This is a genomic window from Nostoc sp. (genome assembly GCF_036917755.1).
Classification (GTDB): domain Bacteria; phylum Cyanobacteriota; class Cyanobacteriia; order Cyanobacteriales; family Nostocaceae; genus Nostoc.
On the sequence record NZ_JBALFC010000019.1, the window covers coordinates 115,344 to 160,207 of the forward strand.

42 protein-coding genes and 2 pseudogenes (1 of these 44 only partly in view) are annotated in these 44,864 nt (G+C 41.4%); 16 read left to right on the top strand and 28 right to left on the bottom strand.

Features of this window, described 5'->3' with window-relative positions:
* The 6 genes from V7L05_RS06750 to dndC form a co-directional block, all read right to left on the bottom strand.
* A protein-coding gene (locus tag V7L05_RS06750; RefSeq protein WP_335162986.1) for an AmpG family muropeptide MFS transporter crosses the window boundary here: on the bottom strand, nt 1-5 show its beginning. It extends 1,288 nt beyond the left edge of the window; 5 of the gene's 1,293 nt are visible here — the first part of the coding sequence; the start codon lies at nt 3-5; the stop codon falls past the left edge of the window.
* 246 nt (nt 6-251) lie between these two features.
* Nucleotides 252-1,709, bottom strand: coding sequence for a DNA phosphorothioation-associated putative methyltransferase (locus V7L05_RS06755; RefSeq protein WP_335162988.1), 1,458 nt, complete (start codon nt 1,707-1,709; stop codon nt 252-254).
* A 41-nt stretch (nt 1,710-1,750) separates the two neighbouring features.
* On the bottom strand, nt 1,751-2,137 hold the full coding sequence (gene dndE / locus V7L05_RS06760; RefSeq protein ID WP_335162990.1) for a DNA sulfur modification protein DndE: 387 nt from the start codon (nt 2,135-2,137) through the stop codon (nt 1,751-1,753).
* A gap of 327 nt (nt 2,138-2,464) precedes the next feature.
* Nucleotides 2,465-2,644, bottom strand: coding sequence for a hypothetical protein (locus V7L05_RS06765; protein WP_335162992.1), 180 nt, complete (start codon nt 2,642-2,644; stop codon nt 2,465-2,467).
* A gap of 62 nt (nt 2,645-2,706) precedes the next feature.
* On the bottom strand, nt 2,707-4,704 hold the full coding sequence (gene dndD / locus V7L05_RS06770; RefSeq protein WP_335162994.1) for a DNA sulfur modification protein DndD: 1,998 nt from the start codon (nt 4,702-4,704) through the stop codon (nt 2,707-2,709).
* A gap of 71 nt (nt 4,705-4,775) precedes the next feature.
* Nucleotides 4,776-6,455 (bottom strand): DNA phosphorothioation system sulfurtransferase DndC, encoded by a 1,680-nt coding sequence (gene dndC / locus V7L05_RS06775; RefSeq protein ID WP_335162997.1) that lies wholly within the window; start codon nt 6,453-6,455, stop codon nt 4,776-4,778.
* A 172-nt stretch (nt 6,456-6,627) separates the two neighbouring features.
* Between dndC and V7L05_RS06780 the strand changes: the two genes are divergently transcribed.
* The gene (locus tag V7L05_RS06780; RefSeq protein ID WP_335162999.1) at nt 6,628-8,226 is read left to right on the top strand and encodes a DGQHR domain-containing protein; all 1,599 of its coding nucleotides are present in this window, start codon (nt 6,628-6,630) and stop codon (nt 8,224-8,226) included.
* A 133-nt stretch (nt 8,227-8,359) separates the two neighbouring features.
* Here the strand turns inward: V7L05_RS06780 and V7L05_RS06785 are convergent, their stop codons facing one another.
* The 13 genes from V7L05_RS06785 to V7L05_RS06845 form a co-directional block, all read right to left on the bottom strand.
* A complete protein-coding gene (locus V7L05_RS06785) occupies nt 8,360-9,604 on the bottom strand; it encodes a DNA sulfur modification protein DndB (RefSeq protein WP_335163001.1) in 1,245 nt (414 codons plus the stop codon).
* 522 nt (nt 9,605-10,126) lie between these two features.
* The gene (locus tag V7L05_RS06790) at nt 10,127-10,588 is read right to left on the bottom strand and encodes a DNA phosphorothioation-associated protein 4 (RefSeq protein ID WP_335163003.1); all 462 of its coding nucleotides are present in this window, start codon (nt 10,586-10,588) and stop codon (nt 10,127-10,129) included.
* A gap of 219 nt (nt 10,589-10,807) precedes the next feature.
* Nucleotides 10,808-11,074 carry a type II toxin-antitoxin system RelE family toxin gene (locus V7L05_RS06795; RefSeq protein WP_335163005.1) on the bottom strand — a complete coding sequence of 89 codons (267 nt, stop codon included), beginning with the start codon at nt 11,072-11,074 and terminating at the stop codon, nt 10,808-10,810.
* Nucleotides 11,071-11,307: a hypothetical protein gene (locus tag V7L05_RS06800; protein WP_334953327.1), complete on the bottom strand. Its 237-nt coding sequence runs from the start codon at nt 11,305-11,307 to the stop codon at nt 11,071-11,073. The genes V7L05_RS06795 and V7L05_RS06800 overlap by 4 nt, the downstream gene beginning before the upstream one ends.
* A gap of 59 nt (nt 11,308-11,366) precedes the next feature.
* Complete coding sequence (locus V7L05_RS06805) at nt 11,367-11,936, bottom strand: Uma2 family endonuclease (protein WP_335163008.1); 570 nt, start codon at nt 11,934-11,936, stop codon at nt 11,367-11,369.
* A gap of 11 nt (nt 11,937-11,947) precedes the next feature.
* Entirely contained in the window at nt 11,948-14,020 is a 2,073-nt protein-coding gene (locus V7L05_RS06810; protein ID WP_335163010.1) for an AAA family ATPase, read from the bottom strand.
* Nucleotides 14,017-14,190: a hypothetical protein gene (locus V7L05_RS06815; protein WP_180277607.1), complete on the bottom strand. Its 174-nt coding sequence runs from the start codon at nt 14,188-14,190 to the stop codon at nt 14,017-14,019. Before V7L05_RS06815 ends, V7L05_RS06810 begins: the two co-directional genes overlap by 4 nt.
* Nucleotides 14,191-14,394: 204 nt before the next feature.
* On the bottom strand, nt 14,395-15,735 hold the full coding sequence (iscB, locus tag V7L05_RS06820) for an RNA-guided endonuclease IscB (protein WP_335163012.1): 1,341 nt from the start codon (nt 15,733-15,735) through the stop codon (nt 14,395-14,397).
* A gap of 237 nt (nt 15,736-15,972) precedes the next feature.
* A complete protein-coding gene (locus tag V7L05_RS06825) occupies nt 15,973-17,334 on the bottom strand; it encodes a DNA phosphorothioation system restriction enzyme (protein WP_335163014.1) in 1,362 nt (453 codons plus the stop codon).
* Nucleotides 17,285-17,554 (bottom strand): hypothetical protein, encoded by a 270-nt coding sequence (locus V7L05_RS06830; protein WP_335163016.1) that lies wholly within the window; start codon nt 17,552-17,554, stop codon nt 17,285-17,287. Before V7L05_RS06830 ends, V7L05_RS06825 begins: the two co-directional genes overlap by 50 nt.
* A gap of 92 nt (nt 17,555-17,646) precedes the next feature.
* A complete protein-coding gene (gene lexA, locus V7L05_RS06835) occupies nt 17,647-18,252 on the bottom strand; it encodes a transcriptional repressor LexA (RefSeq protein ID WP_335163018.1) in 606 nt (201 codons plus the stop codon).
* A 272-nt stretch (nt 18,253-18,524) separates the two neighbouring features.
* On the bottom strand, nt 18,525-19,445 hold the full coding sequence (argF, locus tag V7L05_RS06840; protein WP_335163020.1) for an ornithine carbamoyltransferase: 921 nt from the start codon (nt 19,443-19,445) through the stop codon (nt 18,525-18,527).
* Nucleotides 19,446-19,634: 189 nt separating this feature from the next.
* A complete protein-coding gene (locus V7L05_RS06845) occupies nt 19,635-20,261 on the bottom strand; it encodes a PadR family transcriptional regulator (RefSeq protein WP_335163022.1) in 627 nt (208 codons plus the stop codon).
* 440 nt (nt 20,262-20,701) lie between these two features.
* Here V7L05_RS06845 and V7L05_RS06850 point away from each other — a divergent pair, with 440 nt between their 5' ends.
* Nucleotides 20,702-21,160 (top strand): helix-turn-helix domain-containing protein, encoded by a 459-nt coding sequence (locus V7L05_RS06850; protein ID WP_335163024.1) that lies wholly within the window; start codon nt 20,702-20,704, stop codon nt 21,158-21,160.
* 95 nt (nt 21,161-21,255) lie between these two features.
* Here V7L05_RS06850 and gatA read toward each other — a convergent pair whose 3' ends face one another.
* On the bottom strand, nt 21,256-22,716 hold the full coding sequence (gene gatA / locus V7L05_RS06855; RefSeq protein WP_335163026.1) for an Asp-tRNA(Asn)/Glu-tRNA(Gln) amidotransferase subunit GatA: 1,461 nt from the start codon (nt 22,714-22,716) through the stop codon (nt 21,256-21,258).
* A gap of 32 nt (nt 22,717-22,748) precedes the next feature.
* The gene (locus V7L05_RS06860; RefSeq protein WP_335163028.1) at nt 22,749-22,889 is read right to left on the bottom strand and encodes a histidine kinase; all 141 of its coding nucleotides are present in this window, start codon (nt 22,887-22,889) and stop codon (nt 22,749-22,751) included.
* A 75-nt stretch (nt 22,890-22,964) separates the two neighbouring features.
* On the opposite strand from V7L05_RS06860, the gene V7L05_RS06865 reads away from it, so the two are divergent.
* From V7L05_RS06865 to V7L05_RS06875, 3 genes are all read left to right on the top strand, one after another.
* Entirely contained in the window at nt 22,965-23,141 is a 177-nt protein-coding gene (locus V7L05_RS06865; RefSeq protein WP_335163077.1) for a hypothetical protein, read from the top strand.
* Nucleotides 23,142-23,317: 176 nt separating this feature from the next.
* Complete coding sequence (locus V7L05_RS06870) at nt 23,318-26,233, top strand: glycerol-3-phosphate acyltransferase (protein WP_335163030.1); 2,916 nt, start codon at nt 23,318-23,320, stop codon at nt 26,231-26,233.
* Nucleotides 26,234-26,459: 226 nt separating this feature from the next.
* A complete protein-coding gene (locus tag V7L05_RS06875) occupies nt 26,460-28,043 on the top strand; it encodes an NAD(P)H-hydrate dehydratase (protein ID WP_335163032.1) in 1,584 nt (527 codons plus the stop codon).
* Nucleotides 28,044-28,093: 50 nt separating this feature from the next.
* Here the strand turns inward: V7L05_RS06875 and larC are convergent, their stop codons facing one another.
* Entirely contained in the window at nt 28,094-29,359 is a 1,266-nt protein-coding gene (gene larC / locus V7L05_RS06880) for a nickel pincer cofactor biosynthesis protein LarC (protein ID WP_335163034.1), read from the bottom strand.
* Nucleotides 29,360-29,372: 13 nt separating this feature from the next.
* Nucleotides 29,373-29,537 carry a hypothetical protein gene (locus V7L05_RS06885; protein WP_335163036.1) on the bottom strand — a complete coding sequence of 55 codons (165 nt, stop codon included), beginning with the start codon at nt 29,535-29,537 and terminating at the stop codon, nt 29,373-29,375.
* A gap of 10 nt (nt 29,538-29,547) precedes the next feature.
* Here V7L05_RS06885 and V7L05_RS06890 point away from each other — a divergent pair, with 10 nt between their 5' ends.
* From V7L05_RS06890 to V7L05_RS06900, 3 genes are all read left to right on the top strand, one after another.
* On the top strand, nt 29,548-30,207 hold the full coding sequence (locus V7L05_RS06890; RefSeq protein WP_335163038.1) for an L-threonylcarbamoyladenylate synthase: 660 nt from the start codon (nt 29,548-29,550) through the stop codon (nt 30,205-30,207).
* A 408-nt stretch (nt 30,208-30,615) separates the two neighbouring features.
* On the top strand, nt 30,616-31,836 hold the full coding sequence (locus V7L05_RS06895; RefSeq protein WP_335163040.1) for a HetZ-related protein: 1,221 nt from the start codon (nt 30,616-30,618) through the stop codon (nt 31,834-31,836).
* Between the two features lie 422 nt (nt 31,837-32,258).
* Nucleotides 32,259-32,735 (top strand): PD-(D/E)XK nuclease superfamily protein, encoded by a 477-nt coding sequence (locus V7L05_RS06900; protein ID WP_335163042.1) that lies wholly within the window; start codon nt 32,259-32,261, stop codon nt 32,733-32,735.
* On the opposite strand, the gene V7L05_RS06905 is transcribed toward V7L05_RS06900, so the two are convergent.
* Complete coding sequence (locus tag V7L05_RS06905; protein ID WP_335163044.1) at nt 32,707-33,564, bottom strand: DNA adenine methylase; 858 nt, start codon at nt 33,562-33,564, stop codon at nt 32,707-32,709. The two genes, V7L05_RS06900 and V7L05_RS06905, sit on opposite strands and share 29 nt — an antisense overlap.
* Nucleotides 33,565-33,729: 165 nt before the next feature.
* On the opposite strand from V7L05_RS06905, the gene V7L05_RS06910 reads away from it, so the two are divergent.
* The 3 genes from V7L05_RS06910 to V7L05_RS06920 all read left to right on the top strand — a co-directional run bounded on the left by V7L05_RS06910 (nt 33,730) and on the right by V7L05_RS06920 (nt 35,550).
* Entirely contained in the window at nt 33,730-33,936 is a 207-nt protein-coding gene (locus tag V7L05_RS06910; protein WP_334878923.1) for a DUF751 family protein, read from the top strand.
* Between the two features lie 123 nt (nt 33,937-34,059).
* Nucleotides 34,060-34,488, top strand: a complete 429-nt coding sequence (gene rbfA, locus V7L05_RS06915) for a 30S ribosome-binding factor RbfA (RefSeq protein WP_335163046.1) — start codon at nt 34,060-34,062, stop codon at nt 34,486-34,488.
* Nucleotides 34,489-35,313: 825 nt separating this feature from the next.
* The gene (locus V7L05_RS06920; RefSeq protein ID WP_069073690.1) at nt 35,314-35,550 is read left to right on the top strand and encodes a DUF4327 family protein; all 237 of its coding nucleotides are present in this window, start codon (nt 35,314-35,316) and stop codon (nt 35,548-35,550) included.
* Nucleotides 35,551-35,983: 433 nt separating this feature from the next.
* Here V7L05_RS06920 and V7L05_RS06925 read toward each other — a convergent pair whose 3' ends face one another.
* Nucleotides 35,984-36,337, bottom strand: a complete 354-nt coding sequence (locus V7L05_RS06925) for a hypothetical protein (protein WP_335163048.1) — start codon at nt 36,335-36,337, stop codon at nt 35,984-35,986.
* A 498-nt stretch (nt 36,338-36,835) separates the two neighbouring features.
* On the opposite strand from V7L05_RS06925, the gene V7L05_RS06930 reads away from it, so the two are divergent.
* Nucleotides 36,836-37,747: a cation diffusion facilitator family transporter gene (locus V7L05_RS06930; RefSeq protein ID WP_335163050.1), complete on the top strand. Its 912-nt coding sequence runs from the start codon at nt 36,836-36,838 to the stop codon at nt 37,745-37,747.
* Between the two features lie 17 nt (nt 37,748-37,764).
* Here V7L05_RS06930 and V7L05_RS06935 read toward each other — a convergent pair whose 3' ends face one another.
* Nucleotides 37,765-38,169 carry a response regulator gene (locus tag V7L05_RS06935; RefSeq protein ID WP_335163052.1) on the bottom strand — a complete coding sequence of 135 codons (405 nt, stop codon included), beginning with the start codon at nt 38,167-38,169 and terminating at the stop codon, nt 37,765-37,767.
* Nucleotides 38,170-38,396: 227 nt separating this feature from the next.
* Between V7L05_RS06935 and V7L05_RS06940 the strand changes: the two genes are divergently transcribed.
* A complete protein-coding gene (locus V7L05_RS06940) occupies nt 38,397-38,714 on the top strand; it encodes a hypothetical protein (protein WP_335163054.1) in 318 nt (105 codons plus the stop codon).
* Nucleotides 38,715-38,767: 53 nt separating this feature from the next.
* Nucleotides 38,768-38,974 carry a hypothetical protein gene (locus V7L05_RS06945; protein ID WP_335163056.1) on the top strand — a complete coding sequence of 69 codons (207 nt, stop codon included), beginning with the start codon at nt 38,768-38,770 and terminating at the stop codon, nt 38,972-38,974.
* Between the two features lie 159 nt (nt 38,975-39,133).
* Here the strand turns inward: V7L05_RS06945 and guaA are convergent, their stop codons facing one another.
* On the bottom strand, nt 39,134-40,756 hold the full coding sequence (gene guaA / locus V7L05_RS06950) for a glutamine-hydrolyzing GMP synthase (RefSeq protein WP_335163058.1): 1,623 nt from the start codon (nt 40,754-40,756) through the stop codon (nt 39,134-39,136).
* Nucleotides 40,757-40,983: 227 nt separating this feature from the next.
* Nucleotides 40,984-42,117: a cobalt-precorrin-5B (C(1))-methyltransferase CbiD gene (cbiD, locus tag V7L05_RS06955; RefSeq protein ID WP_335163060.1), complete on the bottom strand. Its 1,134-nt coding sequence runs from the start codon at nt 42,115-42,117 to the stop codon at nt 40,984-40,986.
* A gap of 496 nt (nt 42,118-42,613) precedes the next feature.
* Here cbiD and V7L05_RS06960 point away from each other — a divergent pair.
* A pseudogene (locus V7L05_RS06960) lies at nt 42,614-43,686 on the top strand (IS4 family transposase); the annotation flags it as partial.
* 184 nt (nt 43,687-43,870) lie between these two features.
* Nucleotides 43,871-44,768 (top strand): annotated as a pseudogene (locus tag V7L05_RS06965) (IS4 family transposase); the annotation flags it as partial.
* Between the last annotated feature and the right edge of the window lie 96 nt (nt 44,769-44,864).

The following is a 44,864-nucleotide window of genomic DNA, read 5'->3' on the forward strand; positions in this document are numbered from 1 at the left end:
CTCATAGTTTCAAGTTTTTGCCTCTTTTAAGGAAATATCAATAAAATCCAACGCGGAAATACAAAAGTGTATCATGTAACTAGTACCTATAAGGGTTTGAATTATCGGAGCGCCAGCAGTTCCCTATTAATCCCGATCAGAGATTGAAACTTGTCATAGTTGCTGTGTGATTTTCCGCAAACATGACAAACTACCAAGATTTACTTGGGTTAAATACAAATTCAGGATAACCTTATAGTGTCAGCGTTTTCTTAACTTTGCTGAATTTGATAAACCTGATGCCCCCTGATTTCGACTCTGTGTGCGGCGAGGCATTTTTCCCAACCTTCACGCGTACCAATGTCGCTTTTGTGTTTAAGCAATCCTAATTCCTCTTCTTGTTGGGTGAGTTTAGCAAATTCTTCGTAGCGTGGGTAGTTGCTGGTAACAAATGTTTCTTTCCGGTGCAAAATTGGCGGATTTGCCCTAGTTTCATAGTCTCGATGAGTAACGAATAAGGTTTTTAAATCAATAGTTATACTGGCTTTTAATGCTGGGTGGGGATCAGTGTCGAATTCGGGGTAAGACAGATAGGATATTTGCGGCTTATCAGTGTGATATTTGATCAATGTGGCTTCATCTACACGCCCAATGGTACGGCTAGCGCAACCTTCACAAATTCGCAGCACGGGGTCAAGTGCAGCAAGTGCCCAAACATGGACGTAAAGCGCACCGCGCGTGTGTTTACCAATTTTGCTTTTTTCGCACGCAGCTTGAATCACCCCAGATTTCCCTAAGCTGAAAAGCTTTTGGTCGGCGACTTGACAAGCTTCTTCGTAACTACTAAAAAAGGCTTTGATATCGTGACGCATTTCTGCTGCTAGCTTCTGCCATGCGGGGCGTTGATCAAAGTGGGTGAGGGCGAGATAAACTTGGATATCTAGAGAACGACGGTAAGCGATCGCATCCCATTCTGCTTCATCGGTAGCTTGCAAAACTGCACCAAAGGCGCGGCGAAAGTTCCCAAATTCGCTCAGTAATTCCTGTTCATTTTCTAATTCACCTTTCACGGGTAGTCTACCGCGCTTGGTAAAAAAAGCCATAAGTGGTTGCAGCTGTTCTTGATAGTCTTCAAACCGCTTGATGGGGATGCGGACTCGCGGTGTAGAAGAGGTAGAAAAGAAGCGGATAGCTTTGTAACTTTCTTTTTCAGCCTCATCTCGAAAAACAAAGTAGACACCTAGCGCGATCGGGATTGCATCGACATTTAGCACTTCATCAATATAAGTTTTGAGTTCTTCTTGTTCGTAATATTTCTGAAAAGTATTGCGGCGCGTCACAATGCCATCATTGTAAGCAAGTTGGGTTTTGCTGGAAGCGTTAACCAGTATTTGAGCCGCGACAATTAAAACTTTCCCAGTGAGTTCCCAAGCTTGGATTAGGCTTTGACGGCGTTCTTCTGGGTCTTCGATGACGTTGAGGACGTAACCCAAATTGACCACATCGGCGGCGGTGCGTGGTACGTCGGGATAATAGTAAGGGTCCCAGCCTGCACTGGTGTAGCCTAAGTTTTTTACTCGCTGGACATCACCACCGTAGCCACAACCGTAGTCAAAAAAAGTGGTGTCTTGATGTAGGATTGCCCATTCTATTGCCAATCGCACGGGGCGAGATAAATCAGTACGAGCGATCGCAGCTCTGTGACGCTCGATTTCTAGCGCTTCAGGCATAAGAATAATTCGTAATTAAGACACCGATAACTAATATTGTTTCAAGGTTTAATGGCCAGTTCAATTAAATCTTCAATTTTCTTGATATTTGGATCGCCTGCTAAGTAGCCAATACCGCGATGCAAATGCAGGCGGAATTGGGTGGCGAGGGTTTCTTTATCGGTGGGATAACCGTCATTCTGACAGCGTTGCTTAAGAGCGAGGAGGAGAATATCTGACATTTCGCCGCCAAAGACGCGCCAACTCATTTCGACGTTGCTATCTTGGGGAATTGGGACGGGCGAGGGTGTGGTTGGTTCTGCGAGAGAGCGACAAAACGCCCAACGGCATAAGATATTCCATTGGTCGATTTTGGTGCTGCGCTTAAGTTTGGTAAGTTGGTCTTTGGCTGTTTGGGAAAGTTTAATTCTTTCGATTGGTGATTCCATAATAATTCGTCAATAACGAGTTTTACTAAAAATTGAAGTAGTTTACGACTTACGTACTGTACAAATTAATCATGGTGTGAATTTACCAAAATAGGTCGTTTTAGGCTTTTATTAATCATTCTTTGATGGTAAATAGACCCGCGCTGTAGGGGCACAGCACTGCTGTGCCCCTACGACAGATATCGGTTTCAAATTATCTATAATTACGTCTTTCCTGTCAATTGATAAAATAAATTTGTCCTCTCTCAATGCTCACAGCTTTTCTAAACCATCAATTTATGTAACACCAAATTCATGATTTATCGTCGCAATTTCTGTCTGTATATCTCAATCAATAGCCATTGCAGCTAGTTGTTCATTCATATATTTAACATCAGTAAAATTTTTGGATATTTGCTTACTTTCTTGCAATTGTCTTGTCATAAGTTCTAAGAGCCATTCTAGTTCTTCTAATGACAAAGCACGTAGGTCACGCTCTATTTTTAGTAAATGTGGTGAGTTCATCATTGCTTATCTACTTTCCAAAGGTCGTTATATATATTGTAAATATCTTTTTTAGACGATATCTACTACCAAAAATATTGATTTTCTAGCACTCTTGTTTGGCGGGTGGTAGAGTCGTATTTTAGGAGATATTCACGAGCGATCGCTTCGTTTTCTCGCAGTGTTTCTACTTCTTTCTTTCCAATCTCAGTATCCGTAGATAACAAAATTACTTGATGGCTGGCGGATGGAAAGTAACGTTCAACTAAGTTACTGCGGTGAGAGGAGTCTAGTCTTCCTAGTGGCGTATCGATGGCTACTGGTAGGCGGTGTCCAGAGACTTTGGCTAAACCCCAGAGGAATGCGATCGCTAGTAGTTGTTTTTCACCAGCCGAAAGGCGATGTTTAGGGACTGGTTTACCATTGAAATCATACAAGGAAAGTCCGAAAGTATTGGTATCAATGGCGATACGATGCACTAAGTCTGATTTGTGCAGGAGATAAAGGAAGCAATTCTTAACTTCTTCCTCTAATTTATTGAGCTTTCTCAAGGTTAATTTTTCACGGAAAATCTTGAGTGTTTCTTGAACTTTAGCCGCAGAGGTAATAATATGTTCGTTATTTTTATATTTAATATTTTCTACAGTATAATCACTTAATTCTCTTTTTGACTTAGAAATAATACTTTCTAAATCAGCTAAACGGCGGCGAATTGTTTCGTAATTTGCTTTAGCTTCAACAACTTGATTTTGTGCCGCTTCTAGTGCCTGACGCAGCTTTGTATAATCTTCTGGTGCTGCTGCTGTCTGCACTTGTCTTTCCAAAGTGATAATTTCTTCTTCCTTATTCTTGATAATAGCTAATTTTTCTTTTGCAGAAAGTTGAGAATTTTGCAAGTGATAGATGAGATTATCTAGCTGACTTAACGTTTCATCATCAGCTAATAACCAAGGGGCTTCCATTTGAAGACTTTTTGTATATAAATTATCTACATCTTCGACTAGAAATGATTGAATTTTTTCAACTTCTGTTAGAGCAATTTCTACCTGACTTAGCCAACTGAGTAAGCGCTGATCTCTCTCAATTAACAAATCTTTAGAAATTTGGATTTGTCGATGGCGAAATTCTTTTTCTCCCTGCGTTTGCACTTGAGTAAGTAAATTGGGAATTAATGCTAGGGGTAAAACATCAGCCGCCAACTCACACATTAACTGACGCACTTGTTCAACTTCCGCAGTTTTCGCTTTCTGTTGTAGTTCTAGTTGATTGCGTTCTGCCGCAATTTTACCACCCTCAGAAATGAATTTATCAAAAGCTTCTTGCTGCTTTACTTCTAATTCTTCTAGCTGATTTTTGAGATTTTCTAAATTCTGTTCATTTTCTTGATAATCTTGTTGCTGTTGCGTCAATCTTTTTTCAATTTCTTCTAGGTTAGCTAAATCTTTAGTATCAGCAAATTCTTTGCGTTTACGGTTAACTAAAATATCTAAATCAACTGCTAAACGATCTGCTAACTCTAGCCCGAAAAGTCCGCGAATAGCTTCAACAACAATCGGTGGTGGTATTTCTTGTTCTGCGAGTTCTTTAACCTGTTCGCCATCAAATAGGAATAAGTTAGAAATTCCTAAAGGTAGGAGATTTTCAATATATTCATCCCAGATATTAACTAAACCTGTATCCAGCCATTCATCATTTTGGCGAATGTCTAAAATTCCTAAATGGTCTTTACCATCTTTAGGATTTTTCTCCCAAGTTCGCACAATACGGTATTTTATTGGCTTGTTGTTTTCGATGTGTTCAAAAACTAATTCAATGCGGGTTTTCTCAACCGGATCAGTTTTAGTATTAACGCATTGAGTGAGAAAATCACCATAGCTAAGATTTCCACGGGTAGAACATTGGGCACGTTGTCCGTACAGTGCAAGGCGAATGGCATCCATCAAGGTAGTTTTTCCACCGCCATTCATCCCACCTAATAGAATAATTGGACGCGAGTTTTTATCATCAGTCTTTGGATCAAAATTGATTACCTGTTTCCCACAGTATAGACCAAAGTTTTGGAGAACGAGTTCAATAAAAATCATGGTTATTTTGAAGATTTAAGCCTCAAGCAAAAGCACTAAGATATACTTTGCGTATTGACGCGAAATTATTATTAGTTTTTGGCTGAAAATTTTATATTTGCCCAGGTTTGCAGTTTGTCTGTAGACTCTGTAAGAGATGTGGCGGATACGTTATCGTTTGAATTTACAGATAATTCATTTCTTATATCCGTTATTTCATCCATTACCTCAGCATCACCCAAAGTCAGCTGCTTAAACTTTTCCTTGAATTTTGTAACATCACCTTGACTAATTGCTTCTCTCAAATCGCGTTTTAAATGAGCATTATCAATTGCATCTTTTTGAGAGCGCGAACTCGTATCAAAACATTTCTCTAGAGCGTTGTATATTCCCGTGCGACGAGTCTTTTTACGATATTGGTATTCTGTGTCTAACAATTTCGCCATGAGTTCCAAGTGCATCGCGTCACCTTCACAGATTTCTTCTAATACTATCCATTCATCACGACCTAGTAGGCTATAGTCAGCACCAGGACGCGGGTCTTGAAATTCTTCGCCTGTCACTTCTTGATAAATCCGGGGTAAACTATCATCAAATTCGTGTTTGTCTTCTAGCCAAATGCGGCGAATTTCGCTCATTTCTTCGAGAGTAATTAGGGTGATATCGCGCATATTTTCTGGCGCTGTCCGACGGGTTTTTGTTTGTGCTTCTAATAATCGTCTGAGCCAATGTTCCCGCCAATATTTAGTATAGGGTCCAGGTATTGGCTCAACAGAAATTTCCCCGTTTTTATTGCGTTCAAATAGTTGGACATCTCCCCAAATTCTTCTAAAATCTCTTTTATCCCGATCATCTTGAATATCTAGTTCATTACGAATATCTAATAGAGGCTGCATCCATTCTTTTTCTTCATCATTTTGGATCATCGCCTCCATTGATTTATCCTTATTCACTAGTGTGCAAACCCAGCAGCCAAATCGGGAATCACCACAGCTAGGAGTAGAAGTATCAACAACTAGTGGACATTCATTATCGGCTGTTGCACCTCGATACATAGTAAATAATTCTTTATTGCTTTGTCCCCAAGGATTATCCCACTGATTCAGGTATATCCAGACATCGTTATTACTCCAATCTTCAATAGGGGTATAGATTAAGGAGTTGGGTAGGCTGGCATTAGGACTCAGGCGATCGCGTACTCGATCAAGTTGATGCTTTTTCATTGTGGCAGCACGTTTGGCGCTTTCTGCTTTGCGAGTACCCAATACAAGAATTGTTTCACCGTTAGCTCTAACTATTTCACGGATGAATTGATTAGCAGGATTAATTTTTAAACGTGGTGTACACCAGCGAAACTGGTTACGAGGTGCTGGATATCCCTTACCAATAAGATTTACCCAAAATGTGTCTTCAATTACTGGTTGTAATATGTGTGGATCAATTGGCATCCCCTGTTTTTTAGCAGCTACCTTGAGATTCTGCATGGATTTGCGAACCCAAGCAGACACTACAGGGTTTTCTACCTGAGTATCGGTTGTAATTACATAGACTGTTTTAGTTCTTTTTTCTGGAGGAAGAACTGTGATCGCATTCCATACAAGCTGCAATACTGTACTAGAATCTTTTCCCCAAGATACGCCTAAAACCCAAGGTATCTCATCTAAACAATACAATTCTTGAATTTCAGTGGTGAGAGCTTGGATATAGTCCACTAACTCTGCTACAGTACGTGCTTGCTGAACTCTATTTTCTGGTTGTTGTGCTGTAGTCATTTCTCCTTCTCTCTGGAAACACTGGCGTAATATCCCGGCGAATAGAATTCGCGGCTACACAGACAAAACCCACCTCCGTGGGTTGAATAAAAGTTTTTAAAAACTTTACTACTAATATCCAATTTTTTGGATAATTAAACTACATAATACTATTTTGTTTTTAAAATTTAACATGAAAGATAGTACATCTGACCCAACTGCTGACATCGCTAGAGAGTACCTGGAACGGGAAAACAAGGAAAAACAGGTACTAGCTTTACTCCTAGAGAACTTTTTAGGGAGAAAAGATCAGATTCTCGTCCAAAAAACCGAAATGGGTGGTACTGAGGCTTATGTTAGCTCTGTTACCTTGGAATGGTTTGCAGGTCGGGTTCACTTCGCCTCTGGCTTACCTCTGTTTCAAAAAAAGTATAATCATGAGACTGATAATGTCGAGATTGACGCGGATAGCATTGATGAAATTCAGCAGCGTCCCCTCGATTGGTCACGTCAAGCACCTCTAGTCCAGTATTTAGCGGCTCGACAAAATCATAAATTTCCGCCAGTGTTAGTAGTAATTAATCAACCGTGGGTGGATAATTCCAAAGCTGCTGAGTGGGATAGTGAAGGACGCGCCACAAAATCTACTACTGATTTCATCCCCCTAGATAAAGACGCTAAAGTAGGTCTGCTAAATATTTCTGAGGATGATATAACTATTTATGCACTAGATGGTCAACACCGATTAATGGGTGTACAGGGGTTGATGGAGTTAATTAAAACTCGGAAACTCCAGCGCTATAAAAAAGATAAAGGTGCTGATGACAGTTTTATTACAGTCAATGATTTGATAGAAAAGTATCAAGTAGACCTTGCTTACTTGCAAAATTTACCCAAGGAAAAAATTGGTATTGAGTTCATCTGTGCGGTAGCGGCTGGGGAAACTCGCACCGAAGCAAGGCGGAGGGTGAGATCGATTTTTGTTCATGTCAACCTGATGGCTGCACCCTTGACTAAAGGGCAGTTAACACAGTTGAATGAAGATGATGGTTTTGCGATCGTTGCTAGAAAAATTGCAGTTACACATCCACTATTAGAACAACGACAAGATCGCAATCCTCGTGTTAATTGGAATAGTGCAACAGTGGCTTCCAATTCTACAGTTTTGACCACTTTGCAAGCTCTACAAGATATGTCTGAGCGATATTTGGGTCAAAAGTTCGATCACTGGAAACCCTTGGAGAAAGGTCTAATTCCCATGCGTCCAGAGGATGAAGAACTTGAGCAGGGAATTGAGGAATTTAGAAAGCTATTTGATTCTTTGGCTAGTCTTTCCAGTTATAAGATTTTAGAACATGAGGATACACCAGCTTTACGGCGGTTCAGCTTTGAGAAAGATGGAGGTGAAGGAAATATGCTTTTCCGTCCGGTTGCTCAAGTTGCATTAGCGCAAGCTTTGGGAATTTTGGTTTTTAAAAAGGGTTTTCCCCTAGCAGATATTTTTAAGAAACTGCGGAAGTTTGACCAGCAAGGTGGTTTTAGTGGTATGGAGTATCCCCAATCTCTCTGGTATGGGGTTTTGTATGATCCAAATAAAAAACGGGTGCAGGTTGCTGGACGAGATTTGGCGGCGAAGTTATTGGTTTATATTCTGGGTGGAATTCAGGATCAGATGGAAATTGCTGAACTTCGCAAAGCATTGGCTAATGGGAGAACTGTAGAAAATAATACCGTCGGTTTTGATGGCAGCCTAGTTGAACTCAGGCAGGTTGGGCTTCCATCTCTTTTATAAGTATTAAAATATAACAAAGAGTGTTTCTGTTTTGACAAGTTATGATAAACAACACTTGCTAGGCAGAAACACTCAAAAATGATATATTTAAAGTACCCGTTCTCAACTTAACTTGAACGTACTGTTATCAAAATTACCCGATTAATCGAATTCCCGTTTGCTTATCTATTTCTTTTAAAGCAACGTTAAAAGCCTTGTCCAAGGCTGCCATTTGTGTGACAATCTTTTTATTACCTTCGTCATCAACTAAAACAACATTATTTTGCCACAGTTTTGAGTCTCTTGTGTAATCAAGATTGGCAACAGCTTTAATCAATTGGCTTCGCTCTTCATCGGTAAATTCTTTTCCAAAGAAGATAAGATGTCCTAACTTACTAATTATTTGAAACCCTACAGAGTTAAAGTCTATCCTCTGTTGTCTTAAAGTGTACAAATCAAGATTTGCTGTTTCTGATGCAGGCTTTAGGAGGGGTTTCCAGGCATCATTATTTTGACAAAATTCCGCGTAAAAGATTTTTGCTTTTGCTAAAAGAAGACTACTTTCTCCCTTTTTTTGATTAGAGCGAGATTCTATTACTTGTTTTCGAGATGATCCAAATAAGAACTCAGCAGTACAAACCTTTAATTGGTTCATAGTAAACAGATAATTTGGATCTTTGCCAACTGTTCTTGATACTTTGTCAATACGACCATCAAAGATAACTAATTCCTTAGTTAACTGGCGTGTTAATCTTGCTAGTACATTACTAACGTCAAATGCTGCTAGCAATGCTGGCGGTATTGGTCTTGTTTTGGCACAGTCCGCAAAATCTTGATGGATTTGATCTAAATCGTCCTCTCTAATAACTAGTACTGTTGCACTATCGTCGCGTAATTCTGGCCGTAACATGATAGCTTTCTCAACAGCTTTTATTCTATGTTGACCATCGGTAACATAAAGCTCGACATTTGTAGGAACGACTGCATATCCAAACTTAACTGCCCCTGCTCCAAAAGCAAACACTCTAATTGGTGTAGTGGAATTGAAAATAAATGGGGGAAGAATATAGTTGTCTGTCTCCAATAAATACTTGGCTATCTCATCGACATGCTGTTGAATCAGAGGTCGGTTGATGAACTCTTCTGCACTAGATTTATTATTCTTTGGATGAGCGCTATTCAATCTTGCCATTTCCAAGAGAAGATTAAAAGGCAAGGAGAATGTAAGATGAGTTCTTCCACCTTGTTCATAAACATGGCAGAGAAAAACTCTAGCACCTGAAGTAGCAGCATCTGAAAAAGCTTGTGTTTGTGCATCTACTTGTGTAGTCAACAATACTACGTCAGCACCAGATTGCTTACCGTTTTGGGTGCTGCTAAGATTTAGTGTTAAAGTCATTGAGTTAGATTACCTTCTAGCGATTAGTTTTTAGCAGTGGGTAATACTTGAAAATAGACAGCTTGATTTGAGTAATGCGACACTCATTTGCCCATTGATATCGCATACACTCACTCAAGCTATTCCAGATACAGAAGCAGCCATAATGTTATGGCTGCTTTTTTCTTACCCGTATTAGTACGGTAATACTTAAAATTGCATTTTGTCAACTAGCAGCACAAAAAAAGACTGATAATCAGATTTTGCAGCCTAATAACAAGCTGATGAATACAATTAAACACTTTTTTAGGGCTTATGTAACATATTTATGTTTTTGTACACAAGATAGCAGGTTTTATGTAAAACAATATTCATCTAAGGCAAGCGCAGTTACACTTGGGTATTATATTCGTCAATAGCTTGAATTGCCCTTGAGTACATAGAGCCAGATATTGTCATGACTTCTTGAAGATGTTTTAAGCTACTTATCGCATCAAGCAGATAGATTTGTATATCCAACCTTATATTCAATGAAAGCTTCCTTCAAGACAGAAATCTTCTAAGATCAAACTCTACTTCTGGCTTTTTTGGTTGGTCTTTCTCTAAATTAAGAATCAATAATAGACGTTCTGAATAGTCTACTGCTCCACGCAGTTCATTTTGTATAATATCTAAACCAGCATTAGCATACTCTTCAAAAATGTGAATTCGTTGCTCGTCAGCTACATTATCATCACCTATAATCTTAATGTTTTCTGTTTCGGTGATAGCCAACAAATTAATTAATAGAGTGAAGCTGCTGGTAAAATAATCTTGTCGCAATGGGGATAAATCTTTGGAAATTACGTCTAAAGGAAGACGTTTTTTATATTTAACGCCCAATGCTGCTGCAAACACCATAACTTCTACATAAGTCTGAAAAGGCGCAGTTGTGTCTTTTGATGCGACTAGAGATTTCACCAACTCAGCCTTATCTTTAGCAACCCTGATTCTATTTGCAGCCATTGTTTTAATATTTAACCCAAGTTGCTATTTTAACCGAAAGCCAAAAGCGAATGCACTTTTCGCATTATTTTATACTAGTGTAGATGCGATCGCTTAAACAAACAAATTATCCACTAACATAGTCCATCCTGGCACTGCGGGTTCAGTATAAGCATGACTATTTTACCAAAATTAGCGTAGCTTGCCGCAGTAGGCATCGCACCGATATTCCCCACTCCGCTAACTTTCATATTTATAAATCTCACTACGATGTCCTACTTTAATTACAGTTACTATCAAAACATCATCATCTACTTGATAAACAACTCGATAATCTCCGACTCGAACACGATATGAATTATCATCACCTTGTAATTTTTTTACCCCGTTTGGACGCGGTTCTATTGCCAAGTCGTTGATTTTAGTTTGTATGCGCTGTTGTACGTCTATAGGTAGTTTCCTAAACTGCTTTTTCGCACCACTTGAAAATTTAACTTCGTAACTCACGCAACATCCTTGTTTATTTCATTTCTTATTTCGTTTTGAATTTCATCCCAAGACACAGTGCCATTAATGCGTATATCTTCCCTAGCTTCTTTAATGGCTTTTAAGTCTTCTTCATCGTCTACATCATCGATTCTTTTTAAGAGTGCATAAATTTCATCCAAAGTACTGTCATAAGCTTGATGTAGCAGTACGTTGATATCTTTAATTAACTGTTCTCTTTCGTGTGCTGTCATTTTTAATCATCCGAATGTGGTTTTACTTTTTCTGCCACCATCTGTAGTTTCCGCTAAACTTAAGTTGGAAACTGAACATCCTCATAAACCAAAGAAATAGGAAATTGAAAATCAACACTAGTTAAATGAACTTCATCCCCTTCTTCATAAGGATGTAATTCCCAAATCCCTTTGTCATTTATACGAAAGCAATCTAAACTGATTTTTTCAGCATCGATGAGGACATATTCTTGTAAAGTTTGGATACGGCGATACTGCATAAATTTTTTGCCTCTGTCGTAAGCTTCCGTGCTAGGGGAAAGAACTTCAACAATTAAACAAGGATACTGAATAAATTTAATCGCTTGTCTATCTCTTTCATCACAACTCACCACAACATCCGGGTAGTGAAACGGCCCATTCTCAGTTACTCCTACTTTTGCATCTGCCATAAAAGCGCGACAAGAACCTCCCCGGAGATGACTTTTTAACGCCGAAGCTAAGTTTAAGGCAATACTAGTATGGGGAAGAGTACCCCCAGTCATAGCGAAGACTTCACCATTGATATATTCATATTTAATTTCTTGGTGTTCTTCCCATTCCAGGTATTCTTGGGGAGACATATAATTTCCATCTGGACTCGCAACCATAACTTTATCCTCTAAACATTACGTTCAACCGCGATAATTTCAGTATATTCATACTCATTCGGACTTTGCTTCACCAAAGGATATCTTTCTCCACCCAACTCAATATAATCTTGTTCGCAATCCGGCTTAGATGAATAATAGGTAAGCACATATTCTCTACCGATTCTCTCTGTCATTTCTGCTTCTACTTCACCCCGCCACTGAGTCTTAGTAACTAAAACTATCAACTGATTCGCTAATTGGGGAATTGTCTTAGCAATGTGTCGCCGCGAACTTTCATCCAAACTACCAAACGGCGAATCCATGACAATTGGGAAAGTGCTACTATCGGGAATCATCATCATTTTTCGCTTCTCACTCCATTCCCGTACTTTGTCAATAATGCTGGCAATAAAGGATAAACTGAGAATTTGATTTTCCCCGGTGGAAGCTGCAACTGGTGCTTCTATACCCGTGGTATTTTCTACTAACGTCAGTTCATATTTATCGCTAATTTTAGGAATATATGGAGTCACAGAAATCTCCATGAATATTTCTTGTACTCGCTTTTCTAGTTGCAGGCGAAATTGTTGTTCTTGACGATTTTTAACTTCCGTTAAGCGTTCAATTGCATCTTGAGTAGCGTTAATTCGTCGTTGTGCTAAATTTTGCTTATCTTCATTCAGCTTTTGTTTAGCAATTTGTTTATTGAAACCTTCAATTTCAGTTGTGAGTTGAGCAATTTGCTGCTGATTTGCACCTTGTTCTCGATTCAATTCATCAATTTTACTTTCAATTTCATCTAACCGTTTTTGCAAACTGCTAATTTCTTCATTAGCATCTTTTCGCAACCGTTCTTGAATATTGTCTAAATCGCCTTCAATTTGAGATATGCTTTGCCTTAATTGATTAATCCTAGTTTGTTCTCTATCAACTTCTTCCCAAAATCCTATAGCTTGCTTGTCAATTTCATCTACTTGAGCTATCATCCGAATTGCAGTTTCTTCTACCGCCGAAGAACCTGCTTTATTTAACCAGCTACTTACATGAGTATGAGAATGATTACCCTCGTGTAATTCTGCACCACAAATACAGCGTTGAGAATTGAGCAAATCATTCACAAATTCCCGCGAAATTCCTGATGTTAACTCGCCTCGCTGCTTCAAATCAGTGATAATTCCGCGAAACTGCGCTGTAGTTTCTGACAATAAAACGGTATAACCCCGTGCGGAAATAACTTTTTTCAGCGCTTCCTTAGTTTTTTTATATTCTTCTTGATTCGCCGCTTTCTGTGATTCTAAATCCTGCCATCTTTCTTGCAATTCCTTAGCAGCACTCAGTTCTCGTAACCGATTACTTGTCTCTTTTTTAAAAGTTTTTTGAGATTCTAACTCTTCTTTAATTTCCGTTTGGCGTTTGATAATGCGTTCACGTTCTCGCTCTATCTTCTCTTGCTGTCGTAACAGTTGTTTAGTTTCCGAATCACCAATAGCTTTTAACTCATTTTCTAGAGTTTTTTTAGCATCTCCCAAATGTCTGATAGAACGGTTGATTACTTCCACACCCAAGAAGATTTTTGTAGCTTCGGCAATTTCAGCTTTTTTGTCAGAACGGACTATTTCTTCAATTCGTTCGCCGTCAAAGAAAAAATATTGATGTAAAGTAGCCGGTAAAATTTGATTAATTATATCCTCTGGTTGCTGAATTGGTATATTCCATTTCCCATCGTCCGCACCAACCCACATGGTTAATTGAGTTTTGCCAGCGTCAAAATCACTTTCGTTTTTATAACCCCGACAGGCGCGTTTAACTCGATAGCGTTTCCCTTCATGTTCCCAGCCAATCTCTACCCAACATTCTACAGCTTGACCTTTTGGAGTTTCTGCGATCGCACGCTTATTTACTAACTGCTCTATCGATGCAAATGCTGCACTAAATTTATCATACAATACCCAAGTAAAGGCATTCAATAAACTGGTTTTTCCTGAGCCATTATTGCCATGAATAATCGTCGTGTTCTGAACATCTCCACCAGCCAGGAGCATCTCTGGTGTCGTACCATAAAAGGAGCGAAAGTTGCAGAGCTTGATTGAAGTTAGCTTCATCGCACCTCTTCCTTAATAATGTCCAAAATATTATCATTTATATGGCTGTTAATCTTCTTATCTAGCCTGCCTTTTTCCAGCTTCCATACCCGCTCAATAATTTGCCGTACTTCCGGCGGTGCGCTGGTTATTGGCTCTTGGACATCATCGATATTCGCCTCTTGTGACATATTGAGTTTTCAAATATACTTTTTCTATATTTTAACTTTCTCTAGTGTTGTATTTACCGAATTTTAGATTTTAAATTTTGGAAAAGGGAATTGAAGATTCAAAATCCGTCTTGGAAAGTTTGCTCAAGTCGGTAGAGCCGCCCACGCAACTTTCTGCAAAATTTAAAGAGGCGGCACGGGTGGTTTTAACCACCGTGGTATTTTTTAGTTTGAATAACTGTAACCATCTTTTTTGTGAATATGTTTACAAGTCTTGTAATTAATCCCTTGAACTAAACTAGATGCCGTTGATATATTGAAACTACCGCTAGTCCTTACTGCTACTCGCCCAATATATTCCCCAATCTTTTTGCCTTTTGCAACAACAGCTTTAACGATATCTCCCGTTTGAAAACCATTAACAAACTTGAACCTAGGGACATACCTAGAAGGAAAGCCGTATTTGTCAGTTCTACACGATTGTCTAGAACCATGTCCGTTAGCAGTAATCAGTAATGGCTTAATACATTTAATAATCAATGTTGGCGTTGATTCCCCAACACAAGCAGCATCCAACCAGTGGGTTTTTTCTAAATTCTGTTGACTGCGATTAAATTTTGTTAAACCACCGGAGCCTGTTTCTATTGGTAATCCTGTTGTTTTTAGAGTGCTAAATAATGACCATCTTGTAGCATTTACTGCTGCTGCATCAGCTAACGGTCTTTTAGCTTGTGCCAAAATTTTTGATAATTTAGCTGGGTCTTTTTTCAGAAATTCTTTAATGTCTTTAGTTCCCTTTTTGGTATTACATTTCTCGCAACTTAAAGTGAGATTTGTTATTGAATTGCTACCACCTTTCGCTCTTGGGTGAATATGTTCTATCTGAAAAGGAATATCTTTAACTCCGCAATAAGCGCATTGTCTGCTCCATTTTTCAAGTAGATATTCTCGCGTCTCATAACCTGCTAATGTCCCTTGCTGGTATTCTTTTCCTTGGATATCAGGGTTAGCCATTAGCTGCATATCAAAGCGTACTAGCTCTTGACTAATAGCTTCAATCGGTGCAAATCGGCATAACTTCTTAACCCAAGTTTTGATATTATCGACCCGACTTTGTAAGCTTGGTGGTAGCCATCCTTGAGGACGAGTTCTATTTAAAAATCTTGGTTGTCTATAGCGGGTTTTTCTCGCACGTCTACTGCGTCTTAGTTGTCTTCTAGCATTTATTGCATCTCTGATTGCAAAACCTCTGTGTTTTAATTCTGCTGCAAATACAACCTCTCCATTTGAATCGTTAACTAACGCAATTCCTGTTGTTTTTGCGCCAGGGTCAATCTTTAATCTGAGTGGTGATATTGGTGAGTAAGTCCCAGTCTTGGCGGTTCCCGGCGATTGGTAACTTGCGAACCCGGAGGGGGAGTCAGGACGCGACTCTTTCAGAATAATTGTGAACGGAAAGCGCCTAAATACTGCTGCTTTTTTGTTTCTCAATAGTTGCCTTGCTTGGGCTGAATAGATTGGGTCTAATGGTCTTTTGTTTTGGTCGATAACGAATACTTTGCACATAAGTGCCTCCTTTCGGGTAATGTTAGCTTCGTCAATGTTTTAAGAGCTTTTTAGACTAGCAACACTGTTTCAGTGACTTTAAAACTGTTTAATTGCAAGTGACAGAGCAAGGAACTAGCTACGCATTCCGGGGTGTCGTGACTCAAAAAACGTAGTCAGTGAAGACTTGGACTGGTCAGTATAGCTTGCTTGATTTCTCTTACAAGCTCAGTGGCTTTAGCCCTGAGTTATTGACCATCAAATATCTAATAACCCATATCGCTTTTGTAAATCCAGTAATTTCATTCTGGCAACGCCTGCGTTATCAGCCAAATCAGCAAACTCCACAAAGCGACGCAATTCCTTTTTCAACAAATTACGCTCAACTTCTATCGTTTCTCTATCTAAATCTGGTGGTAAAACAATCATGTCAAATATCGTTGCACGTTCCTTAGCTGGATGAGGACGTAAAACTCGCCCTCGTCGTTGGATAAATTGGCGGGGATTACCAGAACTTGATAAAATCACCGCAGTTTGAATTGCCGGAATATCGACACCTTCATCTAAACAACGAATTGCCACCAAACCCTGCAACTCCCCGCTTTCAAATTGATGGCGTAATATTTCCCGTTCTTGTAAAGATGTTTGGGCTGTATAGGTGCTTACCTTATACCCTAAATCCACCCCCAGAATTTTAGCAACAGCTTTAAGTTGGCGTAGAGATGAACGTTGTCCCGCATCCTGCGAACCATCGCTACAATAAAAAAGAGTGTGAGTAGTTTCGCGGCGAGTTGCCATTAAATCCCGTAAAGCATTTAATTTATTTTCCGCCGCACCAATTAATCTTGCTCTTTGCATCAACAACGGCTTTAAATCTTCATTGTCTTCAAATCCTCCTTGCCCGTTTTCTCGATCTCGATAAAGTAGCGATCGCCCAATTCTTTTAGTTAACTTTAAATAAGCAATACTTTCTGCTTCAGTTAACTCCACCAACACCGGATAATACAGATAATGTACCAAAGCACCTTGAGCGATCGCATCCCTCAAAGTAAACTCTGGTTGAAGAACCGGGCCAAAATAATCAAATAGAGATTGCGTACCAAAATCATCAAAATACCTCTCCGGTGTGGCAGACAAAGCCAGTCTCAACCCAACACTGCGCGGTAAACTTTCTTCTAACTTGGGTGCGCCTAAATTATGCGCCTCATCCCCAATAATTAAAGTTTTGGCGGGAAAATATTTGAGTTGAGACCCAAACCCATCTCCAATTAAAGTGGAATTCGTAGTAATCACCGTGATAAACCGTTGAGAACCAGAACGCAGATTATAAATTTGCGTAGATAGTTGACTTTGCCAAGTGCGTAAATTCTCAAAAGCTAAAATGGGTTGCAAATTAAATTTTTCACATTCTCGCGCCCATTGGGTGACAAGATGGCGGTAGGGACACACCACCAACAGAACTTGTAAATTAATCTGCTGATATAATTCACAAGCGATCGCTAGTGCAGTAATCGTTTTACCACTACCAGTAGCCATTTTCAGCGTCCCTCTGCCATTGTTGGTAAACCAGCTAGCGATTGCTTCTCGCTGATATTGCCGCAATTGCAGAGACGGAGGCATTCTTGGGCATCCTGGGAATGGTTGCAGAGTGTAATAACTGCCCTGACTTTCCCTTGCAGTTGGTAATTTCAACCGGAAAGTGGGCAGTTGCTGCACTGAATTTTGCGTCAGGTACATATATTAAGCAAATGGGCATTGGGCATTGGGCATTAGGCATTGGGCATTGGGCATTGGGCATTGGGCATTGGGCATTGGGCATTGGGCATTGGGCATTGGGCATTAATTATTATTTCTCCCTCATCTCCCTCATCTCCCTAATCTCCCTCATCTCCCTCATCTCCCTCATCTCCCCCACTCCCCACTCCCCATTACTCAGTTGTAACCCCGCCAAACACCAATGAGTGAACCTTGCACCTGCACTTGCATAGCGCTGACTTCAATGGGATTGTACTTAGGATTTGCTGGTTTGAGAGTGACGCGATCGCCTTGACGATAAAAACGTTTTAATGTCGTACCAAATCCATCAACTCTGGCGGCGACGATGGTACCATTTTTTAAATGATTTGGTTCTGCTACTGGACGCAGGAATACCACATCGCCATCAGCAATTAAATCTTCAATCATGCTATCGCCAGCTACGCGCAAAGCGTAGGTTTGGGGAGGTAACTCAAAATTAGAAAAGTCTAGATGATCTACAGCATCAGTAAACGGTTCTATTAAACCACCAGCAGCGATCGTCCCCAAAATTGGCACACCTTGCTTAACAGCACGCAAAATCCGAATCGTTCGCGCTTGGCCTTCAGTCCATTCTATATATCCTTTAGTACGTAAATGTTCCAAGCGACTTTGAATTGGTGCTGGTGACTTCAAATTCATCGCTTGCATCATTTGCCGAATTGAAGGCGAATGCTGGTGCGATCGAATGTATTCTCCCAACCATTCGTAAAGTTCTTGTTGAGCTTCCGTTAGACGTTCCATAAATTTGCGGGAAGTAATTATTAATGTCTCTAGAACATTAGTACTACAAAAAACTCCCCATAACAAGAGAAAAGTAAAAATATAAAAGGCAAAAGCAAAAATATTTTCTTTCTTTTACCAATTTATTCTTGATTTTTTGCCAAGAAGTAGTCAGGAGCCAATCACACACTCGCTATTCTGACTCCTAACTCTGCGAATTTTAGATTTTGAATTTTGGATTGCAGGAAAAATCTAAAATCTAAAATCTAAAATTCAAAATTGAATAACTCCTTTCATTCCGCCCCTAAAATACTCGCAAGCAAAGCCTTTTGGGCGTGTAATCGATTTTCGGCCTGTTCCCAAACTCGTGATTGAGAACCTTCAATAACTGCCTCAGTAATTTCTTCACCACGATGGGCTGGTAAACAGTGTAAAACAATTGCCTTTGGATCAGCAAGGCTCAATAGCTGCTCTGAAATTTGGTAAGGCTGGAAAATTGGCATCCGGTTATCTGCTTCTGCTTCTTGCCCCATACTCGCCCAAACATCAGTATAAAGTACAGCCGCTCCCTTGGCGGCTAATTCTGGATCATGAGTGAGGATAACTTCAGTTTTGTTGTTAGCGATCGCTCTTGCTTGTTCTACAATCTGAGAATCTGGCTCATATCCGCTAGGGGTGGCAATTCTCACATTCATCCCCACCAAAGCACAGCCCAACATCAGGGAATTAGCCACATTATTCCCATCACCCACGTAGGTTAAAGTTAACCCAGCAAGAGTACCAAAGCCTTCTTGAATCGTCAATAAATCAGCTAAAACCTGACAGGGATGTTCTGCATCAGTCAGCGCATTAATTACCGGAATCTTGGCATAGTGAGCAAAAGTTTCCAACTCCTGCTGTGCAAAAGTGCGAATTGCCAAAACATCCAGATATCGATCTAACACCCGTGCAGTATCCTGCAAAGGTTCCCCGCGACTAACTTGAGTGACATTGGGGTTAAGATCGATTACCTGTCCACCCAGTTGATACATCGCCACAGTAAAACTTACCCGCGTGCGAGTTGAAGCTTTGGAGAACAACAACCCCAAAACTTTATTACACTGCAACTTCAACTGTTGTGATTTAAGTTGAGTTGCCAATTGCAGGAGTTCTTGAAGTTCCGTTGGACTGATGTCCGCCAAACTTAATAAATCTCGTCCGATCAACACTGCCATGCTTGTGATGTGTAAACAACAATTATATATTTCTGTTGCTTTACCAGGCGTGTCAAAAAGATATAGTTTGAGAACTGCACCAGATATTTTTGCGTCCAGCCCAGGTGTGAAGTGCGATCGCTTCTAATCCCATTTTATCTTGATATAGAGCGTACAGCTAGCTGTACGCCTCTACAATCTATACGCCACTTACTTTTCAGCCAAAATCGCGTAAATTTCCCGTTTAACTTGCTCTAAAAGCTCACGCACCCGATTTATTCGCTCCATATTGCCACTGCGAGCAACCTGCACCACTACAGCAGCTAATTCAGTTGCGGCATTTCGCAACTCAATAAACTCTTGGGGCTTACCTGTCACGAAACTTTTAAAGGTATCCCAAGGAGAGTCTGAAGTTTCCTGTTGGGCACGTTCTGCCAATAATTGTCTACCCTCATCTGTAATCGTGTAAATCCGCTTGCCACCTTCCTGGGCGCTTTTGAGATAACCACCTTCCTCCAGTAATTGCAGTGTGGGATACACTGAGCCAGGACTGAGGCGACGGAAACCACCGTAACGAGTTTCCATCTCTTTAATCAGATCATAACCATGACTAGGATGCTCGGATAACAATTCCAGCAGGATGAACTTGATGTCACCTCTACGAGTCCGATGTTCATCTCCCCAACCACGACCAAACATTTCATTACCAAAGCGTTTGTCATGATGTCTACCATGATGCTCGCCATGCCCAAACCAAGACCTGACAAACAATGAATCGTCTTCATTAACTCCTGCCCATGCAGGTGCGCTAAAGCGTGACCGAAAGTGTCTAAACATAAATCAATCTCAAATCAACTTTCTCTAATATACGATATATCGGAATATATCACGATATATCGTGATAGAATTTTGATGAAGATTTTTGACTTTTCACAAAATCTCTATTACGCAGAACTTACGCAAAGTAAGTTTTAGACTAAGTGTTACCGCTATTAAGGGGAAGCGAACGCTGGAATTATCCCAGCCCAGAGTAGCAGCTAGGAAAATACTTGTATTAAAAATTGCAGCTTATTAACTTTTACGCCCGAAATTTTTATTTAAAAAGTACGTATTATAACACTAAAATTACTTAGATTTAGCAGCCCTAGCATTTTAAAATCTAAGCTTCAACCATTCTCCAAAAAAAAAATTCCGAAAATCAATTATTCAGTAAAAATACGTATGCATATTTAAGTCTTCTCAATGAATAGTAGAATTAGCCCATACAGGAGAAGACTGTGACCCTCTTAAACCAAGCTCAAGTAAAGCAGCTAAAGGAAATAACTACACAGTTGCGACAAGTAAGACAAGAAAAATCCATCCCTATAGAAGAAATAGCCTCTCAAACACTGATTAGAGCAGGTGTTTTGCAAGCTTTAGAAGAAGAACGATTTGAAGAATTGCCTGAGCCTATTTTTGTTCAAGGATTCATCCGTCGCTATGGAGATGCTTTAGGACTGGATGGAAATGCTTTATCACATACTCTTATAAGCAATGTAGTCCACCAAGACTCTAATAATAATCATCAGAATTCAGACAACAAATTAAAGACATATATACCTCTTGTTGTAATCTACATTCTATTATTAGTAGCTGCATCTGCTGGTCTTTTTTATACACTTAATCCACGAAGAATTACATCTGAATCCCTGACTCCAGAAGTCAATATTCAACAGTCAATGGTTCCTAATCAGTGAACAGTAATTAAGCTGATAAATGACCAAAAAAGCCAGGGAACATGGGAAGAAGAACTATTGCCCAATGCCCAATGCCCAATGCCCAATGCCCATTTTTAAGATATTTGCGGTTTACGCAGATGCCAAGTAGTAGATTGCTCATAAGCGTAAGCTACCTGAAAAAGTTGGTCTTCTCGCAACACATTGCCAATTAGTTGTAATCCTATGGGTAGCCCCTGATCATCAAAACCACATGGCAAACTTAAACTAGGTAAACCAGCAAGATTCACAGGAATAGTCATCAAGTCAGTTAAATACATACTCAAGGGGTCAGTAGTTTTTTCCCCTGCTTTGAATGCTGTAGTAGGAGATGTGGGACAAACTAAGATATCAACCACGCCAAAAGCCTTTTCAAAGTCTTGTTTAATCAGGGTGCGGACTTTTTGGGCTTTCAGATAGTAGGCGTCATAATAGCCAGCCGAAAGTGCGTAAGTGCCGATCATAATCCGGCGTTTGACTTCTGTACCAAAACCGGTAGCACGGGTACGAGTGTACATCGATAGCAGATTATCCGCATCAGGAGCGCGATACCCATATTTAACACCATCGTAACGAGCCAGGTTTGCTGACGCTTCTGATGGGGCGATGATGTAGTAGGTGGGTAAACCATAGCGAAAGCGGGGACAGGATACTATCTGAATCTCTGCTCCCAAACTTTGTAGTAGCTCTACTGCTTTAGTAACAGCTTGTTCCACTACAGAGTCCAAACCTTCACCAAATGTTTCTTTAATGATCCCAATTCTTAGCTGACCTCTGGTTTTGAAGTTTGGTTTTAAGCTGGCGGCATAGTTGGGAATGGCAACTTTCAGGCTGGTAGAGTCTTTGGGATCGTGACCAGCGATCGCACTTAATAATATTGCCGCATCTTCCACTGTGTTTGCAAATGGCCCAATTTGATCCAAAGACGAAGCGTAAGCCACCAAACCATAACGGGAAACCAAACCATAAGTTGGTTTCATCCCCACCACACCGCAAAAAGATGCCGGTTGGCGAATTGAACCGCCAGTATCAGAACCGAGAGCAACCACACATTCTTGGGCCGACACCGCCGCCGCCGAACCCCCCGAAGAACCACCTGGAACTCGTGACAAATCCCAAGGATTAGCCGTAACTTGGTAGGCAGAGTTTTCGGTGGAACTACCCATTGCAAACTCATCCAAGTTGGTTTTGCCTACCATTACCGCCCCAATATCTGCCAGTTTTTGCGTCGCCGTTGATTCATAAGGCGGCACGAAATTTTCCAAAATTCGGGAGGCGCAGGTAGTAGGAATTCCCTTAGTACATAAATTGTCCTTAATCCCCACAGGAATCCCGGCTAGCAGCCCAATTTCTTCTCCCGCAGCAATTTTGGCATCCACAGCACCCGCCTGCTCTAATGCCCGTTCTGCCGTCACACATAAAAAGCTGTGCAATTTCGGCTCTAACGCTTGAATGCGCTCTAAAGCTTCTTGGGTAATTTCAACGGCAGAACGTTCTTTTTTTACCAGTTGTTGGTGCAACTCGCGGATGGATGCCATGATTGCTCTCTTTGTGACTCAAGTGATTGATTTTAGTACATATTGACCCAGATTGGGTATGGGGCATTGGGCATTGGGCATTGGGCATTGGGCATTGGGCATTGGGCATTGGTTATTCTCCTTGTCCCCTCATCCCCCTCATCTCCCCTCCTCCCCCACTCCCTACTCCCCACTCCCCATCATTGACTAAATAATATTAGGAATTTAACATCATCCGTAAATAGAAGGACTACAATCAAAACGGACAAATGTTTCATGCGCGAACAAAAGAGGATTACAAAGCTGTGTCCGACTTAAATCGAGGAATTATGAAATTTGAGGGTGCAGATTCTCCAAAAGTAGTCACTATCTCTACCGTGCTGCTTCTGGGATCGATCGCCGCTCTGATCATCTGGGCGCTGCAAGCTGCCTATGCGCTAAACTAAAACCATTAGTAGCCTAGAAGGACACTGGCAAAAACGGTTTCCGTCCTAGCCAAGTGTCCATTTAGCAACTAGTAAATAAAAACGCCCTAATAACCATCAAAAATTTCAGAAAAACTTAATTATTTGAGATTTGAGGTTTTAGATGGAAAATTTAAATCTAAAATCCAAAATCCAGAATGTTTGAACCTTGGGGTGTCTTAGTTATTTTAATTGTCTGCCCCCTCTTGGGCGGATTACCCCTGATTGCCTGGATTACTTACGCGCTTACGGGCAAGCAATTATCACAAGTTGGTACAGGAAACATTAGTGTATCAGCTGCCTTTTATCACGGCGGTAAGTTTGTCGGAATTCTGGCAGTCTTGTCAGAAGCTTTTAAAGGAGTTGCAGCAGTTTTCCTCACCCGCGCTTTCTTCCCAGATGGATCGTTTTGGGAATTGATTGCGCTCATCGCCCTGGTAATCGGTAGATATTGGATCGGCAGAGGGGCAGGTACGACAAATGTCGTGTGGGGATTTGTCGTACATGATCCACTGGTGGCAATATTTGTATTTTTCTTTGCAGGTATTAGCTTTACAATTTTGCACTCCAAACAGGTAGTCAAATTTGGGGTTTTGCTTCTCTTTCCTCTGTTTGTGACACTTCTGCACATTAGCGATATCCCCAGAATGTTCGCTGCTGTTGCCTTAGCTGGTTTAATGGGCTGGATTTATACAAAAATTCCTGATGACATGAACCTGCCAACCCAACAGGCACAAACAGAATCCCAAACGATGTTGGAATTTTTACGCGGCGATGTCTACGACGGGCTACGCCAACGCACGATGGTTTCTCTAGATGAAGAGTTGGATGCTACCATTGTTGGCGAAAAGGCGGCGACATTATCTCAAGTTAAGCGCTGGGGCTATCCAGTTCCGAAGGGGTGGGTACTTGCCCCAATCGACGATCCCGAACTATTGACAGAATTTCTCCAGCCATCAGAATTATCTCCCTTGGTGGTGCGTTCTTCTGCCATTGGAGAAGACTCAGAACACTCTTCTGCGGCTGGGCAGTATGAAACAGTTTTAAATGTTACCAGTCCACAGGCATTGCAGTTAGCGATCGCTCAAGTTCAAGCTTCCTACAATCATCCATCTGCCGTGCAATATCGGCGCGATCGCGGCTTAAATGACACAGCAATGGCTGTGTTGATTCAACAACAAGTCCAGAGTATCTATTCTGGTGTCGCTTTCAGCCGCGATCCCATTACTCAGCAAGGTGATGCAATCATCATTGAAGCCCTTCCCGGCAGCCCGACACAAGTCGTTTCGGGAAAAGTCACACCAGAACAATATCGCGCTTTTGTCCTGGAAACAGAAAATTCTTCCTCTGTGCAATTAGAGGGTGAAGGACGAGTACCACAAGCATTAATCAAGCAAGTCGCATACTTAGCTCACCGACTCGAAAAACGTTATTATGGTACTCCTCAAGATATAGAGTGGAGTTATGACGGTCAAACACTCTGGGTATTGCAAGCTCGACCGATTACCACTCTGCTACCCATGTGGACACGCAAAATCGCCGCCGAAGTGATTCCCGGAGTAATTCACCCCTTAACATGGTCGATTAATCGTCCCTTAACTTGTGGAGCATGGGGAGAACTTTTTACTTTAGTTTTGGGCAATCGCGCTTTGGGGTTAGATTTCGCCGAAACAGCAACTCTGCACTATTCCAGAGCTTATTTTAACGCATCCCTCTTAGGAGATATTTTTCTCCGCATGGGACTGCCATCGTCAAGTTTGGAATTTTTAACCAGAGGAGCTAAATTAAGTCAGCCGTCTTGGGAGTCAACTTGGGAAAATTTGCCAGGATTAGGGAAGTTGCTGAGGCGGGAATTAAGTTTAGAAAAAGACTTCAAGCGGGATTATCACCAACGCTTCATTCCTGGGTTGTCGCAGTTGGCGCAGTCAAATATAGATCACTTGGAACCATCCAAGCTGTTGGCAAGAATTGACTTTATTTTGGAGTTGCTGCGTCATGGGACGTATTACAGCATTTTAACTCCCTTGAGCGTTGCCCTCCGCCAGGCGATTTTTCGGGTGAAGGATGACCAAATTGATCACAGCGTTACTCCAGAGATCGCGGCATTGCGATCGCTGAGTGCAATAGCTACAGATGCCAAGGAGGTATTGCTGGAGTTTGAGCCACAGCAGGTATTTGAGCAATTAAAGCAAACCCCAGAGGGAGAGAAGATCCTCCAAGAATTTAACGAATTGCTTCAGGATTATGGCTATTTAAGTGAAGTGGGAACTGATATTTCCGTTCCCACTTGGCGGGAGAATCCCCAGATGATTAAGCAGATGTTTGTACAGTTAATGCAGGGGAACGAACCACAATCAGGCGCTAAAGACGCGATTAATAGCATCTTTACTAGTAACTCCAAACGCTCTTTTGTGCAACGGCGTGTGGATATCAAAGGACGAGTTACCGAAGTTTATTCCCGGCTTTTGGCTGAATTGCGGTGGAGTTTTGTCGCTTTAGAGAAGATTTGGTTAAAGTCCGGCTTACTTAAGAAAACAGGAGATATCTTTTTTCTCGACTTTGATCAAGTGCGGCGTCTAGTTGGGGGTGGAGATTCCAGCTTAATTCAGCAGTTGGATGAGTTAGTGGAATTGAGGCGATCGCAATTCCGGCAAGATAGCGAGATCATTCAAGTACCCTTTTTAGTTTATGGCAATACACCCCCTCACCCCTTAGCTCCCTCTGTGATCTACTCCGACCAAATCTTACAAGGTATTGGAGCTAGTCAGGGGCAAGTCGAAGGTAGGGTGAAGGTGTTGCGAAATTTACAAGACTTGCCAGAGATTGACCGAGATACGATTCTGGTAGTACCTTACACAGATTCCGGCTGGGCACCATTGTTATCAAGGGCTGGAGGATTAATTGCCGAAGCTGGTGGACGGCTTTCTCACGGTGCGATCGTGGCTCGTGAATATGGGATTCCCGCCGTGATGGATGTTCGAGGTGCTACATGGCTCCTGCAAGATGGTCAACGAGTTAGGATTGATGGCTCTAGGGGTATTGTGGAATTATCTAACGATTTAAGACCATCTTGAAGAAGTCGGAAGTCGGAAGTCGGAAGTCGGAAGTACAGTTTTGTAACGGGGATTTAGCGCAAAGTGCGGTCTTGGGGTCTCCCCAAGAGGAGCAACTTTGTAAGACAGAATAAGACTTACATACTTGCGGCTTCTTAGTTGCCGGGGACTTAAACCCACCGAATGAAAGTTAAAATCTGGTAAAGTTTCAGTTACCCTAAAACTCATAACTCAGCACTTAGGACTGATGCAGAACAGGCAAGAAAAAATTTCGCAAGTGGTAGTGACTGCTGGGCAGATGCGCGATATTGAAGAACGGATCTTTGCGGCGGGAATGCCTGTAGTAGCTTTGATGGAAAAGGTAGCGGGATTAATTGCCCGTCGCATTCAAGATATTTTTCCGAACCTTGGACAAAGGGGAAACAATTCAAAATTACTCTCCCCCTCCTTAAATCCCCGTGTTGGAATTCTTGTCGGCCCCGGTCATAATGGCGGGGATGCTTTAGTAGTAGCCCGTGAATTACACTTTCGCGGGTATGAGATTTGGATTTATTCTCCTTTCTCTAAGCTGAAAGAATTAACTTCGCAACACTTGCAGTATGCTCAGAGTTTGGGTATTCCAATTTATCAAACAATTGAGCAACTGCCAGATTCTGATTTGTTGATTGATGGGTTATTTGGGTATGGTTTAGAAAGAAACCTTAGTGATCCGATTGCTTCTGCAATTAATCAGCTAAATGAATTGTCTGTACCGATTTATAGCATCGATTTACCTTCAGGTTTACACACCGACACAGGCGAAGTATTAGGAACTGCCATTCGCGCCACTCACACATTTTGCTTAGGTTTATGGAAACTAGCTTTCTTGCAAGATCAGGCGCTGGAATATCTCGGCAAAGCTGAGTTAATCGATTTTGATATTCCTTTAGCTGATGTAGAAGCTGTTCTAAAAGATACACCCAGAATTAAACGTATTACACCAGCAACCGCACTTGCGACTCTACCTCTACCGCGTCCACCTGTTACCCACAAATATAAGGAAGGACATTTACTGTTGATTTGCGGTTCGCGGCGCTATGCAGGTGGAGCAATTTTAACTGGTTTGGGTGCTAGGGCAAGTGGTGTGGGAATGCTTTCGATCGCAGTACCCGAATCTCTAAAACCCCTTTTGGTGTCGCATTTGCCAGAAGCATTAATTGTCGGTTGTCCAGAGACGGAAACCGGAGCGATCGCCCACCTACAACTACCAGAAAAAACCGATCTGAGTTCCTTTAATGCGATCGCTTGTGGCCCCGGTTTAACCCAAGATGCCGCTCCCATTGTCCAAGAAGTGATCAACAGCGATCGCTCTTTGCTTCTCGATGCCGATGGTTTAAATATCCTCGCACAAATGGGAGCGATCGCCACATTAAAAAAACGTCAAGCAGTAACCGTACTCACACCCCACGCTGGCGAATTTGAGCGATTGTTTCCTGATGTCGCCGATGCCAAACATGACAGAGTAAAAGCAGTACGGGAAGCGGCGGCGCAAAGTGGGGCGGTAGTATTGTTGAAAGGGGCAAGAACTGCGATCGCAAACCCTGAAGGTGCCGTTTGGATTGTTCCTGAAAGTACACCTGCCTTAGCGCGTGGCGGTAGCGGCGACGTATTAACTGGGCTACTGGGTGGATTGTTGGCGCAAGCAGCAACTAAACAGATTCCCATAGAAGATATTGTGGCAACTGCCGCTTGGTGGCATTCACAAGCCGGTATAATAGCCGCCCAAGAGCGTACCGAATTAGGTGTAGATGCGTTTACATTGACACAATATTTGCTAAAAGCTCTAACTTAGTTAAATCCCTCGTTCCCAGTCGGAGACTGGGAACGAGGAGACGAGGAGATTTAGCCATTAACTAAATACCAACGCTGTAGCGCCAGGCGATGAATTTCACGCCAGGGAATATGATGTTTTCGAGCTAACTCTGCACAATCTTCATATTCTGGCTGCACATTAGCAATAACTTTTTCTGGTAATTCTCCCTTCCATGCTACCTTGATACGCACTTTGCCATATTCAATTTCCACTTGTTGAATTTCCCGTTGTAAAATGGCGCGTTGCTGAGTTGTTCTCCGAATGCCCAAAGTAGTGGTTTCGCGGAATAAAACTGCTTCACAACCGAGTAAATTTTCTGGATGACAAATCACAGTCAGCAAAATCCCTGGACGGGACTTTTTCATCCCGATCGCCTGGGTAAAAACATCCACCGCACCAGCAGCAAACAACGCCTCAAACACATAGCCGATCGCTTGCGGATTTAAATCATCAATTTGGGTTTCTAATACTGATATCGTTTCTAAATTTGAGCTAGTATCCTCAGAATCGCTGAAATTAGACTGTAAACTTGCGCTTTCGCCCAGCCAGAGGCGTAAAATATTGGGAATGGCTAAATTTATGGTTCCTGCTCCCAGTCCTATCTGCTTGATAGCGATCGCCGGTGGTGAACCAAAATCTCTTGCCAAAGTAGTGGCGATCGCGGCTCCTGTTGGTGTCACTAATTCTCTGTCAATGCCATTGCTATAAACTGGACAACTCCGCATTTCCCATAGCTTTAATACGGCTGGTACTGGTACTGCCATCTGACCATGAGCAGCCCGAACAGTGCCGCCACCAGTCGGGAACGCCGAACAGTAAAGTAAAGGCCATCCTTCCTTGTTGCTCTCAATCCTCAACCAATCCAACCCCAAGCAAGTACCCACAATATCGACGATCGCATCTACAGCACCCACCTCATGAAAATGAACTTTTTCAGGGTCAATGCCATGCACCGCCCCTTCAGCGACTGCTAGCTGTCGGAATACCGCCAAACTCCAAGCTTCTGCCCGTGATGGCAACCCCGCTTTGAGAATCATCTGCTCTATTTCTGGCAAGTGGCGTGTGCGATCGTGGTCATGATGATGATGATCGTGTACTAAATCCACATGGACTTTACTCGCCTGCTGACCATTCCGTAGGACAAGTTCTGCCCTTAACTGATATTCCTGTTCAATACCCAACCCATTAAGTTTTTCAATTAAATACTCCACAGGAACACCCAAACTGACCAAAGCACCCAAGCACATATCACCGGAAATGCCCGTCGGACATTGAAAATAAGCGATTTTATTCATAATAAATTTGTCATTAGTTATTAGTTATTGGGCATTGGTTATTCTCATTCTCTCCCTCATCTCCCACCCTGCGGAAAACTAAAGCTACATCTACTCCAGTCTTTTTCTTTAATTTTGAATTTTGAATTTTGAATTGATTTCTCCCCCATTCTCCCACTCCCCACTCCCCACTCCCCAATCTCTGTGTTATGGCAAAAATTTTCCCAGTTCATCCGGATAATCCTCAAATTCGCCGAATAGAGGAAATAAAGTCGGCGCTCTTTGGTGGCGCAGTCATGCTTTACCCTACTGATACAGTTTATGCGATCGGTTGTGATTTGAATGCTAAGTCGGCGGTAGAACGAGTGCGGCAAATTAAACAGCTAGCAAATGATAAACCACTGACATTTTTATCTCCCTCGCTTTCAAATGTGGCAACTTATGCCTTCGTAAGTAACACAGGCTATCGAATTATGAAACGCCTGATTCCAGGGCCGTACACGTTTTTGCTCCCAGCGACTAAGTTAGTACCGCGATTGGTGCAAAGCCCCAAGCGGAAAACTACTGGAATTAGAGTCCCAAACCATACTGTGTGTTTGGAGTTGCTGGCAGCGTTGGGCAATCCGATTATTTCAACTTCAGCACATCTGCCACCAGATGAAGCAGATAATGGCATGATTCGGATAGAGAAAGAAACTGTTCAGTCGCGGGTAGAGCTATTTGACCGTTTGGATAAGTTGGTAGATATCATTATAGACACTGGCCAGGAACCTACATATGAAGTGTCTACCATCTTGGATTTGACAGAAGACGAACCAGTAATGATACGGAGGGGTTTAGGTTGGGAAGCAGCAGCAGCATGGGTATAACAATTCCACTTCACAGGCGCACCTCTTTGTTTCGGAAATTGTGATCAAAACGACTCCAGTTTTGAAATTGTCATATTTAGAGCCGATGTCTACGACGGGCTGTTCGGTGACGCAGTGGATATAACAGAATGGTGGCAACAGTTGGCACAGCAAGGTATTTGACAACTTTGAGAAAATGGCGAGTACTCGTGTGTCAGCTTCAATGTAGTGGCTTGTGAAAAAAACCGACACATTGCCATAACTATAACTCTTTCGTATTTCCTACAGTTTTATATATGAGCTTTAGATGTGAGCATTACATGGGGCAAGTTTTGATGGATGAATGCCTAAAGATTCACAAGCCAAGTACGGTCTTGATTGCTGTGTCTGCGTTGTAATTACGGTGCAATACTACTACCTGGAAAAGTCATGAAAGCTAACGTCGTCAATCTACCAAACTCTAGAGCTATTTTTGAGAACCACGTTTCGACTGAAGAATTTTCAGATAGCAGCAGCGATACCTTGATTGAATTGCTGTGTGAGGAAATGCAAGGGCAAGTGAAAGCAGCGCCCAAGTGTGTAGAAGCTTTAGCAAAGCGCATAGCCGTAGAAGTAGAACGCATTTGCGACAAAAGCTCCCGTATTCAAACATCTGGGGAAATCAAATCCTGGCAGATGACGTTGGGAAGGCATCGGATGCAAAAGTGCTTACGTTACTACCAACTAGGTTCCAAACAAGGGCGGGTGGAATTACATAGCAATTTGGGTGCTATGGTTTACCGCCATATAACCATGTCCGGCTCGGAGTTGGGTTTTGAGGCTCGTTACAGCCTGATTGAAGATTTTTTACAAGCATTTTATATCGAAGCTATCAAAGCTTTCCGCAGAGAAAACGAATTACCTAACGATCACACGCCGCGTACTCAGCTGCAATTAGCTGAATATATGTCCTTTACAGAGCAGTACGCCAAACGCCGGATTAATTTACCTGGTGGTGCAAATCAGCAATTGATTATCTTACGGGCCCAAGGTTTTGCTCGTCGTCAGCCCCAAGAAACTACCGTCGATATTGAAATGGCGGTAGAGTCTGCTAAGGGTGAAGAAGCAGAATCTTACCAGCGTAACTCGGCGGTGCAACAGCTGCGATCGCAAATGATTGCCCAAACTAATTTCGATCCATCAGAAGAGTCAGAACGCGATCGCGTCATCACTGAATTGATGAAATATTTGGAGTCTCAAGGTCAATCTGACTGTATGAACTACCTCAGCTTGAAACTTCAAGACCTCTCAGCCCCAGAAATTGACCAAATTCTCGGTTTAACTAGCCGTCAGCGCGATTATCTCCAACAACGGTTTAAATACCACGTTGAAAAGTTTGCCAAACAACACCACTGGCAATTGGTACATCAATGGTTAGGTGCGGGTTTAGAGCAAAAGTTGGGTTTATCTTCCCAGCAGTGGGAAATCTTTGTGAATCAACTCACAGAACAACAACAGCAACTATTACAGTTAAAAACTGCACGGGAAAACGACCTTGCGATCGCCAAAACCATCAAATGCACCCCCAAACAGCTACAAAAGCGCTGGACTCAACTTTTAGAAATAGCATGGGCTATCCGCAACGGTCATACTGAAGCTCAGACAGGTTGAAGCTAAGTACATAATTTCACAAGTTCGCAGCGAAAAAAACTGCCTTGATTAAACCTTTGCGTTCCTCTGCGCTAACCTTTGCGATCCTTTGCGTTTAAATTTCAACCCTGAATTCGCCACGAATTTATGCAAAGTCCCGCTAAGGCAAAATCACTAAAATTTATCCAACCTTAATCAGGGGCAAAGAGAAAAGGAAAATTCCATTCCTTTCATACTTCCCTGAATTAGTAACTCGTTTTTTATCCAAATTATTAATACATTTGTATTTATTTAGTACAAAAATACCAATATTTTCGGATTTTTTTACCTATTAATCCAACCTTGTTTAGTCAAAATCAAAAATTCATATTAAGCAACTGACCCTTTTTTACTGCTTCTGTGAAATCCTATAATAAGCAGGACTTTTGGCAGAGGGATTGAAGATGGCTCTGACTCAAGGCGGACGGGCAAATAAGTCTGGGAATATTTTAGAAGGAAATGTAGAAGCAATCTTGAATGGATATAATTATTTCCAAGTAGGGAACTATGTCCCAAAAGAATTTATCCTAAATGCTGCTTTATTACCAAAACGTTATGGAAAAGAAGTTTATATTGGAACTGGAATTTATCACACCGATCTGAAAGTTGATTTTTATGTTGTTGGCTCACCTGCAATGCCATCTGGTTTAATTTTAGAGTGCAAATGGCAAGAAAGCCCCGGTTCGGTTGATGAAAAGTTCCCTTACTTGAACATGAACATTCAGCATTATTACCCTGCACCAACTATCGTCATACTAGGCGGTGAAGGTATGCGAGAAGGTGCAAGCAAATGGCTAAAAGCAAGAGTTAATGATAACCATAATTTATTAGCAGTTTATAGCTTAGATAGATTCATTGCTTGGGCAAATAAAAATCTTTAAAAGATGTAATTAATAGTTCGGAAATCATGCCTCTATTTTTTATATTTGAGTTAATTGAACGCGCTGCTTTGATTTTGTAGGTTTCAAAATTGATATCTTGATAAATTTTTCTAATAAATTCACTATCAGAATTACAGACCATAACTTTGACACCACGACTTGCTAACTCTGCACAAGTATCTCTTAAAAGTTCTTGGTCTTTTTTATTAAAACAATTTTGACTATAAGCAGTAAAATAACTAGTGTCACTGATAGGATGGTAGGGCGGATCAAAAAATACAAAGTCATCACTGCTAGTCGCATTATTTAGGACTTCTGTGAAATCTGCTTGTCGAATTTCTGCGTGAGAAAGTACTATTGAGGCTACTCTCAGTAAGTTCTCATGACAAATATTGGGATTTTCATATCTGCCTAAAGGCACATTGAATTTGCCCTGTGAGTTGACTCGATAAAGACCATTAAAACAAGTTTTATTAAGATAAATTAGACGAGCAGCTTTTTCTATATCAGTACCACCAGATTTGTTTCTGACACTATAGTAATAATCTTTATCATGTCGGATTTTATGCTCTTTCAATATAGAAATTAACTCCTCAACATCATTTCTAACACAACAATAAGTGTTAATTAATTCGGCGTTAATATCAGTTAAAATTGCTGCACTTGGTTGGAGATAGAAAAAAACAGCACCACCACCTAAGAATGGCTCATAGTAATTTTTATAACTCTTGGGAAAATAAGGAATATATTGCTGTATCAGCCTACTTTTACCCCCTGCCCACTTCAAAAATGGACGCGGGCTAGTTTCCTTGGGGATTTGAATTACCATTTACCTACGATTTAACTGAAAATAATCGTGACTAAATAAAGCCAATATAACCGACGGGCAATATTTTATATTAGCTGGCTAATTTTCCAGCCGCATAGATTACAATTGAGTAGATTAAGCATATCAAAACAAACGTAAGTATATAACAAGGCAGTTTACATTCAGATGTTTGACGGATTTTGGGATAACGTCTTTCGCTACCCTCGGTACTTAATTAGTATCGTCTTAGGACTGTTTCTGAACACCTTTGCGCCATTAGTGCCACTGTTGAAGCGTCCAGTCACCTTGATCGCCATCTTGGGTTTCTTTGTGAGCAGCCTAGTCTTCCTGACTCTCACCCTACGGGCAATGTTGGGCTTGAGTACAATCTAGACTAGCGTTATATCGGGGCTGTGCCCCACAGACGGTTGCTCTTGGCGTTGCTCCCGCTAAGTACTGTCTACCCAAATTGCATCTATTTTTGTCGTACAACCTCTGTGATGAGGCGAAATTTTTATGGCTACAAATCGTCGGGTTTCCCGCGTTGCTGAATTGATCAAACGGGAAGTTAGCCAAATGCTACTCAACGGCATTAAGGATGACCGTGTGGGTACTGGAATGGTAAGTGTTACTGATGTTGATGTTTCCGGCGATCTCCAACACGCCAAAATCTACGTCAGCATCTATGGTACTGATGAAGCTAAGGTAGAAACAATGGCAGGCTTAAAGTCCGCCACGGGTTACGTTCGCAGCGAACTTGGGGCGCGGGTACGGCTACGTCGTACACCAGAGGTGATATTTCTCGAAGATCGCTCCATAGAACGCGGTAATAAAGTATTGGCACTACTAAACCAACTTAACGATGAGCGTCCGCCAGAAAATCTGGTATCAGTAGAAAACAGCACTGATCAAAATGATCGGGATGACCAGGAATTCTCCGAATAAGTAACTAAAACAACAATGTAACTTCAGAACAATTAATCTCAGCAAATCCGCCAAACAGTTTACAGACGTGACGAGATCACGTCTGTTTTAATGTAACCATAACCTAATTCAGGGATTCAGTAGTTGCATATATACGCTTTCTGTTTGTCTTGGCTTTCGTCTCTACTCTAGTATTCTCCCTTTCCCTCTGCCGCATATTTTTTTATTTGCAAGTCCTTTACTCCTCCCTCTTACAGATGCTTATCTCAGGAAAACTGTTTAATATGAGTGCTGAAATTAACCTAAGTAATTGCGGATTTGCTTAAAAAAATGTTAACAGATGTTAGTGTAAAAGCTTTCGTCGTATATTTTAGCCGTGATGTTTTGCAACAGTTTATACCATAGTGTCTGACAAATATTCTTGTGTTGTTTACCCTTAGATAAATACCAGTAGTTCAAGATCCGATTTTAAGGTGATTATTTGATATGTAAGCGATGCCTGCGGCGGGCTAGCCTACGTGATATAAACTCTTTCCAACCGCAAAATCTTGCCTAAAGACAGTAATGGCAAGACTTTCAGACTTGTGGCATCAAATTCATACAGCTACATAAGCAGGTTAAGTTAACTACTCGGAATTTTTTTGTAAAGCGGATTTTCGAGAAATGTCAGAATTTGTTGACTTTCTTCACATTTCTTGAGACAATTTCAGGATAGGTAGCGTCAGAATAAAAATAGTTCCGTATAGCAAACTACAAAATCTTAGCCACAAGTCTAATTTCTGTCATGTTTGTTCCTAATTATTAAGGGGAACACTATCTAAAGTGTTAATTTGTGAGTAAAAAACCATGAGTGTGAATACGGTGCCTTCTATCAATTACTACTCTCTAGATGTGATTCAAGACGAAGCACGCCGACTGGTGCAAAAGGGAATGATTAGCAGACAACAGCCAATATATACCCTCTGCCAATACATTCCAGCGAGAGAGTGGGTTTGCGTTGAATGTGAATTAGAGAAATGTGACTTTTTGTTACGCGATCGCATTGGCGACCTAATTGGTCGTGAACAATGGGACAACGACTAATCAATCTTTGATTTCGGATTTGGGATTGGGAGTTTATTTTTGATGCGTGGATGTCACCATCAACGATTCAATGCCCAATCTGGGGGATAATCTCTGGTTTTTGATGAGCATTGCCCCATACAGAATCTTGCGTTTTTTATTACCACAGAAGCATTGAAGTCGGAATTTATACAACTTTTCAAGTTAAACAAGGCATCGGAATTAATTGTTTTGTATATCTGATGCTACAGCTTGAGTCTAGTATGTAGATTCTCAAACCGGGGTGGTTCCTAATGTTGAACTGCTCCGGTAATTTTTATAGAAATATAGTAATCCGCTTTGATTATTGAACTGACTTGCGTAGGCTGGGAGTAGGGAATAGGGAGTGGGGAGTAGGGAATAAGCCTTTTCGATTAGTACTTAATTTGTTCAAAAATCAAATAGGAGTCCTATATTACCCCACTTGCTCTAAATACTGATTAATGTCTTCAATGATCCGGGTAAGTTCAGCTTCCGTAGTCAAGCGGATGTTGAGGTTGCGGACAGTCAGCAAAACTTTGGCTGCGAAGGGTGTCGGCCAGATATTAGGATTACAGAAAATTTCTAAAAATACTTCACCCGTATAACGATATTCCAGGGGAGGCTGGGGAGTGATTTTACCACCGCCAGGAGTGGGTTTAGCGGCGACAGCTTTCAGGCGTTCCATCAGTTGATCGGTCGCTGCCTTTAATTCTCGTGCTGCTTGGGGTGAAAAACTGAAAGATACAGAACCTTCAATTAGGTTCAATGTTAGAGGAGTTGAAGACATAGCTTTTTGATTAAAACTTCTTGATAAGTACTAATATTACTGGAAGAAGGGGACTCTGACGTGGAAACTGTCAGATTTCGCTCCTCAAATCTTGACCATTTTCGGAATGAAGCGCGGCCTTCCTTATCCTTATCAGCTAGTAAATAAAACTCATTAAGCTCGTCAGTTATTCGGAGTAAGTACAGACCACTGATGTTAGTAATAGCATCTTTTAATACAATCTGATCTGACCTAAGTGGATGTATGAATAACAAAATTAATTAAAATATTCCGGGAATTAATGCTAAAAATATGCTGTTATCAGTAAAGCCATTACTAATGCCTATCCAGATTGTAGCTACTGTTAGTTAAAAAGAATCTCAACAACTTGCTATAAAACATAGAGACTATAGAGAGACTTAATTCTTACTGCGTAAGACTTTGATACATTTTATTTGTGTTTATTTGTATTTTGAGTTCTACATTAGAAGTCATAGAACTTGATGTGATAAATTATCCATGACTTACGATAACCGCGCCGAAGTGCGAAAGGTTTTAATTATTACTCTACTGCTCAACCTGTTTGTACTGGGATTGAAAGCACTTGTGGGCTACTGGACAGGTTCTTTGAGTTTGCTAGCTGATGCCTTGCATAGTGTGACAGATAGCGCCAACAACGTTTTAGGATTAATTGCGAGTAAATTTTCTTCTCCACAACCCGATCGCGAGCATCCCTACGGACACCACAAATTTGAAGCAGTAGGAGCTTTAGGAATTGCCTCATTTTTAGGAATAGCCTGTTTTGAAATTCTGCAAGGAGCAATCGAGCGAATTCTCAAAGGTGGTGGTGAACCTGTGAGAATATCGCCACCTGAGTTGTGGTTATTACTAATTGTGCTGGGTGTGAATATTTTTGTGGCGTTTTACGAACGTGCTGTGGGTAGGCGGGTAGGTAGCTCAATTCTCATCGCTGACGCGACACATACCATGAGTGATATTTGGGTGACAATCTCTGTAATTGGCGGCTTGATCGGAGTTTGGCTAGGTTATCAATGGATGGATATAGTGTTAGCTTTTCCTGTGGCCTTGTTGGTATTTTGGAGTGGTTGGTCAGTTTTAAAAGAGAATTTGCCTTGGCTTGTGGATCAAATGGCGATCGCACCAGAAGCAATACATGCGATCGCTACTTCTGTTCCAGGTGTAACTAACTGTCATGATATTGCCTCTCGCGGTGTTCTTGGTCGTCAAGTGTTCATTGAAATGCATTTAATCGTGGATGCACCAGACGTAGAAACCGCCCACCAGATCACCGAAGAAGTAGAAAGCCGATTAGAAGAACGGTTCCGTCCAGTGAGGATTTTAATTCATGTTGAGCCACCAGGATATAAGTCTGAGCAAATTAGCTTTGAAACTGGAAAATATGATCAGTAACATCAGAAAAGATCAGGTTAACTCTTATAAGAAGCAATCAAATTAGCGACGATCGCAACTAGTTCTCCTGGATCAACTGGTTTAGCCACATGAGTCTGAAAGCCCGCTTCCAGCGCCTGGCTACGATACTCGCTATCGCCATAGGCAGTTAAAGCGATAGCGGGAAGTTTTCCCCAAATATCAGGCTTCAGCGCCCGGATCTTGCGGATGAGGGTGTAGCCATCTTCACCAGGCATCGCAATATCAGAAATCAAGACATCTGGTTGCAACTCAGATAGTACTTTCAATGCTACCGCCGCCGATGCAACTGCCATGACGGTGGCTCCATCAGCTTCCAACACGGTAGTAATATAAAAGCGGCTATCGTCATCATCATCAACTACGAGGATGTTTAAGCCAGCAAGGGGAAGAGCAGGTTCCATAACACCTCCATTAACGTTGATTAAATGAAAGTTATTTCTAATGAGCTGCTTGTTTTTCTCTGTCACCATACCATTGGTAATTTTACTGCGATCGCGCCTATTTTCCTAGACAATAAATCAATTCGTCTAGCCATCATCCATTTTGCGGCTAGTTGTTCGCTGGTATTGATAAACTATGGTGAAGATGCTTGAAAATATAGATATTGCTTTAAATGTGAGAGCGAACCATGACTGAAGCCAAGGCTACCCGTACAACTCGTCGGGGACGAATATTCCCTGAAATTCACTGGACAGAGGAACAAAAAGCGCAACGTGAAGCCGAACGGGAAGCTTTTTACCAACGCTGTAAACCAGTATTTGATAAAGTTAAATCGGAATTAATTGGAACTCATTACAACTGGTATCTTACTGTTGAACCCGATAGTGGAGAGTATTTCGTCAATAAGGATTTAGAAGTGGTTTGGCAACAGTGTCGTGAAAAACATCCTGGTAAAATACACCATACTTTCCGAATTAATGAGTCTGGGGCTTGCGGCACGATATGATATAGTAGTCTGCTTTGATTTTTGAAATTATTTGCGTAGACAGGGAGTAGGGAGTGGGGAGTGGGGAAGAAGCCTTTTCATGGTGTACTGATTTTTTTCAAAAATCAAATACGAGTCCTATAGAGGGTTTTTTTGATGATGAGGATGCGCTACATTTCGAGATTAATTTCATAACATCCGATGGATTAGAATTAGAGTTGATGCAATGTTGGATATGGGTTTATAAATCAATACTTGCAAATAAAAAAAGTATAGTTTAAGTTTGAAAGACTTGGGTACGTCGTCTTTTTTGAAAGTCTTGAAATACGACTTCTCCTTGCACCGAGAAATGTTTTGGGATAAACCACCCACAGGTATTCTTCAAAAGAGAAAAAGCGCAGAGAGAATAGATGAACTCTCTGCGCTTGTTTGCGTTTACATTATTCCCATTCAATGGTTCCAGGCGGCTTAGAGGTGATGTCATAAACCACCCGATTCACCCCTTTCACCTCATTCACAATCCGAGTGGAAATCACTTCCAAGACATCGTAAGGCACTCTCGCCCAATCAGCAGTCATGCCATCTTCACTGGTAACAATTCGCAAAACAATGGGGTAAGCGTAAGTACGTTGATCCCCCATAACGCCAACAGTACGAATTGGCAGCAATACAGCAAATGCTTGCCAGAAATCATGATACAGACCGCGTTGGTTAATTTCTTGCCGTACAATCAAATCGGCATCGCGCAAGATGTTTAAGCGCTCAGATGTGACTTCTCCCAGAATACGAATTGCCAAACCAGGCCCAGGAAAAGGTTGTCGTTGGACAATTTCTTCTGGTAAACCAATAGAACGCCCAACTTTGCGGACTTCATCTTTAAACAATTTCCGCAGTGGCTCCACCAATTTAAATCTTAGGTCTTTGGGCAAACCGCCAACATTGTGATGACTCTTAATTTTCACCGCTACCCGCTCACCAGTTTGGGAATCAACGTTGGTGTCAGCAGATTCGATCACATCTGGATAAAGAGTCCCTTGAGCCAGATAGTCAAAGTGACCGAGGCGCTTGGATGTTTCCTCAAATACACTGATAAATTCGTGTCCGATGCGGCGGCGTTTTTCTTCGGGATCTGTGATATCAGTAATCCTAGCTAAAAAGCGATCGCGGGCATTAACATACTCTACAGGAATATGAAACTGCTCTTGGAACAGTTTTACCAATCGCTCTGGCTCATACTTTCGCATAAAGCCTTGATCGATAAACACGCAAGTCAGTTGGTCGCCAATCGCCTTATATAGCAAGAAGGCCAGGGTAGAAGAATCCACTCCACCAGACAGCGCCAACAGCACCCGCTTTTCACCGACTCTGGCGCGAATTTCTCGAATTGCGTCTTCGACAAAAGCTGCTGTTGTCCAAGTAGGTTCGCAATCGCAGATGTGATAGACAAAATTACGGATTAATGCTATACCGCCAACAGAATGCACCACCTCTGGATGGAACTGAACGCCGTAAAGTTTCTTTTCGTGGTTGGCGATCGCCGCACAGGGGGTATTTTCTGTATGTGCCAGCAATTCAAACGCTGGTGGCATTTGAATAACTGAGTCTCCATGACTCATCCACATCGTAGTGCCATCTTCAACGTTGGTCAGCAAATCTGTGGGATCATCAATATATAATGATGCTTTGCCGTATTCACCTCGCTCGGCCTTTGCCACTTCGCCACCGAGTTGGTTCACCATCAGCTGCATGCCATAGCAAACACCCAAGATGGGTATTCCCAAATTCCAGATTTCTGAGTCACAATGGGGAGCGTGATCACCATAAACCGAACTCGGTCCACCAGAGAGGATGATTCCCTTAGGATTGAGTTGGCGCAAATGTTCAGAAGTAGTACGATAGGACAAAACTTCTGAGTATACTTGAGTCTCGCGGATGCGACGGGCAATTAGCTCAGAATATTGAGAGCCAAAGTCCAGAATTACAATCAATTGCCGATCAAGCCGCCCAAAATTTTCCAATGTTGGGGGAGCTTGTTCTGTTGGTAGAGTCACCGCTGTATTCATGACGGGAGAGTTATATCTGTTAAGGATAGATAGATGCTTTGTGGTCTATGGTGATACCATTATCAGCCTGGATAGGCTGATAATGGTATAGAAAGCCTTGACAAACGCGAGTTTATGTGCGTTTGTCTAGTCCCTGAGTCGGAGATGGTATTAGAACGATAAACTTACCCTAGAGTGGTTACTTAAAAGACTATTTATTTGGATTGTTTACGATTATTCATAATAAATTAACATAATTTTCCGATCAACAGACCAGCAGTTTTACTCTTCACGATAATTTTGCGATCGCGGTCAAACAGGATAGAGCCACAGACTGTTACTCCTGTACCGTGTTCGCTATGGCTTTGGATGTATTCTTGGGAACGGATATCGATAGTTTCGGCGATCGCAGTGTAAACTTGATTTACCCAATCACTACCAGTTGCAGTATCTAGCGATCGTAAATATGTCAGTGCAGCTTCCGCAGTCGCACTATTAAACACAGCTTGGATATCTGGTGATTTTAAACCAGCGATCGCACAATGCGCGGCTAAAATTTCCCGGCGTCCATCAGCCAAGTAGTGATGAGTATGAAAAATCCCACCCGCGAGTTTCATCAGCTTACCGTGATAGCCAAATAATAAGATTTCTTTCACACGCAGCAGATCAGCTTCTACTAACATTGGGCCGAGCCAGTTAGCAGTTTTGACCAATTGTTCAGGATTAATCCCTAGTTTACGCGCCAAATCTAGGCCATTTTCCCCGATACAGAATACTAAACTCTCAAAACGACTGGCTTTATTTTGTAATTCCGCCCGAAAAACTGCAAGCTGATCTGGTGTACTCAAAGGTTGAGAAATACCGGTTGTACCTAAAAGGGAAAGTCCTTCAACCACACCAAAGGCAGAATTTGAAGTGCGAACAGCAAGCGATCGCCCTTGGGGTAGAATAATCGTCACCGTGATTTTTTCTCCCGGTGCTAGCATTCGTTGCAAATTCTCTTGCAAAAGCCTTTGAGCATAAGCATAAATAGCTGGCTTGTCATCAGCATTTAATTGCCTACCAATCCCTTCCCCACCTTTAATAATTACTGCTTCCTCATCTCCCTCATCCCCCTCATCCCCTCCTCTCCATTCCACCAATGCCCAAATCGGTGTATTTTTAGTCAGGTCAAGATTATCACCAGGGTCACTGCGGGTGATTGCTAAAGCCATATTCTCAGATAGTCCCGCTACCTGTTCAATGGGGATTTCGGCGATTTGATCTGGTTCAATTAGATATACCGACGCTATGCTTAATGGTTGGCGATCGCGTAACCAATGTAAAGCTGCAAGAGCAGCAGCGCAAGCAAATACCGGGAGTGTGTATCCAGAACGGGACATTTTTTAAATTCAAAAGTCAAAATAATTCTTCAAAAATAAAGACAGTTTCAGACGGCAATTTAGACCCAATTGTAGCTTGCTTCCTTCACGGTAACGACTAAGTTTATCTGACGGCATTGCTCATTGCAGCATAATCGATAGCGCTAGCCTCCTTTCCGTGTGCAGGCACTTGTTAGACATGCATAATGAACACTGCTCGACAATAATTGTTAATGCTATTACCTATATCAAAAATTAGGTCAATCACTTTTTTTCTATGGTTCATGACAACCTCTCTATATTCAGTCTGAGCAAAATTCTCGCCTTCATAATCAAAGGCATCAAATCTATAGCCTGCATCTACCCAATTTCTATTGGTCAATGTAATTTGAAGGGTAGTATCCACTAGCTGACGGGGCGACAAAATAGGCTAAAAAGCTTACGATATAAAGAATGCAGCAATTTATGGTAGAAAAAGATAGGTCTAGTTTTGTCAAGAAGACCAATAAGATTGATAATGTTACCTAAATTCTACCAAACACATCTCAAAAGTCAACTGAGTACTGCTGAATATCTCTTACTACAGATTTTGATTACTGTGCTGCAATCGATTAAAAAAGTCAGTTTAGAAGCTGTGGCCAATGCTTTACCAATTCCTATTGAATTTGAAAGTAGAAGAAAGAAAGTCCAAAGATTTTTGTCATTACCAAATCTAGAAATCAAAAAAATTTGGTTTCCTATAGTTATCAAATGGCTATCAATATATTTTGATGACCAAAAAACAATTTATCTAGCAATTGACCGCACAAATTGGGGTTGTACAAATTTGTTCATGGTAAGTATAATTTGGGACAAAAGAAGCTTCCCAATATATTTTGAGTTATTATCAAAACTTGGTAGTAGCAATTTGGATGAACAGAAAAGAATTTTATCTCAAGTCTTCCCAATTGTTAGTAATTATAATGTATGTGTATTAGGAGACCGATAATTTTGTTCAGTCAACCTAGCAAACTGGCTCTGTGAAAAGAAAGTATATTTTTGTTTACGTCTAAAAAAGAATCATTTTATTGAAAGAGAAACAGATATTTGGTTGCAGCTAGATGATTTAGGACTTTACCCTGGTATTTCCTTTTTTCTGAAAGGAGTTAAAGTTACAAAAACCAAGGGTTTACGAGGTTTTAACTTAGCTTGTAAATGGAAACGTAAAATCTTGGGAGTAGCTCCCGAAGAAGGATGGTTTATTTTAACAAATATGCCAAGTTTAGAATTAGCGTAGGCGTAGCCCGCCGTAGGCATCGCTGCCTATAAGAGAAGGTTCGATATTGAGCGGAGTCGGAGACACTCCGCCTCCGAGAAATGTTCCGTGACTTTAAGAAAGGTGGTTATAATTTATCAGATACATTAGTATCTGATAAACGCTTAATAGCTCTAATTTTATTGATAGCGTTCGCGGAGCGTGCGCGAAGCGCTCTCGCCTACACCGGAGCGACAATTTCTGGACAAAAAATTAAACGTAAAGGTGTCCAAAAATATGTTGGTCGTGTTAAAGAATATGGGCGTACAGTCAGGCGGCATAGCAGTTTTTATATCAATACGGTTCAGTTAAGGTTAAAAGTCATGTAAATTAAGGATTATCCCCAAGAATAGAAATTAACTGTGGTGCATCTCAAAGATTTCTCGCTGCTGTCTCCAATGATACAAAGCAATGATTTGCTAAAAGCGATAGAGATAGCCATCCCTGCAACTGCTATTGAGCGAGCGATAAGCCTACGGCATGGCTTCGCTTACCGCAACAAGCAAAGCTAGCGAAGAAAGAAATCGTTCTTTACCAGCACATTTGGTAGTTTGTCTGCTAGTAGCAATGAGCCTTTGGTCGAGAGATTCGATGCGGGATGTACTCAAAAACTTAATTGATGGAATGTCTGAGGCATGGGTAAAGGTGGGTAAATATTGGCGAGTGCCATGTAAATCAGCAATCACTCAAGCTCGGCAGCGATTAGGGGCAGGGGTGATGAGCCAATTATTTCACCAGTTAGTACAACCAATGGCGACTGGTGAGACAATAGGAGCCTTTCTAAATGGACTGCGAATTGTGGTGATTGATGGCACTTGTTTTGATGTTCCAGATAGCGATGAAAATGCGAGAGTTTTTGGTCGCCCCGGTAGTCGTCCAGGCACACAAGCAGCTTTTCCCAAAGTCAGATTAGTCATATTGGTAGAAGCCGGAACGCACATAATATTTGATGCAATAAGAGTGTCCATACCGCATAGGAGAACGAGTGCGGGCATTAAAATTATTACGCTCTGTCACATCAGGGATGTTGTTGATGTGGGATAGGGGATTGCATTCGTATGCAATGGTACACGCAACAGTGTCTAAGGGGTGTGACTATTTAGGGAGAATTCCTGCCAATGTTAAATTCCTTGCAGAAAAATCGTTGCCAGACGGCTCTTATCTGTCATGGATTTACCCAACTGGAAAGCTACGAAAAAAGGGTTGTCAGCCAATATCAGTACGAGTTATCGAGTACACAATTGAGCATCATGATAACCCAGAGGAACAACTGACATACCGCTTGATTACTAGCCTGTTAGACATTCAGCAATTTCCCTCTGAATTCTTGGCTAGAGAATATCATCAGCGTTGGGAGGTGGAAAATACGATTGATGAATCAATACCTTAGCCAATTTACGAGGATTCAATGCCTGTAGAAACGGGATGAATACGCCCTAAAGAAGTAAGCTTGGCAAAAATCTGATTTAATAAA

What these genes read in the sequence shown, in the direction of transcription:
- V7L05_RS06925 (WP_335163048.1), bottom strand. Translation starts at nt 36,337, where the DNA reads ATGTCTTCAACTCCTCTAACATTGAACCTAATTGAAGGTTCTGTATCT.
- V7L05_RS06940 (WP_335163054.1), top strand. Translation starts at nt 38,397, where the DNA reads ATGACTGAAGCCAAGGCTACCCGTACAACTCGTCGGGGACGAATATTC.
- lexA (WP_335163018.1), bottom strand. Translation starts at nt 18,252, where the DNA reads ATGGAACGTCTAACGGAAGCTCAACAAGAACTTTACGAATGGTTGGGA.
- gatA (WP_335163026.1), bottom strand. Translation starts at nt 22,716, where the DNA reads ATGGCATCCATCCGCGAGTTGCACCAACAACTGGTAAAAAAAGAACGT.
- V7L05_RS06815 (WP_180277607.1), bottom strand. Translation starts at nt 14,190, where the DNA reads ATGTCACAAGAGGCGAATATCGATGATGTCCAAGAGCCAATAACCAGC.
- argF (WP_335163020.1), bottom strand. Translation starts at nt 19,445, where the DNA reads ATGGCAGTGTTGATCGGACGAGATTTATTAAGTTTGGCGGACATCAGT.
- V7L05_RS06865 (WP_335163077.1), top strand. Translation starts at nt 22,965, where the DNA reads ATGTTTCATGCGCGAACAAAAGAGGATTACAAAGCTGTGTCCGACTTA.
- V7L05_RS06800 (WP_334953327.1), bottom strand. Translation starts at nt 11,307, where the DNA reads ATGACAGCACACGAAAGAGAACAGTTAATTAAAGATATCAACGTACTG.
- V7L05_RS06910 (WP_334878923.1), top strand. Translation starts at nt 33,730, where the DNA reads ATGTTTGACGGATTTTGGGATAACGTCTTTCGCTACCCTCGGTACTTA.
- V7L05_RS06870 (WP_335163030.1), top strand. Translation starts at nt 23,318, where the DNA reads ATGTTTGAACCTTGGGGTGTCTTAGTTATTTTAATTGTCTGCCCCCTC.
- larC (WP_335163034.1), bottom strand. Translation starts at nt 29,359, where the DNA reads ATGAATAAAATCGCTTATTTTCAATGTCCGACGGGCATTTCCGGTGAT.
- V7L05_RS06935 (WP_335163052.1), bottom strand. Translation starts at nt 38,169, where the DNA reads ATGGAACCTGCTCTTCCCCTTGCTGGCTTAAACATCCTCGTAGTTGAT.
- V7L05_RS06780 (WP_335162999.1), top strand. Translation starts at nt 6,628, where the DNA reads ATGAAAGATAGTACATCTGACCCAACTGCTGACATCGCTAGAGAGTAC.
- cbiD (WP_335163060.1), bottom strand. Translation starts at nt 42,117, where the DNA reads ATGTCCCGTTCTGGATACACACTCCCGGTATTTGCTTGCGCTGCTGCT.
- dndE (WP_335162990.1), bottom strand. Translation starts at nt 2,137, where the DNA reads ATGGAATCACCAATCGAAAGAATTAAACTTTCCCAAACAGCCAAAGAC.
- V7L05_RS06825 (WP_335163014.1), bottom strand. Translation starts at nt 17,334, where the DNA reads ATGCCTCCGTCTCTGCAATTGCGGCAATATCAGCGAGAAGCAATCGCT.
- V7L05_RS06875 (WP_335163032.1), top strand. Translation starts at nt 26,460, where the DNA reads ATGCAGAACAGGCAAGAAAAAATTTCGCAAGTGGTAGTGACTGCTGGG.
- V7L05_RS06785 (WP_335163001.1), bottom strand. Translation starts at nt 9,604, where the DNA reads ATGACTTTAACACTAAATCTTAGCAGCACCCAAAACGGTAAGCAATCT.
- V7L05_RS06900 (WP_335163042.1), top strand. Translation starts at nt 32,259, where the DNA reads ATGGCTCTGACTCAAGGCGGACGGGCAAATAAGTCTGGGAATATTTTA.
- V7L05_RS06895 (WP_335163040.1), top strand. Translation starts at nt 30,616, where the DNA reads ATGAAAGCTAACGTCGTCAATCTACCAAACTCTAGAGCTATTTTTGAG.
- V7L05_RS06765 (WP_335162992.1), bottom strand. Translation starts at nt 2,644, where the DNA reads ATGATGAACTCACCACATTTACTAAAAATAGAGCGTGACCTACGTGCT.
- rbfA (WP_335163046.1), top strand. Translation starts at nt 34,060, where the DNA reads ATGGCTACAAATCGTCGGGTTTCCCGCGTTGCTGAATTGATCAAACGG.
- V7L05_RS06790 (WP_335163003.1), bottom strand. Translation starts at nt 10,588, where the DNA reads ATGGCTGCAAATAGAATCAGGGTTGCTAAAGATAAGGCTGAGTTGGTG.
- dndD (WP_335162994.1), bottom strand. Translation starts at nt 4,704, where the DNA reads ATGATTTTTATTGAACTCGTTCTCCAAAACTTTGGTCTATACTGTGGG.
- guaA (WP_335163058.1), bottom strand. Translation starts at nt 40,756, where the DNA reads ATGAATACAGCGGTGACTCTACCAACAGAACAAGCTCCCCCAACATTG.
- V7L05_RS06890 (WP_335163038.1), top strand. Translation starts at nt 29,548, where the DNA reads ATGGCAAAAATTTTCCCAGTTCATCCGGATAATCCTCAAATTCGCCGA.
- V7L05_RS06845 (WP_335163022.1), bottom strand. Translation starts at nt 20,261, where the DNA reads ATGTTTAGACACTTTCGGTCACGCTTTAGCGCACCTGCATGGGCAGGA.
- V7L05_RS06830 (WP_335163016.1), bottom strand. Translation starts at nt 17,554, where the DNA reads ATGCCCAATGCCCAATGCCCAATGCCCAATGCCCAATGCCCAATGCCC.
- dndC (WP_335162997.1), bottom strand. Translation starts at nt 6,455, where the DNA reads ATGACTACAGCACAACAACCAGAAAATAGAGTTCAGCAAGCACGTACT.
- V7L05_RS06805 (WP_335163008.1), bottom strand. Translation starts at nt 11,936, where the DNA reads ATGGTTGCGAGTCCAGATGGAAATTATATGTCTCCCCAAGAATACCTG.
- V7L05_RS06810 (WP_335163010.1), bottom strand. Translation starts at nt 14,020, where the DNA reads ATGAAGCTAACTTCAATCAAGCTCTGCAACTTTCGCTCCTTTTATGGT.
- iscB (WP_335163012.1), bottom strand. Translation starts at nt 15,735, where the DNA reads ATGTGCAAAGTATTCGTTATCGACCAAAACAAAAGACCATTAGACCCA.
- V7L05_RS06755 (WP_335162988.1), bottom strand. Translation starts at nt 1,709, where the DNA reads ATGCCTGAAGCGCTAGAAATCGAGCGTCACAGAGCTGCGATCGCTCGT.
- V7L05_RS06920 (WP_069073690.1), top strand. Translation starts at nt 35,314, where the DNA reads ATGAGTGTGAATACGGTGCCTTCTATCAATTACTACTCTCTAGATGTG.
- V7L05_RS06930 (WP_335163050.1), top strand. Translation starts at nt 36,836, where the DNA reads ATGACTTACGATAACCGCGCCGAAGTGCGAAAGGTTTTAATTATTACT.
- V7L05_RS06905 (WP_335163044.1), bottom strand. Translation starts at nt 33,564, where the DNA reads ATGGTAATTCAAATCCCCAAGGAAACTAGCCCGCGTCCATTTTTGAAG.